General features: G+C 72.2%; 52 protein-coding genes (2 of these 52 only partly in view). 29 read left to right on the top strand and 23 right to left on the bottom strand.

Annotated elements, in window-relative coordinates:
• The 4 genes from QSK21_RS26845 to QSK21_RS26830 form a co-directional block, all read left to right on the top strand.
• On the top strand, positions 1 to 1,859 hold the 3' portion of the coding sequence (locus QSK21_RS26845) for a SpoIIE family protein phosphatase (protein WP_285699919.1). It extends 184 nt beyond the left edge of the window; the window shows 1,859 of its 2,043 coding nt (coding positions 185-2,043); the start codon falls outside the window, past its left edge; it ends in the stop codon at positions 1,857 to 1,859.
• Between the two features lie 95 nt (positions 1,860 to 1,954).
• A complete protein-coding gene (locus QSK21_RS26840; RefSeq protein WP_285699918.1) occupies positions 1,955 to 2,812 on the top strand; it encodes a CmcJ/NvfI family oxidoreductase in 858 nt (285 codons plus the stop codon).
• Positions 2,809 to 3,636 (top strand): LLM class F420-dependent oxidoreductase, encoded by an 828-nt coding sequence (locus QSK21_RS26835; protein WP_285699916.1) that lies wholly within the window; start codon positions 2,809 to 2,811, stop codon positions 3,634 to 3,636. The genes QSK21_RS26840 and QSK21_RS26835 overlap by 4 nt, the downstream gene beginning before the upstream one ends.
• On the top strand, positions 3,633 to 3,824 hold the full coding sequence (locus QSK21_RS26830) for a hypothetical protein (protein WP_285699914.1): 192 nt from the start codon (positions 3,633 to 3,635) through the stop codon (positions 3,822 to 3,824). Before QSK21_RS26835 ends, QSK21_RS26830 begins: the two co-directional genes overlap by 4 nt.
• 23 nt (positions 3,825 to 3,847) lie before the next feature.
• On the opposite strand, the gene QSK21_RS26825 is transcribed toward QSK21_RS26830, so the two are convergent.
• The 3 genes from QSK21_RS26825 to QSK21_RS26815 form a co-directional block, all read right to left on the bottom strand.
• Positions 3,848 to 4,627: an ABC transporter permease gene (locus QSK21_RS26825; protein WP_285699913.1), complete on the bottom strand. Its 780-nt coding sequence runs from the start codon at positions 4,625 to 4,627 to the stop codon at positions 3,848 to 3,850.
• Positions 4,624 to 5,616 carry an ABC transporter ATP-binding protein gene (locus QSK21_RS26820; protein ID WP_285699912.1) on the bottom strand — a complete coding sequence of 331 codons (993 nt, stop codon included), beginning with the start codon at positions 5,614 to 5,616 and terminating at the stop codon, positions 4,624 to 4,626. Before QSK21_RS26820 ends, QSK21_RS26825 begins: the two co-directional genes overlap by 4 nt.
• 95 nt (positions 5,617 to 5,711) lie before the next feature.
• On the bottom strand, positions 5,712 to 6,329 hold the full coding sequence (locus QSK21_RS26815; protein WP_285699910.1) for a LysE family translocator: 618 nt from the start codon (positions 6,327 to 6,329) through the stop codon (positions 5,712 to 5,714).
• Positions 6,330 to 6,477: 148 nt separating this feature from the next.
• Here QSK21_RS26815 and QSK21_RS26810 point away from each other — a divergent pair, with 148 nt between their 5' ends.
• The gene (locus QSK21_RS26810) at positions 6,478 to 7,953 is read left to right on the top strand and encodes an aldehyde dehydrogenase family protein (protein ID WP_285699909.1); all 1,476 of its coding nucleotides are present in this window, start codon (positions 6,478 to 6,480) and stop codon (positions 7,951 to 7,953) included.
• A 30-nt stretch (positions 7,954 to 7,983) separates the two neighbouring features.
• On the opposite strand, the gene QSK21_RS26805 is transcribed toward QSK21_RS26810, so the two are convergent.
• The 6 genes from QSK21_RS26805 to QSK21_RS26780 form a co-directional block, all read right to left on the bottom strand.
• Positions 7,984 to 8,793, bottom strand: a complete 810-nt coding sequence (locus tag QSK21_RS26805) for an IclR family transcriptional regulator (protein ID WP_285699908.1) — start codon at positions 8,791 to 8,793, stop codon at positions 7,984 to 7,986.
• Positions 8,790 to 9,569 carry an alpha/beta fold hydrolase gene (locus QSK21_RS26800; protein ID WP_285699907.1) on the bottom strand — a complete coding sequence of 260 codons (780 nt, stop codon included), beginning with the start codon at positions 9,567 to 9,569 and terminating at the stop codon, positions 8,790 to 8,792. The genes QSK21_RS26805 and QSK21_RS26800 overlap by 4 nt, the downstream gene beginning before the upstream one ends.
• Positions 9,566 to 10,423, bottom strand: coding sequence for an alpha/beta fold hydrolase (locus QSK21_RS26795; RefSeq protein ID WP_285699906.1), 858 nt, complete (start codon positions 10,421 to 10,423; stop codon positions 9,566 to 9,568). Before QSK21_RS26795 ends, QSK21_RS26800 begins: the two co-directional genes overlap by 4 nt.
• A 16-nt stretch (positions 10,424 to 10,439) precedes the next feature.
• Complete coding sequence (locus tag QSK21_RS26790; RefSeq protein WP_285699904.1) at positions 10,440 to 11,381, bottom strand: DODA-type extradiol aromatic ring-opening family dioxygenase; 942 nt, start codon at positions 11,379 to 11,381, stop codon at positions 10,440 to 10,442.
• The gene (locus QSK21_RS26785; protein WP_285699902.1) at positions 11,378 to 12,733 is read right to left on the bottom strand and encodes a M20 family metallopeptidase; all 1,356 of its coding nucleotides are present in this window, start codon (positions 12,731 to 12,733) and stop codon (positions 11,378 to 11,380) included. Before QSK21_RS26785 ends, QSK21_RS26790 begins: the two co-directional genes overlap by 4 nt.
• Positions 12,734 to 12,871: 138 nt before the next feature.
• On the bottom strand, positions 12,872 to 14,089 hold the full coding sequence (locus QSK21_RS26780) for an aromatic ring-hydroxylating oxygenase subunit alpha (protein ID WP_285699901.1): 1,218 nt from the start codon (positions 14,087 to 14,089) through the stop codon (positions 12,872 to 12,874).
• Between the two features lie 145 nt (positions 14,090 to 14,234).
• Here QSK21_RS26780 and QSK21_RS26775 point away from each other — a divergent pair, with 145 nt between their 5' ends.
• From QSK21_RS26775 to QSK21_RS26755, 5 genes are all read left to right on the top strand, one after another.
• Positions 14,235 to 15,005, top strand: coding sequence for an SDR family NAD(P)-dependent oxidoreductase (locus QSK21_RS26775; protein ID WP_285699899.1), 771 nt, complete (start codon positions 14,235 to 14,237; stop codon positions 15,003 to 15,005).
• A gap of 171 nt (positions 15,006 to 15,176) precedes the next feature.
• On the top strand, positions 15,177 to 16,166 hold the full coding sequence (locus QSK21_RS26770; protein WP_285699897.1) for an ABC transporter substrate-binding protein: 990 nt from the start codon (positions 15,177 to 15,179) through the stop codon (positions 16,164 to 16,166).
• Complete coding sequence (locus QSK21_RS26765) at positions 16,163 to 17,074, top strand: ABC transporter ATP-binding protein (protein ID WP_285699896.1); 912 nt, start codon at positions 16,163 to 16,165, stop codon at positions 17,072 to 17,074. Before QSK21_RS26770 ends, QSK21_RS26765 begins: the two co-directional genes overlap by 4 nt.
• The gene (locus QSK21_RS26760; RefSeq protein WP_285699895.1) at positions 17,071 to 17,895 is read left to right on the top strand and encodes an ABC transporter permease; all 825 of its coding nucleotides are present in this window, start codon (positions 17,071 to 17,073) and stop codon (positions 17,893 to 17,895) included. Before QSK21_RS26765 ends, QSK21_RS26760 begins: the two co-directional genes overlap by 4 nt.
• The gene (locus tag QSK21_RS26755; protein WP_285699894.1) at positions 17,892 to 18,872 is read left to right on the top strand and encodes a quinone oxidoreductase family protein; all 981 of its coding nucleotides are present in this window, start codon (positions 17,892 to 17,894) and stop codon (positions 18,870 to 18,872) included. Before QSK21_RS26760 ends, QSK21_RS26755 begins: the two co-directional genes overlap by 4 nt.
• Here the strand turns inward: QSK21_RS26755 and QSK21_RS26750 are convergent.
• The 3 genes from QSK21_RS26750 to QSK21_RS26740 are packed head-to-tail and all read right to left on the bottom strand — an operon-like array spanning position 18,842 to position 20,519.
• The gene (locus QSK21_RS26750) at positions 18,842 to 19,264 is read right to left on the bottom strand and encodes a hotdog family protein (RefSeq protein WP_285699892.1); all 423 of its coding nucleotides are present in this window, start codon (positions 19,262 to 19,264) and stop codon (positions 18,842 to 18,844) included. The two genes, QSK21_RS26755 and QSK21_RS26750, sit on opposite strands and share 31 nt — an antisense overlap.
• Positions 19,261 to 19,743 (bottom strand): FAS1-like dehydratase domain-containing protein, encoded by a 483-nt coding sequence (locus tag QSK21_RS26745; protein ID WP_285699890.1) that lies wholly within the window; start codon positions 19,741 to 19,743, stop codon positions 19,261 to 19,263. Before QSK21_RS26745 ends, QSK21_RS26750 begins: the two co-directional genes overlap by 4 nt.
• Positions 19,740 to 20,519 (bottom strand): class II aldolase/adducin family protein, encoded by a 780-nt coding sequence (locus QSK21_RS26740; RefSeq protein WP_285699889.1) that lies wholly within the window; start codon positions 20,517 to 20,519, stop codon positions 19,740 to 19,742. Before QSK21_RS26740 ends, QSK21_RS26745 begins: the two co-directional genes overlap by 4 nt.
• 132 nt (positions 20,520 to 20,651) lie before the next feature.
• Here QSK21_RS26740 and QSK21_RS26735 point away from each other — a divergent pair, with 132 nt between their 5' ends.
• The 6 genes from QSK21_RS26735 (at position 20,652) to QSK21_RS26710 (ending at position 27,149) form a co-directional block, all read left to right on the top strand.
• The gene (locus QSK21_RS26735) at positions 20,652 to 21,506 is read left to right on the top strand and encodes an alpha/beta fold hydrolase (RefSeq protein WP_285699888.1); all 855 of its coding nucleotides are present in this window, start codon (positions 20,652 to 20,654) and stop codon (positions 21,504 to 21,506) included.
• A gap of 1 nt (position 21,507) precedes the next feature.
• On the top strand, positions 21,508 to 23,793 hold the full coding sequence (locus QSK21_RS26730; RefSeq protein ID WP_285699886.1) for a CaiB/BaiF CoA-transferase family protein: 2,286 nt from the start codon (positions 21,508 to 21,510) through the stop codon (positions 23,791 to 23,793).
• A gap of 54 nt (positions 23,794 to 23,847) precedes the next feature.
• Positions 23,848 to 24,453, top strand: coding sequence for a hypothetical protein (locus QSK21_RS26725; protein WP_352231324.1), 606 nt, complete (start codon positions 23,848 to 23,850; stop codon positions 24,451 to 24,453).
• A gap of 64 nt (positions 24,454 to 24,517) precedes the next feature.
• Positions 24,518 to 25,369 (top strand): DUF4097 family beta strand repeat-containing protein, encoded by an 852-nt coding sequence (locus tag QSK21_RS26720; protein WP_285699885.1) that lies wholly within the window; start codon positions 24,518 to 24,520, stop codon positions 25,367 to 25,369.
• A gap of 26 nt (positions 25,370 to 25,395) precedes the next feature.
• Positions 25,396 to 26,361, top strand: a complete 966-nt coding sequence (locus tag QSK21_RS26715; RefSeq protein WP_285699884.1) for an ATP-binding cassette domain-containing protein — start codon at positions 25,396 to 25,398, stop codon at positions 26,359 to 26,361.
• Positions 26,358 to 27,149 (top strand): ABC transporter permease, encoded by a 792-nt coding sequence (locus QSK21_RS26710; RefSeq protein ID WP_285699883.1) that lies wholly within the window; start codon positions 26,358 to 26,360, stop codon positions 27,147 to 27,149. Before QSK21_RS26715 ends, QSK21_RS26710 begins: the two co-directional genes overlap by 4 nt.
• Positions 27,150 to 27,182: 33 nt before the next feature.
• Here QSK21_RS26710 and QSK21_RS26705 read toward each other — a convergent pair whose 3' ends face one another.
• From QSK21_RS26705 to QSK21_RS26695, 3 genes are all read right to left on the bottom strand, one after another.
• Positions 27,183 to 29,204: a DNA/RNA non-specific endonuclease gene (locus QSK21_RS26705; RefSeq protein WP_285699882.1), complete on the bottom strand. Its 2,022-nt coding sequence runs from the start codon at positions 29,202 to 29,204 to the stop codon at positions 27,183 to 27,185.
• A 158-nt stretch (positions 29,205 to 29,362) separates the two neighbouring features.
• A complete protein-coding gene (locus QSK21_RS26700; RefSeq protein WP_285699881.1) occupies positions 29,363 to 29,977 on the bottom strand; it encodes a histidine phosphatase family protein in 615 nt (204 codons plus the stop codon).
• Between the two features lie 6 nt (positions 29,978 to 29,983).
• Positions 29,984 to 31,459 carry an FGGY-family carbohydrate kinase gene (locus tag QSK21_RS26695; RefSeq protein WP_285699880.1) on the bottom strand — a complete coding sequence of 492 codons (1,476 nt, stop codon included), beginning with the start codon at positions 31,457 to 31,459 and terminating at the stop codon, positions 29,984 to 29,986.
• A 243-nt stretch (positions 31,460 to 31,702) separates the two neighbouring features.
• Here QSK21_RS26695 and QSK21_RS26690 point away from each other — a divergent pair, with 243 nt between their 5' ends.
• The 8 genes from QSK21_RS26690 to QSK21_RS26655 all read left to right on the top strand — a co-directional run bounded on the left by QSK21_RS26690 (position 31,703) and on the right by QSK21_RS26655 (position 44,991).
• Positions 31,703 to 32,491 carry a DeoR/GlpR family DNA-binding transcription regulator gene (locus tag QSK21_RS26690; protein ID WP_285699879.1) on the top strand — a complete coding sequence of 263 codons (789 nt, stop codon included), beginning with the start codon at positions 31,703 to 31,705 and terminating at the stop codon, positions 32,489 to 32,491.
• A 55-nt stretch (positions 32,492 to 32,546) separates the two neighbouring features.
• Entirely contained in the window at positions 32,547 to 33,548 is a 1,002-nt protein-coding gene (locus QSK21_RS26685) for a 2-hydroxyacid dehydrogenase (protein WP_285699877.1), read from the top strand.
• A 29-nt stretch (positions 33,549 to 33,577) separates the two neighbouring features.
• Positions 33,578 to 34,993, top strand: a complete 1,416-nt coding sequence (locus QSK21_RS26680) for an FGGY-family carbohydrate kinase (protein WP_285699875.1) — start codon at positions 33,578 to 33,580, stop codon at positions 34,991 to 34,993.
• A gap of 226 nt (positions 34,994 to 35,219) precedes the next feature.
• Positions 35,220 to 37,943, top strand: coding sequence for an alpha-L-rhamnosidase (locus tag QSK21_RS26675; RefSeq protein WP_285699873.1), 2,724 nt, complete (start codon positions 35,220 to 35,222; stop codon positions 37,941 to 37,943).
• Positions 37,944 to 38,035: 92 nt separating this feature from the next.
• Positions 38,036 to 39,316, top strand: coding sequence for an extracellular solute-binding protein (locus QSK21_RS26670; RefSeq protein ID WP_285699871.1), 1,281 nt, complete (start codon positions 38,036 to 38,038; stop codon positions 39,314 to 39,316).
• 2 nt (positions 39,317 to 39,318) lie between these two features.
• Positions 39,319 to 40,269 (top strand): carbohydrate ABC transporter permease, encoded by a 951-nt coding sequence (locus tag QSK21_RS26665; RefSeq protein WP_285699869.1) that lies wholly within the window; start codon positions 39,319 to 39,321, stop codon positions 40,267 to 40,269.
• A 223-nt stretch (positions 40,270 to 40,492) separates the two neighbouring features.
• Positions 40,493 to 41,320 (top strand): carbohydrate ABC transporter permease, encoded by an 828-nt coding sequence (locus QSK21_RS26660; RefSeq protein ID WP_285699868.1) that lies wholly within the window; start codon positions 40,493 to 40,495, stop codon positions 41,318 to 41,320.
• Positions 41,317 to 44,991: a glycosyl hydrolase gene (locus QSK21_RS26655; RefSeq protein WP_285699867.1), complete on the top strand. Its 3,675-nt coding sequence runs from the start codon at positions 41,317 to 41,319 to the stop codon at positions 44,989 to 44,991. The genes QSK21_RS26660 and QSK21_RS26655 overlap by 4 nt, the downstream gene beginning before the upstream one ends.
• Here QSK21_RS26655 and QSK21_RS26650 read toward each other — a convergent pair whose 3' ends face one another.
• The 5 genes from QSK21_RS26650 to QSK21_RS26630 all read right to left on the bottom strand — a co-directional run bounded on the left by QSK21_RS26650 (position 44,992) and on the right by QSK21_RS26630 (position 50,625).
• Positions 44,992 to 45,834, bottom strand: a complete 843-nt coding sequence (locus QSK21_RS26650) for a sulfotransferase family protein (RefSeq protein ID WP_285699866.1) — start codon at positions 45,832 to 45,834, stop codon at positions 44,992 to 44,994.
• A gap of 107 nt (positions 45,835 to 45,941) precedes the next feature.
• Entirely contained in the window at positions 45,942 to 46,841 is a 900-nt protein-coding gene (locus QSK21_RS26645; protein ID WP_285699865.1) for a polysaccharide pyruvyl transferase family protein, read from the bottom strand.
• A gap of 34 nt (positions 46,842 to 46,875) precedes the next feature.
• Entirely contained in the window at positions 46,876 to 47,703 is an 828-nt protein-coding gene (locus QSK21_RS26640) for an SDR family NAD(P)-dependent oxidoreductase (protein WP_285699864.1), read from the bottom strand.
• A gap of 7 nt (positions 47,704 to 47,710) precedes the next feature.
• Positions 47,711 to 49,378 carry a sigma-54-dependent Fis family transcriptional regulator gene (locus QSK21_RS26635; protein ID WP_285699863.1) on the bottom strand — a complete coding sequence of 556 codons (1,668 nt, stop codon included), beginning with the start codon at positions 49,376 to 49,378 and terminating at the stop codon, positions 47,711 to 47,713.
• A 455-nt stretch (positions 49,379 to 49,833) separates the two neighbouring features.
• Positions 49,834 to 50,625, bottom strand: a complete 792-nt coding sequence (locus tag QSK21_RS26630) for an ATP-binding protein (protein ID WP_285699862.1) — start codon at positions 50,623 to 50,625, stop codon at positions 49,834 to 49,836.
• A gap of 119 nt (positions 50,626 to 50,744) precedes the next feature.
• On the opposite strand from QSK21_RS26630, the gene QSK21_RS26625 reads away from it, so the two are divergent.
• From QSK21_RS26625 to QSK21_RS26610, 4 genes are all read left to right on the top strand, one after another.
• Positions 50,745 to 51,557 carry a helix-turn-helix domain-containing protein gene (locus QSK21_RS26625; protein WP_285699861.1) on the top strand — a complete coding sequence of 271 codons (813 nt, stop codon included), beginning with the start codon at positions 50,745 to 50,747 and terminating at the stop codon, positions 51,555 to 51,557.
• Positions 51,557 to 51,736, top strand: a complete 180-nt coding sequence (locus QSK21_RS26620; RefSeq protein WP_285699859.1) for a DUF397 domain-containing protein — start codon at positions 51,557 to 51,559, stop codon at positions 51,734 to 51,736. Before QSK21_RS26625 ends, QSK21_RS26620 begins: the two co-directional genes overlap by 1 nt.
• Positions 51,737 to 51,948: 212 nt before the next feature.
• Positions 51,949 to 52,134 carry a DUF397 domain-containing protein gene (locus QSK21_RS26615; RefSeq protein ID WP_285699858.1) on the top strand — a complete coding sequence of 62 codons (186 nt, stop codon included), beginning with the start codon at positions 51,949 to 51,951 and terminating at the stop codon, positions 52,132 to 52,134.
• Between the two features lie 108 nt (positions 52,135 to 52,242).
• Positions 52,243 to 52,374 (top strand): DUF397 domain-containing protein, encoded by a 132-nt coding sequence (locus QSK21_RS26610; RefSeq protein WP_352231323.1) that lies wholly within the window; start codon positions 52,243 to 52,245, stop codon positions 52,372 to 52,374.
• On the opposite strand, the gene QSK21_RS26605 is transcribed toward QSK21_RS26610, so the two are convergent.
• From QSK21_RS26605 to QSK21_RS26595, 3 genes are read right to left on the bottom strand one after another with little or no spacing between them, the layout of a single operon-like run.
• A complete protein-coding gene (locus QSK21_RS26605; protein WP_285699814.1) occupies positions 52,318 to 52,695 on the bottom strand; it encodes an SDR family NAD(P)-dependent oxidoreductase in 378 nt (125 codons plus the stop codon). The two genes, QSK21_RS26610 and QSK21_RS26605, sit on opposite strands and share 57 nt — an antisense overlap.
• Positions 52,692 to 54,431, bottom strand: a complete 1,740-nt coding sequence (locus QSK21_RS26600; RefSeq protein ID WP_285699812.1) for a CocE/NonD family hydrolase — start codon at positions 54,429 to 54,431, stop codon at positions 52,692 to 52,694. Before QSK21_RS26600 ends, QSK21_RS26605 begins: the two co-directional genes overlap by 4 nt.
• Positions 54,432 to 54,449: 18 nt before the next feature.
• Positions 54,450 to 55,520: an LLM class flavin-dependent oxidoreductase gene (locus QSK21_RS26595; protein WP_285699811.1), complete on the bottom strand. Its 1,071-nt coding sequence runs from the start codon at positions 55,518 to 55,520 to the stop codon at positions 54,450 to 54,452.
• A 183-nt stretch (positions 55,521 to 55,703) separates the two neighbouring features.
• Between QSK21_RS26595 and QSK21_RS26590 the strand changes: the two genes are divergently transcribed.
• Positions 55,704 to 56,157 carry the 5' portion of a protein kinase domain-containing protein gene (locus QSK21_RS26590; RefSeq protein WP_285699809.1) on the top strand. The gene runs 1,562 nt beyond the window's last position, so 454 of the gene's 2,016 nt are visible here — the first part of the coding sequence; its start codon is at positions 55,704 to 55,706; the stop codon falls past the right edge of the window.

Below are 56,157 nucleotides of genomic sequence, written 5' to 3'. Positions count from 1 at the left end.
GGCGGATCTGGGACTGGAGCGGGGGCGCCGGCGACGAGGAGTACCGGACCGGCCTCTTCGAGCTCCGCCGCCGGGACGGCGGGCGGATGCTGGCGCGCGTCGAGATCTCCCGGCTCGCCACCGTGGACGGGACGGCGTCCTGGATCGTGGCCACGACCCCCGCGGAGGCGGGCGTCACCTCCATGTCGGTGCTGAAGCCCCTGTTGTCCCTCGCCCCCCTCATCGTGGCGGTCTGGGACCGCGACCTGCGCTGCGTCTGGAGGAACGAGGGCGCGCGGCGCTTCCGGGACATCATCCCCGGCTTCGCGCTCGGCCACAGGCTGAGCGAGGGCGAGCCGGGCCCCGACACGCCGACCATCGCGCATCTGGCCGAGCAGGTGCTCGAACGCGGAACCCCTGTGATCGACTGCGAATCGTTCTGGCCCGGCCGCCCCGGGGACGGCGGGGACGGGGGACGCTCCCTGTCGGTCTCCCTGTTCCGCGTCGAAGGCGTGGACAGGCGCCCCCTGGGCGTGTGCCTGCTGGCCGTCGACATCACGCACAGCAAGGCGCGCCACCGCCTGGCGCTGCTCCGCGAGGCCAGCGTCAAGGTCGGGACGAGGCTCGACGTCCGGCAGACCGCACAGGAGCTGGCGGACCTGGCGGTGCCGGCCCTGGCGGACTACATCACGGTCGACCTCGCCGAGTCGATCCTGCCGGAGGTCGAACCCCTGGACCGGCTGCCGTACTCGGACGTGCGGGTCCCCACGTTCTACCGGGCGGGCATGGCCTCCATCCACGAAGGGATCCCCGAGGCCCTCTGGAAGCGCGGGGAACCCGTCTACGTCCCGTCGTCGTCGCCCTTCACCGCCGTCCTGCACTCGGGCCGCCCGCACTTCGAGCCCGAGCTGGACACCTCGCCCGGCACCTGGCTGGACAGGGACCCGGACCGCGCCAGGATCATCCGCGAGACCGGCATGCACTCGCTGATCGTCCTCCCGCTGAAGGCCCGCGGCGAGGTCCTGGGCGTGACCGTGCTGGTCCGCACCGAGACCCAGACGCCGTTCAACAGGGACGACCTCCTGCTCGCGGAGGAGCTCGCCGCGAGCGCCGCGCTGAGCCTGGACAACGCGCGCCGCTACACCCGCGAGCACAACGCGGCCCTCCTGCTGCAACGCCATCTCCTGCCGAGCCACGTCTCCGGGGGCGACGCCCTGGAGGTCTCCTCGCTGTACCGGCCGTCCGGTTCGCAGCAAACCGCCTCGGGCGACTGGTTCGACGTCATCGCCCTGTCCCGCTCCAGAGTCGCGCTGGTCGTCGGCGAGGTCACCGGGCAGGGCCTCACCGCCGCCGCGAGCATGGGACGCCTGCGCACCGCCGTCCGCACCCTCGCCGACCTGGATCTGCCGCCGCACGAGCTGCTGACCCGCCTGGACGACGTGTACGCCCGCGAGGCGAAGGAGAACGGTGCCGCCGGCTCACCTGAGGACATCATGGAGGGCACCGTCCTGTACGCGATCTACGACCCGTCCATGCGGCGCTGCACCATGGCCTCGGCGGGGCATCCCCCGCCCGCGATCGTCGACCCGTCCGGCCGGGTCGTCTTTCCGGAACTCCCCGCCGGACCTCCCATCGGGATGGGGCTGGGCTCGCACGAGTCCATCCACCGCGACGTCGGCGGCGGAACGTTGCTGGCCCTCTACACCGACGGCCTGATCAGGGGCCGCGACTCCGATCCCGGCACCGGCATGGAACGCCTGGGCGCGGCCTTGGCGCGGGCGTCGGGGCCCTTGGACAGTCTGTGCCACACCCTGATCGACACGATGGTGAGCGACGGCACCACGGACGACGTGACGGTCCTCCTTGTCCGTACCCTCTGAGGCGCGGGCGGTCACGACCCGCGGCCGCCGCCTCCGCGCTCTCGTAGGGTGCTTCCAGTGGAGATTCCACGGGTCCCGACACAGGAGACGCACCGATGGCAGCGGTCACCGACACGACCAGTGTCCAGGCGGTCGAGGGCGAACTGAGCTATCTCGCGCCCGAGTCCACGATCCTCCGCCGTTTCACGGCCCCGGGTATCAGCGTCAACACCGGCAGCTACCGTTCCTATCCGATGCCGATCCACGACGGCCGTCCCGTCGCCGAGCGGTTCACCCTGGACGGCAACGGGTTCGCGCTCATCGACCATCCCACGGCGGTCACCGACTTCACCGACCCGGAGGAGGTCGACCGGGTCTACGTGCCCGAGGTCGTCGAGTTCCTCCTGTCCCGCCTCGGGGCCGACCGGGTGGCGACGATGCGCTGGATGCTGCGCCGCTCCGCCGACCCCGCGCGGCACGCCGCGCAGCCACAGGCGGGCAGCGTCCACAACGACTACTCGCCGACCGGCGCCCGCAAGGCGGCCGAAGCCGCCTACCGGTCCCGGTTCCCCGACGGGCCCGGCTTCCACCGCTTCCTGATCACCAGCCTGTGGCGGGTGTTCAGCCCGCCGCCGCAGGACTGGCCGCTGGCGATCTGCGACTACACCAGCGTGGGACAGGACGAGGGCCTGGACAACCGGATGTACCTGGTCGACGAGATCCCCGACGACCTGTACGTGGACATGCCGGAGGACGCGCCGGGGGCCAGCGGCTCGGAGTTCCTGCACAACCCGCACCACCGATGGTGGTACTTCCCGGACATGACGCGGGACGAGATCCTCCTGCTGAAGCTCTATGACAGCGACCAGTCGGTGGCGTGGCGCGTACCGCACAGCGCCTTCCACGACAGGACGGTCAAGGCCACCGAACCGCGGCACAGCATCGAGTTCCGCACCATCGCGTACTTCGAATGACCGCCGCCGGAGGCCGGCTGCGTGAACGGGGGTTTCCCTTGGAGATCAGTGTCGTCGTGGCCTCGCGGCCCAACGTCCCGCCGGACGAGGAGCTGCGCACCGCCGCCGTCGCCGACCGGCTCGGCTACCGCGAGCTGTGGGTCGGTGAGGGGTTCGTCTGGGACGGGTTCGCGCTGGCCACCGCCGCCGGGCTGGCCACGGAGCGGATCCCGGTGACGGTCGGCCCGATCCCGGTCTCGGTCCGCGACCCGGCGACGATCGCGCGGGCGGCGGCGTCCACGGCGGCCCTCATCCGGCGCCCGGTGGGCGTCGCGCTGGGGACGTCGAGCGTCCGGGTCGTCGAGCGCATGCACGGGCGGTCGCGCCGCCACGCGGTGTCCACGATGGCCGAGACCGCGCGGGCGCTGCGTTCCCTGTTCAGCGGGTCCGAGCCCGGCCTCACGGGCGAGCTGGTGGCCGCGCACGGGTACCGGCTGCCGCTGGAGCCGCCCGGCGGGCCGATCACGGTGGCGGCCTTCGGCGAGCGCGCCGTCGCGGTCGCCGCCGAGCATTCCGACCGCATGGTGCTGGATCTGGTCACGCCCCAGGCGGCCGGCGAGTACCGGGCGAGGCTGGACGCGGCGGCGCGGAAGGCGGGACGGCCGCGGCCCCGGCTGGCCGCCTGGCTCCCCGCCGCGGTCGACCCGGACGCCGGTGCGCTGGACCAGGTGGCCCACGGCCTGGCGGGCTACCTGACCGTCGCCGGGTACGGGGAGATGCTGGCCGCCGCCGGGCTCGACGAGGCCGTGCGGCTGGCCCAGGGCGGCGCGGACCGCGCGAGGTGATCGCCGCGCTGAAGGCGGCGGCCACCGGCCGCATCGGGCTGGTCGGCGCGGCCGGCACGGTGGGCGACCGGCTGGCCGCCTACGCCGATGCCGGGCTGGACGAGGCCGTGCTCGTCCCGGCCACCGGCGGCGATCCCGGTGGGGAGCGCACGCTGACGGCCGTGGCGCGGACGGCGGGGCTCGCCTGACAGTGCTCAGGTGATGTCGACGCTCAGGTGATGTCGCGGCGGACGGTCGTGACCATCGCGATCGCCGCGAACGCCAGGCCGTAGGCGAGGAGCAGCAGCGCACCGCCCCAGGCGGGCAGGGTGTCGAGCGTGCCGGAGCCGCCGAACGCGGACGAGGTGAGCGTGACCGCGCGCACCGCCCCGGCCGGCAGCCACTGCCCGACCTCCGGCAGCGCGACGGTGAGGATGCCCTCCACGAGCTGCACCCAGCCGACCGCCACGATGATCGCCGCGATCTGGTTGCGGATGAGCGCGCCCAGCCCCAGTCCCACCAGCGAGTACAGCGCCATGGCCAGCACCGCGCCGCCCAGGATCAGCGGGACGTCGTGTTCCAGCGGGTTGGTGGGGCCGCCCCTGATCGCCAGCGCGATGACGGCCACCACGGCGGTGACCAGCACCGTCGCCAGCCCGAAGGCCGCGCCGAACAGGAAGTAGGAGATCAGCTTGGCCACCAGCAGCCGGCCGCGCCTGGGGGTGAGCAGGAACGTCCCGGTGATGGTCTGGTGGCGGTACTCCCCGGTGATCCCCATGATGCCGAGGATCATCATGAACAGGACGCCCGCGCTGGAGCTGGCGTAGAGGGCGCGCACGGTGTCGGGATCGGTGACGGGACCGATGCCCTGCTCCCCGTTCACCTCCATCCCGGCGAACGCGATGTACACGGCCACGCTCATCAGGCTGAAGCCCAGGCTGAGCGCCAGCATGCCCAGCCACATCCGGGTCGAGCGGATCTTCAGCAGCTCGGCGCCGATCAACCTGATCATGTCCGGTCCTCCTGTCCGGGGACGGCGGCGGCCTCCTCGGGCCGGTCGGCCTCGTCGGGCCGCGGCGTCCCGTCCGGCACGCCGGGGGCGCCCGGGGCGTCGGCGTGCGCGCTCAGCTCCGCCATGGTCAGCTCAAGGAAGATCTTCTCCAGTCCCGACCGCTCCTGGACGAGCTCGGTCAGCACGGCCTCCACGTGCAGGGCGGCCTTGCCGACCTCCTCGGGTTCGAGCCCGGTCACCCACAGCCGGTCGTCCTCGCGCCTGACCCGGCCTCCGGCGTTCTCCAGCGCGGCGGCCAGCTCCGCGACCTGCCGGGTGCGGACCCGCAGCTCGGCGCCGGTGCCGATCAGCTCGGCCAGCGGCGCGTCCCGCACCAGCCGGCCGTGGGCGACGATCACGACATGGTCGGCGGTCTGCTCGACCTCGGGCAGCACGTGGCTGGAGACCAGGATGGTGCAGCCGGCCTCGGCGAGATGGCGGAGCAGCGAGCGCAGCCAGTGCACGCCCGCAGGGTCGAGGCCGTTGGCGGGCTCGTCCAGGATGAGCACCTTCGGCTCGCCGAGGACGGCGTTGGCCAGGGACAGCCGCTGCCGCATGCCGAGCGAGTACCCGGCCACCCTGCGGTCGGCGTCGCCGGTCAGCCCGGTCAGCTCCAGCACCTCCGGCACCCGGGACTCGGGGATCCCGGAGGCCGCGCACGAGATGCGCAGATGGTCGCGGGCGCTGCGGCCGGGATGGAACCCGGTCGCCTCCAGCGCGGCGCCGACCTCGGCGGCTGGACGTTCCAGCATGGCGTAGGGGCGGCCGTTGATCAGCGCGCGTCCGGCGGTCGGCTTCACCAGGCCGAGCAGCATGCGCAGCGTCGTCGTCTTCCCCGCGCCGTTGGGGCCGAGGAAGCCCGTGACCATTCCGGGACGGGCCGTGAAGCTCAGCCCGTCCACGGCGCGGACCGGGCCGAAGTGCTTGGCGAGGCCCTCGATTGAGATCATGCGGCCATCATTCCAGCCCCGATGACCCGAATGACCGGAATAACCGCCGCCCGGGACGCACCCGTACCGGACCGACCTGGGCCGGATCGGCCGGATCAGTGCGTGTCGGCCGCCACGCGCACGCCGAATCCGATCAGCGCCACGCCGGTCGCCCGTCCCAGAGCGCGGCGGACCCCGGGCCGCTCGAACAGCGACCGTGCCCTGGCCAGCACGCCGGCATACCCGGCCAGCCAGGCCACCGACAGCGCCGCGTGCAGCAGGACCAGCAGCGCCATGCCCAGCGCGACCGGCAGGCCGTCGGGAACCAGGGCCGGCAGCAGGCCGACGTAGAACACCGCGATCTTGGGGTTGAGCGCGTTGGTGACCAGCCCCGTCCAGTAGGCGCCGCCGGCGCCGCCCGCCCGGGACTCCTCAGTCGGTACGGAACCGCGGCGGTTGTCCCACAGTGCCCGCACGCCCAGGAAGACCAGGTAGCCCGCTCCCAGGAGCTTGACGACGAGGTACGCCTCCGCCGAGGCCGCCAGGACGGCGGCGAGCCCGGCGATGGCGCACAGCCCCCACATCAGCAGGCCGGACACGATGCCCGCCGTCGCCCACAGCGCGTCGGACCTCCCCCGGGCGATCGCGCGCTGCGTCACGACCGCCATGTCGGGCCCCGGGAGAACGGTCAGCACGGCGAGCACCCCGGCAGCGGCCACCATCTGCGTCCACATGGGGCGATTCTGCACGGAAAGGGATACACGGCGAAGACCTAGATCGTTCCGGTGAGCAGGACGCCCCGCTTAATCGCGGCGGACCGGGCTGGAAGAGTTCCCACCGTGAACGTGAGACCGCTCCTCGACACACCGCCGGCGGTGCCGGGTGCCTGAGTCCTGGGACGCGGCCGGGGAGGACCGGCGGGCATACCGCCCGGACGGACCGTACCGGCTGTTCGTCGCGGGCGAGTGGGTGAACGCACGCGCGGCGTTCGAGGCCGTGGACCCGACCGTGGGAACGGCCTGGGCCGAGCTTCCCGAGGCGGGGCCGGAACAGGTCGAGGACGCGGTGGCGGCGGCGCGCAAGGCGTTCACCGGCTGGCGCCGGTCGAGCCTGGCGACGCGCCAGGAGGCGCTGTGGCGGATGGCCGACCGGATCGAGGCCGACCCGGACCGGTGGGCGGTGCTGCTGGCGACCGAGGGGGGCCGGCCGGTCCGGGAGTCCTACTTCTCCGACGTCCCGGCCTGCGTCGCGGCGCTGCGCCTGTTCTCGGGGCTGGCCAGGGGCGTCAAGGGCGAGCAGGTGCCGGTCGAGGACCCGCACGGCATGGCGTACACGGTGCGGTCGCCGCTCGGCGTGCTCACCGTCCGGGTGCCGTGGAACGCGCCACTGGTGGCGCTCGCCGAGCAGATCGCGCCCGCGCTCGCCGCGGGGAACACGATGGTGGTGCATCCCGCGGGACGGGCGTCGGCGACCGTGCTGGAGTTCGCCCGCGCCGTCGAGGACCTGCTGCCGTCCGGCGTCCTGAACGTGGTGACGGGCGTGGACGAGCGCGTCGGGGCGTCCCTGGACGCGCACCCCGGCACACTGCGGATCGGGCGTCCCCGCACGTCGCGGGCCGGCCGGACCGGCGGCGCGATGGTGGTGTTCGAGGACGCCGACCTGGACGCGGCCGTCATCGACGCGCTGACGGGGATGTGCACGGCGGGCGGCGAGGCGGGCGGGACGCCGTCCCGGATGATCGTGCACGAGTCGGTGCGCGAGGAGTTCGCCGGGCGGCTGGCGGCGACGGCCGGGGCCGTCGTGCTGGGCGACCCCCTTGAGCTGTCCACCGAGATGGGACCGATGATCTCGGCGGAACGCCGGGAGGAGGTGCGCGGCGCCATCCGGCGGGCGCTGGACGCGGGGGCCCGGCTGGTGGCGGGCGGTGAGCCCTCCGGGCTGCCGCCCGCCCTGGCCGGAGGGTTCTTCCACGCGCCGACCCTGCTGGCCCGCCCGGACGGCGGCGAGGTCGCCGGGCCGCCGCCGCCCGGCCCCGTCGCCGTGATCGAGTCCTTCGAGGACGAGTGGGCGGCCGTGGAGCGGGTCAACGCGGCGGCCTCCGGGCGCGCCGCCGGAGTGTGGACGGCCGACCTCGCCCGGGGGCACCGCATCGCGCGCGAGCTGGACGCCGGGATCGTCTGGATCAACCGGTGGTTCGACCGTCCGGCCGGGTTCCCGTCCGACACCGCCGCGGGACCCACCCCTGGGCACGAGTTCGGCGAGCGGATGCTGGCCCGCTACAGCACCGCCAAGATCATCAGTGTGGATCTCGGCTCGCGCCGCCCTCCGCTGTGGGGCGGCGGCGCCGTCACGGAGTAGCCCGCGGACCCGGCACCCCGTCCGCGCCCCTCACAGGACCTGGCGGAGCGAGCGGGTGATGCCCATGCCCGCCGTGCGGAGCGCGCCCGACAGCTTGGCCGGGTCCATCCGGTATGTCGGCCCGGTGATCGACAGCGCGCCGACCAGGGTCGATCCGCGGCCGAACACCGGAACGGCCGTGCTCATGTACCCGAGCCTGGTCTCCTCCGCCTCGATCGCCATCCGCTCCACGCGCACGCGGTCGAGCTGGGCGCGCAGCCGGGCGGGCGAGGTGATGGTGTGCCGGGTGAGGGGCTTCAGGCCGTTGCGCACGACATCGGCGAACAGGGAGGCGGGCCCGAAGGCCAGGATCACCTTGCCGGTGGCGGTGCAGTACAGCGGAAGCCGCCCCGCCACGCGGGACTGCTCGCTCAGCCCACGATGCGCCAGGATCTTCTCCAGGTACAGGACCTCCAGGCCGTCATGGATGGCGAAGTGGATGGTCTCCTGCGTGGCCAGCAGCAGGTCCTCCATGTACGGCTGGGCGACCTCGCGCAGGATCCGCTGCCGGTGCACCCGCTGCCCGATCTCGAACAGCCGCAGGCCGAGCCGGTAGTCGCAGCCGTCCCGTTCGAGCAGTCCCCACTCCACCAGCTCCTGCGCGAGCCGGTGCACGGTCGCCTTGGCGACGCCGGTGCGCCGGACCAGATCGGCCAGCGACAGGCTGGCGTCCTCGGCGGTGAACGCCTCGATGATCAACTGGGCCTTGCCCAGGACGGAGTTCATCGGGTCGGGACCCAGGCCCCGCCGCGGCGCCGAGGCCCGGGTCGTACGGGCGTGGTCGATCGATACGACGGTCAAGACAGGAACCTCACGATCAGATCGCAGACCTCAGGGGAACGCTGTTCCATCAAAGGAACCATGCCGCCCTCGATCACCGCTACGGTCGCCCTGTTAAGTTGTGATGACAATATCCGCAGGTCAGAGAACACGAAAGGGTCCGCGGAGGCGCCCAGGCACAGCGTCCGGCAGCGGACGAGGCCGATCCTGTCCTCCATCCGGTACCGCGCGACGGCCTCGTGCCCCTTCTCCACGTCGTCGCCGAGGACCAGCGCGTCACGAACGAATCGGGTGAGCAGATCGGGCCGTCCGGGCGGGTAGTACGGCTGTCTCCGGCCCCACAGCTCGGTCAGGTGCCTCCCGTCGGGGTCGGGCTCGACCGCGTCGATGGCCGGCCGGTTCTCGCGGGCCTTGCGCGCGTCGGCGTCCACGTACGGGGTGGACGAGAGCACCAGGGCGGAGATCCGCTCCGGGGCGCGGGCCGCCACCTCGACGGCCACCACACCGCCGGTGTGGTGGCCGACCAGGGCGGTCGCCGCCAGGCCCAGCGCGTCGAGGAACTCCACGACGGTGGCCGCGTAGGTCTCGATCGAGTGGTCGGCCAGCGGCGCGGAGGCGCCGAAGCCGATGGTGTCCATCGCGATCGCCCGATGGGTACGGCCCAGCAGCGGCAGCACCTCGCGGTACTCGTCCCAGGAGCGGGGCGTCTGGTGGAGCAGCACCACCGGCGGGCCGTCGCCGCACTCGGCGTAGTGGACCTGGCCCCGCGAGGTGTCGGCGTACCCGAAGCGGATCATGAGGCTTCGGCCAGGAAGGCGAGGCTCAAAGGGTTGTACAGCTCGGGCCTCTCGTGCTGGGGCCAGTGGCCGCAGTCGTTGAACACCTCCAGCCTCGCCCCCGGGATCGCCGCCGCGATCGCCTCCGCCTCGGGGACGCCGCCCAGCGGGTTCTTGTTGCCCCAGACCACCAGCGTCGGCGCCTTGATCGTCGCCATCCGCTCCGGGCGGAGCAGGTTGCGCTCGCGCGCCTCCACCTCCTGAAGGGCCAGCAGGTTGTGCAGGTTCGCCTTGAAGTCGGGACGGTGGTAGATGTCGAACCGGACGTCGGCTATCTCGTCCCCGAGTTGCTCGTCCCAGTTCGCCCACAGCAGCCGCAGCCGCTCCTTGGTGAAGGACGGGTCCTCCTGCTCGACCGCGGCCCGGGTGGTGGTCTTCAGCCGCTCCATCACCTGCGGGTTGATCTTCGTGCCGCCCATGCAGAGCAGTTGCAGCGAGATGACGCGGTCGGGCTGCTCACTGGCCGCCCACGACGCCACCCAGCCGCCCAGCGACTCGCCCACCAGATGCGCCCGCTCCGCGCCGACGGCGTCCATGTAGGCCCACAGGTGCTCGACATAGGCGGGGATCTCGCCGGGACGGTCGGGCTTGCCGGTGTAGCCGTGGCCCAGCATGTCGATGGCGTGACACCGGTAGCGCTCGGCATGCGAGGGGATGTTACGGACGAACGCCTCCAAGTGCCCGGTCGTGCCGTGCAGGAAGATCACATGCTCGCCGTCCTCCGGCCCGGCCTGGAGAGCGCGGGTGCGCACTCCGCCCGCGTCCACGTAGGCGTGGCGGTAGTCGACGTCGACCAGTTCGGTCCAGATGCTCATGCGTCGCCTTTCGGGTTCAACTGGTGGCGGGGTCGAGGACGGCCACGGCCATACCGGTCAGCCACTCGGGGATGACCTCGTACGACAGCCGCCGTCCGGGTACGTGGTCGAGCAGGGCCGCCATGAGCAGCCAGGTGCGCAGCTCCTGGGCGCCGTTGCCGGCGATCTCCTCCAGGCTCTGCGTGGTGTGCGCGGTGAGCCCGGCGGCCTCGCCGCGCTCCAGCAGGCCGAGGAACTCCTCGTCGAACTCGGGGTTGATCGCGGCCTCGGCGGCACGGATGATCTGCCGCCGCCTGGCGTCGTAGTCCTGCCAGTTGTCGCGGCCGTTCAGCCAGGCGCCGACCATGAACTCCTCGTCGTCGCCGTGCGGGTCGCGCCAGTCCGGCCAGGGCAGGCGGTGCGAGAGCCCCCCGGACCCGATCACCGCGACCCTGCGCCCGCCGGGGAACGCCAGCACCGCCTCGCGGATGGCGCGGCCGAGGCGCTCGCAGCGTTCGAGGGTCGGCAGCGGGTGCGCGAACACGTTCACCACCAGCGGGACGATCTCCACGTCCAGCCCGTCCAGCAGGTACTGGATCGCGTGCGACTGGCCGTGGTCGATCTGGAGCCGGGCGGAGAAGGCCACGTCGAACCGGCCGCCCTCCACCAGCGCGTCCGCGATGTGCTGCGCCAGCGGCACGTCCACCGGTTGCGGCCCCTTGGGCGTCCCGGACTCCCCGCTGGCCAGGCACTCCCCGACCCCGATGGTGAAGCTCGGGATCAGGTCCAGCCAGAACCCCCGGAAGTGGTTGGAGCCCACCACGATCACCGTGTCGGGGCGGGCCTTGGCGATCTCGTCGCGCGCCGCGTACAGCGCGTCCCTGAACCGCTCCGCCCGGTCCTTGTGGACGGTCTCCTCCCAGTGGGTGTTCATCAGCGTGGAGTGGGAGGCCCCCACGCCCAGCACGATCTCGGTCATACGCGGGCTCCTTCGGCCGATGCGGCATGGGCGGCCACCTCGTCACGGGTGCGGGTGACGGTGTCGATGGCCGTGCGGACCAGGAGGCGGGTGAGCCGCTCCATCTCGCGGACGTCCACGGCGTTCATGCCGAACGGGAAGTCGATCTCGCGCGGCGCCTCGGTGATCTTCGGCATGCCGATCCGCACCGTGGGCACGCCCCGGTTCCGCAGGATGTTGGCGTCGGTGGCGCCGCTGTTGCCGCGGATCACCTCGTGCGGGCGTCCCTCGAACGCCTCCCAGGCGGCGACGGCACTGCGGCACACCCAGCCGTCCGGATCCGACGCGGTGCCGGGGATGGCCAGGATCATCTCGGCGTCCACGTCCAGGCCGGGGGTGCCGGCGCGGATCGCGTCGAGCGCGGCCATGAACTCCCGCTTGGCCGCCATCGGCGACGTCCCCGGGCCGATCCGCAGGTCCACCCGCAGCACGCAGGCGGCGGGGGTCACCGCCGCCATCCGCGGCCAGCCGCCGCGGATCGACGCCACGATGCCCTGCGGCGCCACCGTCCCCTCGGTGTGCCGCTCGGCGTACTCGGCGAACCACTCCTCCAGGCGCTGCGCGACCAGCCCGGCCCGCGCGATGGCGTTGCCGTACGGCAGCCGGTGCCGCGACCCCACGTAGGTGTGGGTGCCGCGCACCGTGACCTCGAACCAGACGAGCCCGACCTCGTCCCAGGAGACCGTCCAGCCCGGCTTGGCGATCACGGCGTAGTCGGCCCACACCCCCTGCTCCAGCAGGAACGAGCAGCCCGCGCCCTGCCCGGTGTTGCGCCGCGCCCCGGACGGGCGGGCGTTGGTGGGCATGCCGCCGGCGCCGAACGCGGCGATCAGGTCGCCGGTCAGCGGGATCCCGGCCCGCGCGATCGCCTCGGCCGCCATCATCACGCACGCGGCGTGCCCCTTGGGGTTGGACGCGCCCAGGCCCACCACCAGGTCGCCGTCCACCACCGCGCGGGGACGCATGTCGGGACGCAGCTCGGACCCGATCCAGGGGACGTCCTCGCCCTCCTCCCCCACGGTCAGGGTGTCGATCGGCGCGTACAGCATCAGGTCGGGGCCGGTGCCGTCGCCGTCCAGCCGCGCCCAGGCGTTGGCCTGCCGGTCGTCCAGCGGCTGCACCCGGGCCGGGCAGCCCGCCGCGTCCAGGGTGGCGGCGATATGCGCGGCCAGCGGACCCTCGTCGCCCGTCGGGCTCGGCACGTCCACCAGGCCGCCGACCAGCTCGCGCAGCCGGCCGGGGGTGACGTGCCGCCACGCCGACTCGACCCAGCCGCGCCTGCGGTCGTCCAGCCCCGCCAGCCCGTCGGTCATTGACCGATCCTGTGGACCTGCGTGTCACTGGTCCGGGCGATCCAGCGCCACACCGCCGGGATCGCCACGGCCAGCACGGCACCGGCGATCATCGCGGGCAGGATGCGCTTCACGATCTGCACCTCTTTCTACCTCTTCCTAGCTCTTCTTCGGCTTGGGAGCGGGGGCGACGCCGCAGTCGGCGAGCTTCTTGGCGTACTCCTCCTGGCTCAGCGCGCGCCAGGCGGTCAGCGAGACGTCGGGGCGGTAGAGCTTCTCGGGCGGGGCGTCGGTGACATCGACCATCCAGGCGTCCTGGGCGGAGAACTGGCCGTGGAACAGCCAGCGGATGGCCCCCAGGTACTTGGCGTAGAAGCGGAGGGTGTGCCAGCCCTCGGTGAAGTTGACCATCACCCCGACATAGCGGTGGTTGTCCGAGTCCACCGGGACGTAGAACTCGTAGTGGATGAAGTTGGGGTAGGCGATGCGGAGCACGCCCGGCATCGACAGGGACGCGAAGCCGGGGAACTTCTGCGCCTCGATCGTGGGGTCCACGCGCTTCGGCTTGCCGGTGTTGCCGATGTTGAAGGTCTCCTTGGGCGGCGACATCTTCCACCAGCGCTTGTTGGTCCAGCGCCCCACGCCCGGGAAGTCGGCCTCCCAGTGCACCTCCTCCTGCACCCGGTAGATCCAGCGGCCCTGGGGGACGATCCGTGTCACGTTCCAGGTGGGCATCGGCTTGAACAGCCGCCACAGCGAGGTTCTGTGCAGGTACTTGGCGTGACCCTCGTCGAAGCCGTTCTCGCAGGCGAACCGCCAGTTGCCGCGCCGGGGGTCGATCCGCCCGCCCATCACGAACGGGTTCTCGACCAGCTCCTCGGGAAGCTGCTCGTCGATCGGGTGCGGCTTCTCGTCGGCGACCGGGATGTACACCCACACCATGCCGAGGCGCTCCTCGACGGAATAGGTCCGCACGCCGACCTTCCCGCAGATCCGCGAGTCGGGGCCATCGGTGATCACCGCGGCGAGCCGCCCGCTGGCCAGGTCGAACGTCCAGCCGTGGTAGGGGCAGCTGATCGTGCCGGGGAACTGCTGGTCGCCCTCCGACAGCGGCACCCCCCGGTGCGGGCAGCGGTCGTGCAGCGCGTACGCCTTCCCCGCGTCCCGGACGAGCACGATCTTGTCGCCGCAGATCGTGTACGAACGGGGTTTCCCGGTGATATGGCTCGACCAGGTCACCGGATACCAGTAGCCGCGGAAGCCCTCGGCCGCCGCCTCGTAGTGGGGCCACGACGACCAGTCCTGGCGCCCCGGTGCCCCGACCGGGCGTCGCGCCCGGGGCGCGGCCTTGGGATCGAGGGATTCCCCACCCGTCATCTGAAAGTCCTCCTGCTCACCGAACCCTGTTTCGAGCCGTGCGCCCCGAGCATCCGTCCCGACCGGCCCGTTCGCCTATGGACTCGTCTCACTCAGCAGACCGCGACCGGCCCGCGGACCGGTGGAGGCGTGTCAGGGTCCGTGAATGGACGAGACCATCGACGCGTTCTCCCTGACCGGCCGGACCGCCCTGGTCACCGGCGGCACGTCCGGCATCGGCGCCGAGGCGGCCCGCACGCTGCTGGCCGCGGGCGCGAAGGTCGCGGTCCTGTCGCGCGACGCCGCGCGGGCCCGCGAGGCCGCCGCGAAACTGGCGGAACGCGGTGGCACCGCGCTCGGCCTGGGCTGCGACGTCACCGAGGAGTCCCAGGTGGACGCGGCCGTCGCCGAGGTCGTGCGGCGGTGGGGCCGCCTGGACGTCCTGGTGACCAGCGCCGGCAGGCTGGCCCGCGGCACGGTGGCCGAGCTGCCGACCGGGGACCTGCACGCCTGCTTCGCTACGAACGTGTACGGCACCTGGTACGCCTGCCGCGCCGCCGCCCGCGTCATGACGGAGGCCGGATCCGGACGGATCGTCACGCTGGGCTCGGTCCTCGGGGCGGTCGGGGCCCCGGCGCGCGCCGCCTACGCCGCGTCCAAGGGCGCGGTCGTCCAGCTCACCAAGGCGCTGGCGCTGGAACTGGCGGGCACCGGCGTGACCGCCAACTGCCTGATGCCGGGCCCGATCCTGACCGAGATGAACGCCGGCTCCCGTGACGACCCCGTGGCCAGGGCGTTCGTGGAACGCGAGGTGCCGCTGGCCCGCTGGGGCGAGCCGCGCGAGCTGGCCGGGGCGCTGCTGCTGCTCGCCTCACCGGCGTCCGGCTTCATCACCGGGACCGTCCTCGCGGTCGACGGCGGCTACCTGGCCCACTGACCATGCCCACTGATCAAGCCCACTGGCCATGCCCACTGACCGGGTCCAGTGATCACCGCCACTGATCAGGGGCCGTACGTCCCGCTCAGCGGACCCCCGGCCATGCGCCTGTGCCGAACGCGGGCCTACTCTCCCCCAATCCGGCAGCTCATCACCAACTTATGAGGTCTCATGGACGCACGGGCCACGAGATGGCGCCTCGCGGGCGCGCTCTCGCTCATAGTCGCGCTGTTCACGCTCTCGGCGTGTGGCGGCGCCACCACCGACTCCGGCGGCCCCGCAGCCACCGGTCCCAAGATCCGTATCGCCGTCGGGATCGACGCGGCGTACGCGCCGTTCTTCGTCGCCGACTCCAAGGGGCTGTGGCGTAAGCACGGCCTGAACGTCGAGGTGGTCCAGTTCGGCCGGGGCGGCGAGGCCGTGGACGCGATCGCCGGCGGCCAGGTCCAGATGGCCGGCAGCTCCGACACCACCACCATCGCCCAGCTCCAGCAGAACCCGTCGCTGCGGGCGCTGCTGGTCTACCAGGAGTCCGGGCAGTACCTGAAGGTGGTCGCCGGCCCGAAGACGGGCTCGCCGTCCGAGATCAAGAAGGTCGCGATCGTGCCCGGCCTGTCCGAGCTGGCCATGACCAAGTACCTGGAGTCCAAGAAGATCGACGTGAAGTCGGTCAAGTTCGTCACCGCCGACCCGCCGGAGATCCCCGCCCTGCTGCAGAAGGGCGAGGTGGACGCCTACACGCTGTGGGAGCCGTGGCCCGCCAACGGCGTCAAGCTGGGCGGCAAGGTCCTGGAGTCCACCGGCGCCTACGGGCTGAAGTACCAGCACTGGCTCATCACCGGCCAGAAGTGGCTGAGCGCCAACGAGGGCACGGCCGCCAAGGTCGCCCAGGTCCTGCAGGAGGCGACCGCGCTGGTGGAGTCCGACCCGAACGCGGCGGCCGAGGCGACGCAGAAGGCCGCCAAGGTGCCGCCCGAGCAGACCATGACGGCGGTCCGTGAGATCGACTTCAAGGTGCGCGACATCACGCCCGCCGATATGAAGGGCTACGAGAGCACCGCCGCCTGGTACGTCAGCACCGGCAAGGTCAAGGCCACGCCCAACCTGAACGCGGCCGTGCTCCAGGGATGGGTGACCGCGAAAGCGAAAGGAACGGGATGACCAAGGCCATCGACACCGGTCGCCGCCCTCCGCCGGATGAGGCCCCCGCGAGCGGGGCCGCCCCGGCGGGGGGCGGGGGCGGGGCCGCGCACGGGGCGGCGGTGTCCGTCTCCGGCGTGGCCATCGGCTTCGGGTCCTTCCTCGCCGTCCAGGACATCTCGCTGGACATCGAGGCCGGGGAGTTCCTGTGCCTGCTCGGCCCGAGCGGCTGCGGCAAGTCCACGCTGCTGTCGGCGCTGGCCGGATTCGTCCCGGTGCGGCGGGGCCGTCTCACCGTGGACGGCGAGGCCGTCACCGGCCCCGACCCCGGCCGCGGCATGGTGTTCCAGAGCAGCGAGGCGCTGTTCGACTGGATGACCGTGCGCCAGAACGTGGCGTTCGGCCCGCGCATGCGGGGCCGGTCGCGGGCCGAGCAGAACGCGATCGCCGAGGAGTACCTGGGCCTGGTCGGGCTGCGGCACTGCGCCGACCGGTTCCCCGGCCAGCTCTCGGGCGGCATGCGGCAGCGCGTGCAGATCGCGCGGGTGCTGGCCAACGAGCCGAGCGTCGTCCTGATGGACGAGCCGTTCGGCGCGCTGGACGCCCAGACCCGGCAGGTCATGCAGGAGGAGATGGCGCGCATCTGGCGGGCGTCCGGCTGCACGGTCGTGTTCGTCACCCACGACATCGACGAGGCGATCGTGCTGGGCGACCGGGTCGCGGTGATGACCGCGGGCCCCGGCGCCACGATCAAGAGCGTGTACCCGGTGGACCTGCCCCGTCCCCGCGACGACACGGCGCCCGAGGCGATCGAGCTGCGCGCGGCGCTGCGCCGCGACATCGGCGAAGAGGTGCGCAAGGCCCTGCGCGAGCAGGGCGTGGACGATCCGCGGGAGGCTCCGGCGGACGAGCCAGGGGAGGAACGATGACCGTCGTCTCGGCGGACGCCGCCGCCACCCCGTCCGTCGAGGAACCGCGGCGGCCGGGCGCGGTGGCGGGACGGCTGCGCTCGCTCGGCATGTTCGTGGTGTCGATCGCCGCGGGCATCGCGGTGTGGCAGTTACTGGCCATGCGGTACGGCTCGGCGCTGGTGGCCTCGCCCGGCCAGACCCTGTCGGCGGCGCGCGAGCTGGCGGCCGACGGCACGCTGGGCAACTCGGTGATCGCCTCCAGCCGCCGGATCCTGATCGGCTGGGGCCTGGGCCTGGTGGTCGGGGTGCCGGTGGGCCTGTTGATGGGGCAGGTCCCCATCATCCGGCGGCTGCTGGACCCCTACATCGAGTTCTTCCGCTTCATCCCCCCGGTCGCGTTCGTCACGCTGGCCGTGGTGTGGCTGGGGATCGGCGAGTCGTCCAAGGTGGTGCTGATCTTCTACACCGCCGTCTTCATCGTCACGCTCAACACCATCGCGGGCGTGCTGTCGGTGAACGAGTCCAAGCTGCGCGCGGCGGCCAGCCTCGGCGCGAACCGCTGGCAGATCATGCGGAACGTGGTGCTGCCCTCGACGGTGCCGCACATCGTCACCGGCGCCCGACTGGCGATGGGCAACAGCTTCCTGACCATCGTGTCGGCGGAGATCGTCGCCGCGCAGGTGGGGCTGGGCGCGCTGATCTGGACCTCCCGGAACTACGGCCGCATCGACTGGGTGTTCGTCGGCATCATCGTGCTGGGAATCCTGGGGTTCGTCTTCGACCGGGTGCTGCGGATCGTGGCGGCCCGCGTCCTGAAGCGTTACGAGGTGAAGGTGTGAGCGAACCCGCCGGTGGACGGATGAGCAGGGCGCTGGTCCTGAAGAGGTTCGGTGAGCTGCCGCGCCTGGTGGAGCGGCCCGTGCCGGACCGGCCGCCGGGTCACACCCTGATCCGGGTGCGGGCGGCGCAGGTCGGGCATCTCGACCTCAACGTGGTGGAGGGCCGGTTCGGCATCCTGCCGGACCTGCCCTCGGTGCCCGGCACGGAGGCGGCCGGTGTCGTCGTGGAGTCCGACGTCCATCCCGAGGGACTGCCGGTGCGGTTCCGCGGCGGCGGCGCCGGGCTGAAGCGGGACGGCGGCTGGGCCGAGCACACCGTGGTGCGCGATTCGGCGGTCGTGCCCGTCCCCGAGGGGATCGACCCGGCCCTGGCGTGCTGCTTCTTCTCCCCCGCCGGAACGGCGCAGCTCGCGGTCCACTCGGTCGCCGCGGTGCGGCCCGGGGAGCGGGTCGCGGTGACGGGCGCGGCGGGCGCGGTCGGAACTCTGGCCGTGCAGCTCGCGGCGCGCGCCGGGGCGGAGGTCGTCGGCGTCGTCGGCCGGGAGTCCAAGCTGCCGCACGTCCCGGCCTCGGCCAAGGCGATCCTGGCCTCCGAGCTGGCGGAGTCGTCCGTGGACCCCTTCGACGCCGTGATCGACACGGTGGGCGGGCCGGTGCTGACCGCCATGCTCGGGCAGGTGCGGGGCGGCGGCCGGGTCGCGCTGGTCGGCTACACGGCCGGCCGCGACTTCCGCGCCGACCTCGCGGACTTCCTGCTGGCCGACGTGTCGCTCCTGCCGGTCAACCTGATCAGGCGCGGCGAGGAGGTCGCGGAGGACGCCGCCCGGCTGCTGACGGAGCTGTCGGCCGGCGAGCTGACCCTGCCGATCGAGCGGTACCCGGCCGAACGGCTCGCGGAGGCCGCCGAGCGGCTCCGCACCGGAGAGGCGATCGGCAAGGTGGCGCTCTACTTCGACGACCGAGCGTCCGAGGACTGAACGGCGACCACGGCGTGGCCCCGGCAGCAGAGCGTGCCGGGGCCTTCGCCGTCCGGGAAGCGGTGTTCCTCCAGGGCCAGGGTGATGTGGCCGGTCTCCTCGTCGACGGATTCGACCACGCCGGAGACGACGAGGCGGTCACCGGCATAGGCGGGCGCCCGGTTCTGCCAGCCGACCGAGAGCACCTCTCCGGTCTCGCCCGCGTAGGCCGCGGCGGCCCGATGGAACAGGCAGCCGTGCAACTGCGCCATGACGACCGGGCCGTCCAGCCCCTCCGAGCGGGCGAACGCGGTGTCGTAGTGGATGCGATGGGCGTTGCGGGTCACCGACCCGAACCGGAGCAAGGTGATCTCGTCCGGGACGTACTCCACCGGCGGGACCTCTGTTCTCATCGGACGATGAACCTCTCCGTGACCTCGATCAGCGGGCCGCGCTCCGAGGCGTAGGTCTTGACGACCGTGAGCAGCAGGAAGCCCGCGCCCTTCCCCTTGCGTTCGACGGATTCCAGGACGCGGCGCACCTCGATACGTTCACCGGGACGCGCCTTACCGAGGAAGCGCACGTCCTGCCCGCCCGCCATCAGCCGCACGTCCAGTCCATCGGTGCCGGGGACCTCGTCCCGGTACATGCCGTCCGGGCGGTACTCCTCCGGGTCGGCGCCCGGCGCCCCGCGCAGCAGGCTGACCAGGTACATCGGGTGGACGGTGAACGCGGGATGGGCCGGGTCGACCAGCCGCGGGGAGGTCTCGCCCGCCGCCCGCGCGAACTCGGCCGCGGCGTCGGCGCTCACCGTGCCGAGCGACCGGCGCTCCACGCGGCCGAGCTCGGCCCGGGCCCGCTTCTCCGCCAGTTCCAGAGGGCCGCCGGTCACTCTGCGAGAAGGTCCGGCTGCTCGGAGACGATCCGCTCCCAGATGGGCTGGAAGGCGAACCAGCCGACGTCCTCCCCGCCCACCTGCTCGGCGGTCAGCCGCGCGGTCTCCTCGTCCAGCGGCACCGGGTCGCCGGCGGCGCGGGCCATCAGCTCGGACTGGAAGGACCGCTCCATCGTGACGAACCACCAGATCGCCGAGTCCACCGTCCGCCCCACCGTGAGGTGGCCGTGGTTGGCGAGGATGACCGCCTTGCCGTCGCCGAGCGAGGCCGCGATGCGCCGCCCCTCCTCGGGGTCGAACACCACGCCGGAGTAGTCCTCGTGGAAGGAGTGCGACCCGTAGAAGGCGCAGGCGTCCTGGGTGAGCGGCGCCAGCGTCGTGTGCAGGGACGAGAACGTCTTGCCGTGCAGGCCGTGCGCGTGCACGGCCCCGACGACGTCGGGCCGGGCCTTGTGCACCTCGGAGTGGATGGCGAACGCGGCCCGGTTGAGCCGTCCCTCACCCTCCACGACCTTGCCCTCGTCGTTCACCAGGATCAGATCCCGCGGCAGGACGCGGCCGAAGTAGCGGCCGAACGGCGCCGTCCAGAAATGGTCGGTGAGCTCGGGGTCACGGCAGGTGATGTGCCCGGCGATCCCCTCGTCCAGGCCGAAGCGGGCCAGCACCCGGTACCCCGCGGCGACCCGCCGCTTGCGGTGCTCGCGTTCCTCCGCCGTCGTCGCGAAGACGGGGGGTGCCGGAATGTTCGCCAGATCCTCGTCTACGACCGTCATGAGCTTCCTCCCTCTCTCACCCGGCAGCGTAGGACCGCGTGTTCGAGCAGGCCACGGCGGCGGCCCGCTCAGCGGACCGGCGCGCTCGACCGCCGTCCGGTCCCGCGACCACGATTCGGGATCATGGACCTCATGCGGATTCGGCCGGCGCCGGAGGGCGCCTACGCGAAGGCGGACGGTGTCACCTACCACTACATCGAGCTGGGGCAGGGCAGCCCCACGATCTTCCTGCACGGGGGCGGGCCCGGCTGCACGGGCTGGTCCGACTTCGGGCAGGTGGCCCCGCTGTTCGCCGCCGACCGCCGCGTCTTCCTGGTGGACATCCTGCAGTACGGCAAGTCCGAGAAGTGCGTGATCAAGGGCCCGATGTGGGACTTCCACGCCGCCAAGACGGTCGCGCTGATGGACACGCTGGGCCTGGACCGGGCCGACTTCGTGTGCAACTCCTGGGGCGGGACGATCGCGCTCAACCTGGCCGCCCTCTACCCCGATCGGGTGCGCTCACTGGTCGTCACGGGCAGCCAGCCGGTGTGGCACGGCCCGCTGGCGCCGCTGCCCGAACGCGGCCACCGCGGGCGCAAGGCCCGGGACGTGTACTTCGGCGGCACGGGGCCGTCCTGGGAGAAGATGCGCGATCTGATGGCCCGGCTGGAGTGGTACGACGAGAGCGCCATCCCCGACGAGACCGTGACGATGCGCTACGAGCAGAGCATCGATCCCGGCGAGATGGCCCTGGCCGCGGCGTCCGACGACCCGCGCGGCGAATGGCAGGAGCTGGGCGACCGGCTCGGGACGATCCAGGCGCCGACCCTGTTCATGTGGGGCATGTACGACGCGTTCCTCACCCCCGACTACCCGCTGATGCTGGCCCGCATGATGCCGAAGGGCAACCTGCACGTCATGGACCGGGCCTCACACCATCTCCAGGAGGAACGCCCCTATGACTACTACAGCGTCGTGACCGGCTTCCTGAACCAGGAGCACTGAGATGGCGGAGCCGGTGGTACGGGTCGTCGAGCTGCCCAGCCCGTTCACGCGTTTCGCGGGCAGACTGCTGGTGGGGCTCGGGCACGAGGTGGTGCTGGTCGAGCCGCCGGGCGGCGACCCCACGCGGGAGGAGCTGGACGGCTGGTCGTTCGCGCACTGGCACGGGGGCAAGCGGTCGGTCGTCCTGGAGGAGGGCGACGAGGCCGGGCTGCGGCGGCTGCTGGAGACCGCCGACGTGCTGCTCGACGGCACCCCGGACGGCGCCCCGGCGCCCGATCACCTGGTCCACGTCCGGGTGACGCCGTTCGGGTGCGACGGCCCGCGCGGCTCCTGGCAGGGCACCGACCTGGTGGTGGCGGCGCTCGGCGGCATGCTGGCGCAGGTCGGCGATCCCGACGGGCCGCCGCTCTCGCTCCCGGAGAACCAGGCCGAGCAGCTCGCGGGCGTGAACGCCGCGATCGCCGTCCTGCTGGGCCTGCGGGCGCGGCGGAGCGGCGGCGGCCAGCTCATCGACGTCTCCGCGCAGGAGTGCGTGGCCGCGAGCCTGGAGGCGGGCACGCTGGCGTACCTGCACGAGGACCGCGTGCCGCCGCGGCCGGGACGGGAGCACCCGCTGGTGCCGCACGCCCTGTTCCGCGCCGCGGACGGCTACCTGGGCGGCGGGCTCGGCGGCAGCCCCCGCATGTGGGACGCGCTGCTGGCCTGGATGCGCGAGGAGAACGCGCAGGCCGACCTGGACGAGCCGCGCTGGCAGGACCCCGTGGAACGCAAGCGGCACCAGCGGCACGTGTTCGAGGTCGTCCAGGACTTCGTCGGCAAGTGGCCCAAGGCCGCCTTCGCCGAGGCGGCGCAGGCCAGGAAGCTGCCGTGGGCGGCGGTCGAGCGCCCCGCCGAGCTGACCGCCAACCCCCAGCTCAGCGCCCGTGGCTTCTTCCTGCGCGCACGGACACCGCACGGGGAACGCACCGATCTGGGCTTCCCGTTCGCCTTCCCGGAGGGGCGGCGCGTCGCGTCCCTCACCGTGGCCGAGCGGGGCGCCGATCAGGCGCTGCTGGACGAGCCCCGCGAACCCGTCCGCCCCGCCACGGACGGCGCGGGTTCGGACGCGCCCGTTCTGACCGGGGTCCGGGTGCTCGACCTGACCTGGGTGCTGGCCGGGCCGTACTGCACCAAGATCCTGGCCGACCACGGCGCCGAAGTGATCAAGGTGGAGTCGGAGACGCGTCCCGACCCCACGCGGTTCGCGCCGTTCATGCACCTGTCCCGGGGGCCACACGTAGACCGGAACGGAAATACAGACCGGAACGGAAACGGCTACTTCAACGACGTCAACCGGAACAAGCGCAGTGTCGCGCTCGCGTTGCGCTCGGAGGAGGGCCTGGCGGTGCTGCGCGAGCTCATCGCCGCCAGCGACGTCGTCGTGGAGAACTACAGCGCCACGGTGATGAGGAAGATGGGGCTCGGGTACGAGGCGCTCCGCGAGCTCAAACAGGACATCGTCTACGTGAGCATGTCGGGCATGGGTCACACCGGGCCGCGCAGCGGGTGGGTCTCCTACGCCGACACCGTCTCGGCGAGTTCCGGGCTGACCGGGCTGACCGGGTGGTCGGCCGACGACGTGGTCGGCGTGATCTACGGGCACGGCGACATCGTGGCCGGGTTGCAGGCCGCCCTCGCCACCGTCGCCGCGCTGGAGCACCGGGACCGGACGGGACGCGGCCAGCACATCGACCTGTCCCAGCTTGAGGCCATGACCGCGCACATGGGCACCAGCGTGATCGCGCCCGTCCCGCCCGAGCCGCGCGGCAACTCCCACCCGTCCTGGAGCCCGCACGGCGTGTACCGGTGCCTGGGGCCGGACCGGTGGCTGGCCGTGAGCGTCCGGTCGGAGGAGGAGCGCCGGGCGCTGTGCTCGGTGATCGGCCATCCCGCCGGGACGGACGGGATCGAGGAGGCGCTGACTACCTGGGCACGTACGATGCCCGCCGATGCCGCCGCCGAACTGCTGCAGGAGCACGGAATCCCCGCGGGCGCGGTGCAGAACGGCCAGGACCTGGTCGAGCAGGACCCGCAGCTTCGCGCCCGCGGCTTCTACGTGCGCGCGGAGCATCCGGTGGCGGGCGCGTTCCTGCACGAGGGCACGCCGATCCGGCTGAGCCGTAACGCGGGCGGGATCCGCGCCACCGCGCCGCTGCTGGGAGCCGACACCGACGCGGTGTTGCGCGAGGTCGCGGGGCTGTCCCCGGACCGGATCCGGAGGCTCCGCGACGCCGGGGTCCTGCGTTGACCGACGGCCCGACGACCATCCCGGGCCTTCTCGCCATGGCGGCCGAGCGCTTCGGTGAGCGTCCCTTCCTGCGCGCCGGGAACGTACGGCGCACCTAACCGTGGGACGGCCGAGGCCGCCGGCCGGCATGGCGTCACCGCCGCCATCGCCGCCGAGGCGGGCGGGGACGAGGCCCGCGCGCTCGCCGAACGGCTCGCCTCGCCGCTCGAATCGGCCGTCCGGCTCATGCTGCTCGAAACCCTGTCGGCCGCCGCGGACGAGATCACCCGCGATCTCGCGCCCGGCTCGGTCGAGGTGCGACTGCGCGGGCGGGACGTCGACTTCGTCGTGACGCCGCCGCCCGCGGAGCCGTCCACCGGGCAGCCGCCCCGGCCCACCCTGAGGGAGGCGCTGGCCAGCGCCGTGGAGGTCACGATGGGCGTCCGGCCGCCCGCGACCTCCGACACCGACGACGCCGGCGGCGGCGGCACCTCGCGGATCACGCTGCGCCTGCCCGAGCACCTGCGGCCCCGCATCGACGAGGCGGCGAGCCGGATGGGCCTGTCGGTCAACGCCTGGCTCGTCCGGGCCGTGGCCGCCGCGCTCGGGAGTGAGGACGACCGGCCCGCCACCGGTGAGGGCCCGCCGTCCGGGCGCCGCTTCACCGGCTGGGTGCGCTGACCGCACCCGCCCACCCCCTCACCACACGACTCCGACCTCACCGGCGCCACCAGGAGATTCCGCCATGCCCACCTTCGAGACACCCGAGCCGATCGACGCGCACATCGAGGTCGGGTCCGGCCGGTTCGTGATCAACGCCGCCGACCGCACCGACACCACCGTCGACGTCATCCCCCAGGACCCCGGGCGGGACGCCGACGTCCAGGCCGCCGAGCAGATCCGGGTCGAGTACGCGGCCGGCCGGCTGTCGGTGCGGGCGCCCCGGAACACGCTGCGCTCGCTGATCGGCCGACCCGGGATGGCCGACGTGACGATCGCGCTGCCCGCCGGCTCGCGCGTCGACGTCAACGCGGCCTCGGGCGACATCCGCTGCGAGGGCGCCCTCGGCCGGTCCACGTTCAGGACCGCCGCCGGGTCGGTCCGGCTCGACCGGGCCGCCGGAACGAGGGTGCGCACCTCCACGGGCAACGTCGCGGTCGGGCGCTCGTCCGAGCACACCGACGTGGCCACCTCGACCGGCAAGATCTGGATCGGCGCGGCCGAGGGCAGCGTCGTGGCCAAGACCTCCAACGGCGACATCACCGTCGGCGAGGCGGGCGGCGACCTGCGGCTGACCACGGCGAACGGCGACATCACCATCGACCGCGCCCTCGCCACCGTGGCGGCCAAGACCGCCTACGGCAGCATCCGCGTCGGCGAGGTCGCGCGCGGCACGGTCCATCTCGAGACCAACTTCGGCGAGCTGGAGCTCGGCATCGCCGAGGGCACCGCCGCCTGGCTGGACGCCGACTCCAAGCACGGCGCCGTACGAAGCGAGCTGCAAGCCGTCGACAACCCTCATCCCGGGGACCAGCGCGTCGAGGTGCGGGCCCGCACCGGCTTCGGCGACATCGTCGTCCACCGCCGCCCTTCATGACCCGTGACCCGCTCAAGGAGACAGCAGTGACCACCTCCTCCCCCCGCCCGCCCGCCATTTCGATCAGCGGGCTGCGCAAGTCCTACGGCGACACCCTCGTCCTCGACGGCGTCGATCTGGAGGTCGCCGAGGGCACGATCTTCTCCCTGCTCGGCCCCAACGGCGCGGGCAAGACCACCATGGTCCAGATCATGTCCACGCTGATCGGCGCCGACGGCGGCGAGGTGCGGATCGCGGGGCACGACGTGGCCGCCGAGCCCGACGCGGTCCGCGCCGCGATCGGCGTGACCGGCCAGTACTCGGCGGTGGACCGGTTCCTCACCGGCGAGGAGAACCTCATCCTGATGGCGGACCTGCACCACCTGGGCCGCCGCGAGGGCCGGCGGCGCGCCGCCGAGCTGCTCGAACGGTTCGACCTCGTCGACGCCGCCAAGAAAACGACCCAGACCTACTCCGGCGGCATGCGGCGGCGGCTCGACCTCGCGATGACCCTGGTGGGCGACCCGCGGATCATCTTCCTCGACGAGCCGACCACCGGGCTCGACCCGCGCAGCAGGCGCGGCATGTGGCAGATCATCCGGGAGCTGGCCGCGGGCGGCGTCACGATCTTCCTCACCACCCAGTACCTGGAGGAGGCGGACGAGCTCGCCGACCGGATCGCGCTGCTCGACCGCGGGACGCTGATCGCCGAGGGCACCCCCACCGAGCTCAAGCGCCTGATCCCCGGCGGCCACGTGCGGCTGCGGTTCGCCGAGCCCGACGGGCTCCGCGCGGCGCTGCACGCCCTCGGCGAAGGGTCCCTCGACGAGGACGACGGGCTGACCCTGCGCGTCCCCAGCGACGCCGACGTCACGTCACTGCGCGGGCTGCTCGCCCGGCTGGACGACGCGTCGATCGAGGTCGACGAGCTCTCCCTGCACACCCCCGACCTCGACGACGTCTTCCTCACCCTCACCGGCCGTACCGACCACGAGAAGGCGACACCGCGATGAGCACGCTCTCCTACGCCCTGACCGACTCGGCGACGATGTTGCGCCGCAACCTGCGGCACATGATGCGCTACCCGTCCATGACCCTGATGCTCGCCGGGCTCCCGGTGGTCTTCCTGCTGCTGTTCGTCTACGTCTTCGGCGACACCCTCGGCGCGGGGCTCGGCGGGGCCGCCGGCGGCCGGGACGACTACGTCGACTACGTCACCCCCGGCATCCTCCTGATGACCATCGCCGGCGCCGCCACCGGCACGGCGGTCTCGGTGTCCATGGACATGACCGAGGGGATCGTCGCGCGGTTCCGCACCATGGCGATCTCCCGGGCCTCCGTGCTCACCGGGCATGTCGTGGGCAGCGTGATCCAGACGCTGGTGAGCATGGCGATCGTCGTCGGCGTCGCCCTGCTCATCGGCTTCCGTCCCAACGCCAACCCGGCGGAGTGGCTCGCGGTCGCCGGCGTGCTCACGATGGTCGTCTTCGCCGTCACCTGGCTGTCGGTCGCGCTCGGGCTGTTCAGCAAGACCGTCGAGTCCGCCAGCAACGCGCCGATGCCGCTGATGCTGCTCCCCTTCCTGGGCAGCGGGTTCGTCCCCACCGAGTCGATGCCCGCCGGCCTGCGCTGGTTCGCCGACCACCAGCCCTTCACGCCCGTGATCGAGACGCTGCGCGGGCTCTGGCTGGGCGGTCCGGTCCGTGACGACGCGATCGTCGCCACCGCCTGGTGCGCCGGGATCGCCCTGGCCGGCTATCTCTGGTCGAGGAGGCTGTACAACCGCGACCCGTCGCACTAGCGCGTCCCGTCCCGTCCGCCCCCGGTGGCCTCGTCAGAGCACGAGGTCGTCGGGGCGGACGACTTCGCGCGGCAAGGGCGTGGTCTCCAGCCGTTCCAGCGGATCGGCCTGGATGTGCGTGTCCAGGCCCAGGCCCGTCAGCTCGGCGATGCGCCGCACCGGCACCTGATACGTCCGGTAGGCCCCGTAGGAGAAGGACTCCTCGGTCGGCAGGTCGGCGATCAGGGACGACTGGCTGAGCAGGTAGCCGGTGACCGACAGCCCGTCCCCCTTGGCCATGGCCACGACCTTCCAGAACTGGCGGGGCAGCCGTACGCCCCTGTAGGCGTCGTCGTCGGGGGCCAGGACGGGACCGGTCAGCACGCTGACCGCGAGGTCGTGGTTGTCGGCGTTGTTGAGGACGTAGTCCTCCAGCCCCGCCCACAGCGTGCTTCCCGCGTTGAACTCGTGGTGCTGCGGCGTGCAGTTGGTGAAGTGGAAGGTGTCGTCGTTGGCCGCCTTCACCTGGGCGTCGCTGTCGCCCCACGCGGGATCCAGGCGGCGCACCAGGTGCCCGCGGTCCAGGTCGTTGTCGCGGTAGACGTCCTCGCCGGTCTGCTCGGCCGAGGGCAGCCGGAGATCGAGGATCCACCGGTCGCTCTCCCGCCGCGGCCGCCGCGCCCGCTTGCCGTCGATGGTGCACGCGGTGAACAGCGCCAGCCGGCGCTCGCGGTGCATGATCACGCTGAAGTGGTGGTAGCGCAGCTCGACGGAGGCGACCCCGGCCAGCTCGGGCGGCAGAACGGGCAGCGGCAGCGGGCGGGCCAGGAACGTGGGGTCGTAGCCGCCGCGCGTGGTGTAGTCGGGGTCGATCGCGACCGCCTCGCCCGCCCCCGCGGTCGTCGTGGTGGCCGCGGTCGCCGTGGTCGCCGAGGATGTCCGGCCGTCCGCGAACCGGACGGTGATCTCCAGCGGCACCGAGATGGTGAACGTCCCGCCCGTCGGCGCGGGCGCAGCCGGCGTGGACAGGAGCGTGGAACCCTGTGGGCTCGCCGGTGCCAGGACCGTCCCCGCGGAGGGCGACGGGACGCCGGGCACGGGACCGGCCGGGAGGGACGCGGCCTGCCCCTCGGCGCGTCCGGGCGCGAAGAGCTGCTCGACGAGCGCGCGCTGCGTGTCCCCCAGATCGGCCTCGCGCACCTTACGGCAGATCCGGCTGATGCGGATCCCCTCGTTGAGGACGCCGCCGAACTCGTCCCTGCCCGGCGCCGGGACGCTCGCGTGGTGCAGCGCCACGATCTCCCACTGGTCGTTGAACACCGGCGAGCCCGACGAGCCGGGCTCGGTGTCGGCCGAATAGTGCAGGTAGAGCTCGGGGATGTCGACGATCCGGTTCTCGCGCAGCGCCACCTGCTTCTTGTCGCCACGCGGATGCTGGACGATCGTGACGAACTCGCCGATGATCGCCTTCCCCTCGTCCTCGATCATCCGGTTGAACCCGAACGGCGCCAGCTCGGCGGCGGACGCGCCCACCGCGACCAGGGCGAAGTCCAGTGCCTCGTCGGCCAGGAAGAACCGGTCCGGGTCCAGCGGATGGACGACCGGGGCCAGCGGCCGCCCGTCGACGCCGTCCTGGTAGTCGAACTCGATGACGCTGGTGGCGGCGGTGGCGGCGTCCGGCAGCACATGGTGGTTGGTCAGCAGCAGCGCGGGGGACACCATCGAGCCGGTGCCGAACCCCAGCGTCCGTCCCCGGTCGTCGCGGATGTTCACCCGGCCGACGGCGCGGGCGGCGGCCACCCCGGCGTCCAGGTAGCGCACGCCCACGTAGTCCACCGTGTTGATGATCCTTTCGAGCCGGGCGGCGGGCCCGGCCGCCTCCGGCTCCAGCAGGCCGCCGTCCCCGTAGAAGCGGTTCAGCCGGTGGATCCGCTTGGCGATCCGCTCGGAGCTGTCGGCGGCGGCGACGCCCTCGGAGCGAAGCACGGTCTCATTTGCACGCCGTACCGGTTCCCGTTCGGCCACCCGCCGTGCCGCCTCGTGCCGGCGTGCGCGCTCGCGCTCGTGGAAGTCCATCCGTACGCCCCCGTCCGGAGATGGGCCGGGCCCGAAGCCGCGATCCCCTCATACCGGATTTTCCTCGCATGCCGGAAATTTCTCCAGCGCGCTCGTGGCGAGTACCGGCCAAGGACCCCCTCCAAGGACTCCCTCCGAGAACTCCCTCCGAGGAGTCCCTAAGGGATGGGGACGTTGTAGCTCAGCAGCGCGGTGTCGGTGCCGGTGATCCGCACCTCGGTGACGGCGCAGTTGTGGATCCGGGGGAAGACCGTCCGGTAGCGGGACGGGTCGATGCCCAGCAGCCCGCACAGGGTCAGCCGCAGGAGCGTGTTGTGGGCGACGACCAGCACCCGTTCACCGTGATGCCGGAACGCGATGCGCCGCAGGGCGGCCGTTCCGCGCTCGACGGCCTTGCGGGGATCTTCGGCGCCGGGGAAGGCGTTCGCGACGGGGTCGGCCAGGAACGCGTCCACCTCGGCCCGTGGCAGCTCGGCAAGCGTGCGGCCCTCGGCCGCGCCGAAGTCCACCTCCGTCAGGTCGCCGTCGATCGCGATCGGCAGGCCGAGGACGGACGCCGCCGGGGCGGCCGTGGCCCTCGACCGGCTCAGCGGCGAGGCCCACACCGCGTCCACGTCCGCGCCCCGCGCCCATCGGCCGAGCCGTTCGGCCTGGTCACGTCCGGTTCTGGTGAGCGCGACATCGCTGACGCCCGCGTACCGGTTCTCCGCGTGCCATTCGGTCTCGCCGTGCCGTACCAGGAAGAGCGTGCTGCTCTGGGGGGCGCTGCCCATGCTCGGTCACCCGCGCTTTCGTGCGTGGACGGCCGCTTCGGCGGGCAGCCATCCGCGCTGTTCCAGTTCGTCCACGAGCCGGTGGAACGAGGCCGTGAACCGCTCGGTCATGCCGGGACGCGGCTCCACCACGGTCCGGACGCGCACCATCGACTCGGCCACCTCGGCCGTCGAGCGGCCGTGCGTGGTGCCGTACGCGGCGAGGACGGCCATGCCCAGCGCCGCGTCGGCGTGCTCGGGGATCCGCGCGGGACGGCCGAGGACGTCCGCGCGGAGCTGGTTCCAGTAGGCGCTGCGGGTCGCACCCCCGGTGAAGGTCACCGGCCCCTCGACGGCGGCGCCGAGCTGCTGGACGTAGGCCAGCGCCAGCCGTTCGACGAACGCGACGCCCTGGAGCAGCGCGGCGTGCCGGTCGCCCTCGTCCCGGGGCGTGCCGAGCACGAAGCCCTCGGCCTGGGGCGCGAGGAACGGGAAGCGCTCGCCGGTCGACACCAGCGGGTAGGCGACCACGCTGGACGGCTCGTGCGCGGCGGCCAGCGCGTCCAGGCGTTCCAGGTCGGCGACGCCCGCGAGGACGCCCGCGCCCACGCTGGACGCGCCGCCGGGCAGCCAGGCGTCGTCCGGCGCGCGGTGGCTGTACATCACCCCGGCGGGGTCGCGGACGGGATGGTCGGTCACGCCCTTGAGGACGAGCGTGGTGCCGAGCACCGAGTTCCACCGGCCGAGCCGCAGCGCGCCCGAGCCGAGCTGCGCGGCGCAGCCGTCGGTCATGCCCGCGACCACCGGGGTGCCCGCCGGCAGCCCGGTCTCCTCGGCGGCCTCCTCCTCGACCTCGCCCAGGACCGTTCCAGAACGCACCACCTCGGGGAACAGCGTGGCCGGAAGGCCGAGCCTTTCGTGCAGGTCGCGCGGCCACCGTTCGGCCAGGACGTCATAGCCGGTCTTCAGCGCGTGGCTGGAGTCGGTGGCGGCCGGGCGTCCCACCAGCCGCCCGACGATGAAGTCGGACTGGTGCGCGAGGCGGGCGCGGGCCAGGTCGCCGGGACGGGTGCGGGCCAGCCACAGCACCTTGGCCAGCGCCCACGACGGCTGGATCCGGTGCCCGAGCCGTTCCCACAGCTCGGCCCCGGCCTCCTGCGCTTCGCGCGCCTCGCCCGGCGCGCGCATGTCGTCGTACATGATGCCGTCGGTGAGCGGGCGCCCGTCCTTGTCGGTCAGCAGGACGGTGCCCGAAGTGCTGCACACGGCGAGGCCGCGCACCGCGCCGCGGGAGAGGCCGCGCAGCGCCTCGCGGGTGGCCGCCGTGACGGCCGCCCACCAGTCGGAGGGCCGCTGCTCGTGCCGCACGCCGTCACGCCGTCCGGTCAGCGGCGCCGACCCGCGGCCGGACACCCGTCCGCCGGCGGTGACGGCGAGGGCCCGCACCCCCTGGGTCCCGACGTCCACGCCGACCCACACGGGTTCGGACGAGCCCTCGCGCACGATATGGCCCCCTTGTTTTATCGCTTGAGAATGTGAACTTACAGTATTGAAGCACCATAGCAACCCGTCCGCCGCCCTCTCCCGGGCTCCCCCACGAGGTCGCAGGGGCTTGACGTGGGAGGTTCGGATGTTACAAGCTCGGTCACGCCGGTACGAGGATTGTTAACATCACGCTCCCCCGTACCGACATGTCGTGCGGCCGAACGCCCGCCCTCCGGTGCCCGGCCACGAGAGGATCCCAGCATGACCAAGGACAACAACGGCCGGCGCGGACCCGACGCGCGGCGCCGCGCCATCGCCGACCACGTGCTGTCGGTCGGCTCGGTCACCGCCGGGGACCTGGCCGAACGGTTCGGCGTCAGCCTCATGACGATCCACCGCGACCTGGACGAGCTCGAACGGCAGGGCATCGTCCGCAAGTACCGGGGCGGGGTCACCGCGCAGCCGTCAGGGGTGTTCGAGAGCAACGTCGCCTACCGGATGAAGTCCATGCAGGCGGCCAAGGACGCGATCGCGGCCAAGGCCGCCGCGCTGGTCGAGCCCGGCATGGCGGTGATGCTCGACGACTCCACGACGACGCTGGCGCTGGCCCGCAGGCTGAGCGACGTGACGCCGCTGACCGTGGTCACCAACTTCCTGGAGACCACCAACCTGCTGGCGCGCGAGCGCGGCATCCGGCTGATGGCGCTGGGCGGGGAGTACGACCCGCTGCACGACTCCTTCCTCGGGGTCTCGTGCGTGGACGCCGTGACCGCGCTGAACGTCGACCTGTGCTTCGTGTCGACCTCGGCCGTGTCCGGCGGGTACGCCTACCACCAGGAGCAGCACATCGTGTCGGTCAAGCGGGCGATGCTGGAGGCCGCGGCGCGCAACGTGCTGCTCGTCGACCACTCCAAGCTCGGCCGCGTCGCGCTGCACCGGGTGGCGCCGCTGTCGGTGTTCGAGCGCGTCATCGTCGACGACGGCGCGAAGCCCGAGGCCCTGCGCGAGCTGGACGAGCACAAGGTCACCTACGAAGTGGCCGTCACCTGAGGAACGGAAGCGCGGGGAACCGAGCTCCCACCCACGATCCTATGAGAGAGACCCGATGAGAGTGCTGGCCGCGGGAGACCGCTTCGTCCTCCCGGAGCTGCTGGCCGACGCCCTGGCCGCCGAGCTGGGCGAGGCCGCCGATGTCCGCCGTCTCGAACTGCCCTGGCCGGTCGTCCCGTTCGGCCCGGTGGGCGAGGTGGACGAGGCGTCCGGCGACGAGGACACCATGATCGAGGCGCTGGCCGGCGCCGAGGCGTGCGTGACCCAGATGGCCCCCGTCACCGCGAAGGTCCTGGACAACGCGCCCGGCCTGCGCCTGGTGGCCGTCGCCCGCGGCGGACCCGTCAACGTCGACGTGGAGGCGGCCACCGAACGCGGCGTCCGGGTCTGCTACGCGCCGGGACGCAACGCGACCGCGACCGCCGAGTACACCGTGGGCCTGCTGCTGGCCGTCCTGCGCCGCATCCCCGAGACCCACGCCGCGCTGGCGGGACGGGGCGAGTGGGGCGGCCGGTACTACACCTACGAGGCCACCGGGCTGGAGCTGGAGGGCACGCCGGTCGGGCTGGTCGGCGGCGGCGCGGTCGGCGGCCGGGTCGCCCGGATCCTGGAGGGCTTCGGCGCCGACGTCCAGATCTACGACCCGTACCTGCCGGGAGGCGCCTCCAGCCTGGACGAGCTGCTGCGCCGATCCCGTGTGCTGTCCCTGCACGCCCGGCTCACGCCGGAGAATCGCGGCATGATCGGGGCGCGCGAGCTGGCCCTGATGCCGCCCGGCTCGGTCGTGATCAACTGTGCCCGGGGCCCGCTGCTGGACGAGGACGCGCTGTGCGACGCGCTGGAGTCCGGCCACCTGCTCGGCGCGGGCCTGGACACCTTCGCCGTGGAGCCGCCGCCCCCCGGCTCGCGCCTGTTCGGCCTGCCCGGCGTCGTGCTGACCCCGCATCTGGGCGGCGCGAGCCGCGCCGTCGCCGAGAAGGCCGCCCGCATCGTCGCCGCCGAGGTCGGACGGCTGCACCGGGGCGAGCCCCTGGCGCACTGCCTCAATCCGATCTGACGCAACCCGATCTGACCGGAGGCTCGCTGATGTACGTCGGGATCGACGTGGGCACGTCGGTGGTGAAGGCCGCGGCGTTCGACGAGGACGGCCGTGCCCTCGCGGTCGAGTCGCGTCCCGCGCGCACGCTGCGCAGCGGCTCCCGGGTCGAGCAGGACACCGAGGAGGTCGTGGCCGCCGCCGGGGACGTGCTCGGCGCGCTGCGCCCGCGCCTGGGCGGGCGTCCCGCCGCCGTCGGGCTGACCGGCCAGGGCGACGGCGTGTGGCTGGTGGACGGGCGGGCGAGGCCGGTCCGTCCCGCGATCTCCTGGATGGACGGCCGGTCCGCCGCGATCGTCAACGAGTGGACGGCGGGCGGCGTGGCGGCGGAGGTCTTCGCGCGCACCGGCAACGCCCTGTTCCCCGGCTGCCCGGCGCCGATCCTGGCCTGGCTCGACCGGCACGAGCCCCGCGCGCTCGACACCGCCGCCACGGCCGCCTATTGCAAGGACGTGGTGTTCCAGCGGTTCACCGGGGTGCGCGCGACCGATGCCAGCGACGCGTCCGTGCCGTTCCTGGATCCCCGCGCGCGTGCGTACGACGCCGCGTCCCTGGACGCCTGCGGCCTGTCGCACAGGGCGGGCCTGCTCGCGCCGATCGCCGAGCCGCTGCCTCGCGGCGAGCCGCTCGGCGACGGGCCGCTGCCGCCCGGTACGCCGATCACCGCGGGGCCGTTCGACGTGCCCGCCTGCGCGCTGGGCGCGGGAGTGACCGAGCCGGGCGACGGACTGCTGATCATCGGCACGACGCTGGCGTGCCTGGCCGTGGTGGACGAGCCGGCGCTGGACGGCGAGCCGACCGGGTTCCACTTCGCCACCACGCGTCCCGACCGGTGGCTGCGCGGCATGCCCGCGATGGTGGGGACGGCGGCGCTGGAATGGGTGCTGGCCAGGGTCGGCGCGTCCCATCGCGATCTGGACGCCCTGCTGGCGGAGTCGCCGCCGGGGGCGCGCGGCGTGCGGGTGCTGCCCTTCTTCTCGCCCTCGGGTGAACGCGCGCCGTTCGTCGAACCGGCGGCGCGCGCCGAGATCACCGGTGTGAGCCTGGAGACCACCACCGCCGATCTGGTGCGCGCCACCTGCGAGGGCATCGCGTACGCGGCACGGCACTGCCTGGACGCGGCCGGGCTGAGCGGAGCGCTGTCGGTGGCGGGCGGAGGCACGCGCAGCGACGGCTGGCTGGAGCTGTTCGCCGGCGTCCTGGGACGGCCCTTGCGCGTGGCCGCGGGCGAGGCCGGGGCGCGCGGTGCGGTGCTCGCCGGCAGTCCCGAGCTGGACGCCGCGGCCTGGACCCGTCCCGCCTCCGTCCGGGACCCGGACGGCACGGCGGCGTTCTACGCGGAGGAGTACGAGGTGTACAAGGCGCGGGTGGAGGCCGCCCGAGAACGCTGGCGAAGCGGTTCGTAACAAGTTGGCGTGTTGTAATCGCACATCATCTAACGCACTGCTCTCCGACCTGCCCGCAGGCCGGTCCGCCGTGCTTCATACCTGCTTGCGCTCCTGTTCGGCGCCGCAGGCCCACCCAAGTTAACGTGATGTACCCGGCATCTTGACACTCCAACACCACCCTCTCTACGCTCAATCTCACACTTGTGAGTGTTAATTCACAGAAAATTCGTTCAGGAGGCGATCCATGACCGGCGAGGCCATCGCGGCGCTGGCGCCCCTCGGCCTTCGCTGCGAGCAGCGGACCGAGCCGCTCGGCATCGACGAGCGGGCCCCGCTGCTGTCGTGGCGGCTCGCCTCCTCACGCCGCGGCGACGCCCCCGCCCGCCACCGGGTGCGGGTCTGGGACGAGGCCGGCGCCCTGTCCTGGGACACGGGATGGGTGAGCGACCCGGAGGCGGTGTCGGTCCGCTACGCGGGCGCCCCGCTCAGCGCCCGCACGCGCTACCGCTGGGAGGTCGCCGTCACCGGCCGGGACGGCGCCACCGCCGAGGCGGGCTCCTGGTTCGAGACCGGGCAGCTGTCCCCCGCGGCCTGGCAGGCGTCCTGGATCACCCACGACACCTCCGACCTCGACGTGGTGGACGCGCCGGAGGAGGGCGAGGTGGCCCTCGCCGACCACGGCCTGTCCCCGGCCGTCCGGCTGCGCCGCCCCTTCCGGGTCCCGGCCGGGCCGCCCGTCCGCGCCCGCCTCTACGTCACCGCCCGCGGGCTGTACGAGCTGCGGCTGAACGGTCACCGCGTCGGCGACGACGAGCTGGCCCCCGGCTGGACCGACTACCGCGACCGCATCGACTACCGGACCCACGACGTGACCGGCCTCGTCGCCGCGGGCGAGAACGTCCTGGCCGCGACCCTCGCCGACGGCTGGTGGAGCGGCTTCGTCGGCTTCGACCCGCGCCGCTCCGGCGCCCACTACGGAACGTTCCCGCAGCTCCTCGCCGAGCTGCACCTCTACCACGCGGACGGCCACCGCGAGGTGATCGTCACCGATGGGACGTGGCGCACCCGCCGCTCCCCCATCCGGTACGCCGACCTGCTCAAGGGCGAGTGCCACGACCTGCGCCGCGACACCCCGGGCTGGGACCGTCCCGGGTTCGGCGACGCGGAGGGCTGGCTGCCCGCGCAGGTCACCGGTGACGACCACGACCTGCTCACCGCCGCCGTGGCGCCGCCGGTGCGCGCCGTCGAGGAACTCGCCGCCCGTACCGTCACGCGCGTCGGCGACGACCGTCACCTGGTCGACTTCGGCCAGAACTTCGCGGGCCGGGTGCGCCTCACCGCCCGCGGTCTCACCCCGGGCGCCCGCGTGGTGATCCGGCACGGCGAGGCCCTGGACGCGGACGGCGCCCTCTACACCGACAACCTGCGCACCGCCGACGCCACGGACGTCCTCATCGGGGGCGATGACGCCGTGGTCGTGTTCGAGCCGCGCTTCACCTACCACGGCTTCCGCTACGCCGAGGTCAGCGGCCTGCGCGAGCTGGACCCGTCCGACATCACGGGGGTCGTCCTGCACAGCGACACCCCGTGGGTGGGCGAGTTCGCCTGCTCCGACCCCGACATCGAGCGGCTGCACCGGGCGATCGTGTGGGGTCAGCGGTCCAACTTCGTCAGCGTCCCGACCGACTGCCCGCAGCGCGACGAGCGGCTCGGCTGGCTCGCCGACGCCCAGGTGTTCCTTCCGACCGCCTGCCTGAACGCGGACGTGGCCGCCTTCTTCGAAGGCTGGCTGCGGGAGGTGCGCGGCGCCCAGTCGCCGGACGGCTGCTTCCCCAACGTGGCGCCGAGGCTGGCCGGGGTCGCCGACGAGGGCGCCCCCGGCTGGGGCGACGCCGGCGTCCTGGTGCCCTGGCACCTGTACCGGGTGTACGGGGACGAGCGGTTCCTGGAGCGCAATCTCGACGCGATGTGCGCCTGGGTCGACTTCGTCCACCGGCACAACCCCGACCTGGTGTGGCGCCACAGGGTAGGCCCGCACTTCGCCGACTGGCTCGCGCCCACGCCCACGCCGCGCGAGGTCGTCGCCACCGCGTACTTCGCACGCAGCACGGAACTCACCGCCCGCGCGGCCGGGGTCCTGGGCAGGGACGACCTCGCGGACCGGTACGGGACGCTCGCCGGGCACATCCGCAAGACCTTCGCCGAGCGCTTCGTCACGCCCGGCGGCCGGATCGCCGGCGACACCCAGACCGCGTACCTGCTGGCGCTGGCGTTCGAGCTGCTGCCGGGCGGCAACGGCGGCGAGGCGGCGTCGCGTGCCGCCGAGCGCCTGGCCGAACTGGTCGAGGCCGCGGGCCCCGGCGTCACCACGGGGTTCCTCGGCGTGGGCCTGATCGCCCCCGTCCTGGACGCCTGCGGACGACCCGACCTGGCGCACGCGCTGCTGCGCAGGACCGACCCGCCGTCGTGGCTGTTCCCGCTGCGGCACGGCGCGACCACGATCTGGGAGCGCTGGGACGGCTACACCGACGAGCGCGGGTTCCAGGCGGCGGCGATGAACTCCTTCAACCACTACGCGCTGGGCTCGATCGGCGAATGGCTCTACCAGGGCGTCGCCGGGCTGGCCCTGGCCCCGGGCTCCACCGGCTACCGCGAGCTGCTGATCCGCCCCCGCCCCGGCGATCTCGCGTGGGCGCGCGCCACCTACACCTCCGTGCGCGGCACCGTCGCGACCGCGTGGGCGCGCGAGGACGGCGTCCTGCGGCTGGAGGTGAGCGTCCCGCCCGGGGCGACCGCCGTCGTCCACGTGCCCACCGGCGATCCCGGCGGGGTGCGGGAAGGCGGGGTGCCGGTGGACGGCGCCGAAGGCGTCGAGGTCCTCGGTACCGGGCCTGGAACGCTCCTGTGCCGGGTGACCTCGGGCGACTACCGCTTCACGGCGGACGATCCCATGCTCGCCGTCCCCTAGGGACGGCACCGGCGGCCTCGGCCGCTCGATCGGCGGCCCTCGGGGCCGCGCAAGACCATCGCGGCGCACGGCCGCGGTTTCGAGGAGGACTCATGACATCGTCGTTGCGAACGGCAGCCCTCAGCCGCCGCGGCTTTCTCGGCCTGACCGGCGGCGTGGCCGCCATGGGCGCGCTGGCGGCGTGCGGCGGCACGTCCGGTTCCGGCGGCGGCTCGGGGACGCTGCGCCTGGTCGGCGTCGCCGACCAGCAGAAGGCCGTCGAGGCGGTGCTCAAGGGCTACACCAGAGCCAAGTTCAGCACGTCCTTCGCCCCCACCGACCAGGTGCAGACCTCGGTGCGCACCCAGCTCGGCGCCGGCAACGCCCCCGACGTCCACGTCGTGTACCCGGGCAACGGCTCGGCGATGAGCATGGTGCAGATCTCGCAGGCGGGCCTGCTGGCCGACCTGAGCGACCAGGCGTGGACCAAGCGGATCCCCGCGGGCCTCAAGCCGGCGTTCCAGAACAACGGCAAGACCTTCATCTACTCGGCCGGGTCGAGCGTCATCGGCGCGATCTACAACAAGAAGGTGTTCCAGGAGGCCGAGGTCGAGCCGCCGAAGACCTGGAGCGAGTTCCTTGAGGTCTGCGACAAGATCAAGAAGAAGGGCAAGACGCCGATCGCGCTGGGCGCGCAGACGCCGTGGATCACCCAGCTGATCACCTACGCGCTGGTACCGTCCACCGTGTACGCCAAGAACCCGCAGTTCGACCAGCAGATGAAGGCGGGCTCGGCGAGCTTCGCCAACTCGGGCTGGGTCCAGGCGCTGGAGATGTACCTGGACCTGCAGAAGCGCGGGTTCTTCAACGACAACCCCAACGGCACCACCTTCGAGCAGCAGACGGCGATGGTGGCCACCGGCAAGGCCGCGATGGCGATCCAGGTGTCGGCGGTGCTGCCCGACTTCCGCAAGGCCGCCCCGTCCCCCGACGACCTGAGCATGTTCCCGGTGCCCGGCGCCGACGACGCCGCGCAGGTCTGGATCCCGGCGGGCGTGGTCGTCGGCCTGGGCGCCAGTGCCCGCAGCAAGAACCTGGAGGAGGCCAAGGCGTTCCTGGAGTACCTGGGTGAGCAGAAGACCATGAACACCTGGGCCGAGGCGGTCGCCTGCGTGCCGCTCTCCCGCGACGCCGGCTCGAAGATCGACCCCGTGCTGGAGCCGTTCCTGCCGTTCATCGACGGCAACAAGGCCGTGCCGTTCATGGACCAGGCGTGGCCGAACGCCGAGGTCCAGCCCGCGCACTTCGCCGCGGTGCAGGAGCTGCTCGGCGGCCGGACCACGATCCCCAAGGCGCTCGCCAAGATGGACGAGATCTATCGGAAGACCCAGTGACCGTGACCTCGACCCTCCATCCCGCCCCGGCGGCGAAGCGGGAGGCCCCTCCGGCGGCCGCCCGGCGCCGCCGGAGGCGGGGCTCCCGTTTCCTGTCCCCGCCGTGGTGGTTCGCCGCGCCCGCCCTGGCCGTGTACGCCCTGGTGGTGCTGTATCCGAGCCTCAGCGGCGTCGTGTACGCCTTCACCGACTGGAACGGCCTGGGCGACCGCGGCTTCGTCGGGCTGGACAACTTCGTCCGGCTGTTCCGCGACGACGCGGCGCGCGGTTCCCTGGTCAACACGCTGCTGCTGACCGTGGCGATCGTGGTCGTCCAGAACGCCATCGGGCTGCTGCTGGCGCTCGGGGTGCACGCCAGGATCAAGTCGCGGACCGTGCTGCGCGTGGTGTTCTTCGCCCCGGCGGTGGTCAGCCCGGTCATGGTCGCGTTCCTGTGGAAGTACATTTACAACCCCGCGCCCGACGCCGGGCTCAACGGCATCCTCGGCGCGGTGGGCCTGGGCGGGCTGCGGCAGGACTGGCTGGGGAACCCGGACCTGGCCATCTGGTCGATCGCGGGCATGGTGATCTGGCAGTTCGCCGGCTACTCCATGGTGATCTTCCTGGCCGGTCTGGAGGGGGTCCCCGAGGAGCTGCACGAGGCCGCGATGATCGACGGCGCCGGACGTTTCCAGCGCTTCCGGCATGTGACCTGGCCGCTGCTGGCGCCCGCCGTCACCATCAACCTGATGCTGTCCACCATCGGCGGGCTCAAGCTGTTCGACCAGGTCTACGCCGCGACCCAGGGCGGACCCGGACACGCCAGCGAGACGCTGTCGACGGTGCTCTACAAGCAGGCGTTCGTGTTCGGCAACTACGGCTACAGCATCTCGATCGCCCTCGTCCTGGCCCTCTTCGTGGCCGCCGTGTCGATGGTGCAGATTCACTATTTGCGGGGACGGGAGACAGCATGACCGAGCGCAGCGAGGGAGTGCTGTCTCCCGTACATCTGCGGGGGGCCTGGGGGGTCGCCCCCCCAGAAAAAACAAGAGACAGCATGACCCAGCGCAGCAAGGGACTGCCGTCTCCCGTACACGTGCGGGGGGCCTGGGGGGTCGCCCCCCCAGAAAAAACAAGAGACAGCATGACCCAGCGCAGCAAGGGACTGCCGTCTCCCGTGCGCAGCGAGGGGGCGGTATGAGCTTCCGGTACGGGCTTCGGACGTTCGGGCTGGAGCTGGTGATGATCGCGGTGGCCGTCGCCTTTCTGTTCCCGGTGTACGCGCTGGTCACGCTGTCGTTCAAGAACCCTCGGCAGGTGGCCGAGTCGCCGCTGGCGCCGCCGACCAGCCCCGTGCTGGAGAACTACTCGCGGGCCTGGACGCGCGCCGAGCTGGGCCCGGCGCTCTTCAACAGCACCGTGGTGACCGTGGCGAGCCTGATCGCGCTGATCGCCATCGGGTCGTTCGCCGCCTACTTCCTGGCCCGCCGCGCGACCCGGCTGGGGTACGGGCTGTACGTGCTGTTCCTGCTGGGCATCGTGCTGCCGTTCCAGCTCGGGATGATCCCGCTGTTCAAGATGGTGGACGCGGCGGGGTTGCTGGGCACCTTCCAGGGGATGATCATCTTTTATACCGGGATCCAGCTACCCTTCACGATCTTCCTGTACACGGGGTTCATCCGGGCGCTGCCCTCCGACTACGCCAACGCCGCGCTGATCGACGGCGCCGGGCACTTCCAGGCGTTCACCCGGGTGGTGTTCCCGCTGCTGCGGCCCATCACCGGCACCGTGCTGATCCTCAACGCGGTGTTCGTCTGGAACGACTTCTTCACGCCGCTGCTGTACCTGGGCGGCTCGACGCGGGAGACGGTGCCGGTGCGGGTGTACGCCTTCGTCGGCCAGTACGTGTCCGACAACGGGCTGGTCTTCGCCGGCCTGGTCCTGGCCGCCCTGCCGATCCTGGTGGTGTTCCTGCTGCTCCAGCGGTACGTCATCAAGGGCTTCGCCAGCGGGCTGAAGGGATGATCCCGCCGCGGTTGCGGGAGGTGCTGGAGACGCCGCCCCGCGCGTACTCACCCGCGCCGATCTGGTGGTGGAGCGGCGAGCGGCTGGACCGCCGCCGCCTGCGGGACCAGCTCGAACGGTTCACCGACGGCGGCGTCCACAACCTGGTGATCATGAACCTGGCCCCGTCCGGCCCCATGTTCGGGTCGGACGCCGACGAGCCCGCCTTCTTCTCCGACGCCTGGTGGGAGCTGCTGGACGGGGTGTGCGAGGACGCCGCCGGGCTCGGCGTGTCCCTGTGGTTCTACGACCAGCTCGGCTTCTCCGGCGCCGATCTCCAGGCCAGGCTCGTCCGGGACGTCCCGGAGTTCGCCGGGCGCTGGCTGGAGCGGGACGGCTCGACCGTCACGCGCGGCTTCGACTACCTGTCGGCGGAGGCGTGCGCGGCCCTGCTCGACCGCGTCCACGGCGAGTTCGAGCGGCGGCTGGGGCACCGGCTCGGCAACGTGATCGTCGGTTCCTTCCAGGACGAGCTGCCCGCGCTGCCGACCTGGACCGAGGGGTTCGCCGAGGAGTTCGCGCGCCGCCGCGGCTACGACCTGACCCCGCACCTGCCGTCGTTGTGGAAGGACGACGAGGCGTGGACGGTCCGCCGCGACTACCACCTGACCCGGGCCGAGCTGGCCGAGGAGGCGTTCTTCCGCCCGCTGGCCGGCTGGCACGCGCGGCACGGGCTGCTGCACGGCTGCGACCAGCAGGATCCGGCGCGCGCCGGGCATCCGGTGGACGGGGTGAGGCTGTACGCCGACTACGCGCGGACGCACCGCTGGTTCGGCGCGCCCGGCTCGGACCACCATGGCGACGCGAAGATCCACTCGTCCCTGGCCCACCTCTACGGCAGGGACCGCGTCTGGATCGAGGCGTTCCACTCCAGCGGGTGGGGAGGGACGCTGGAGGAGACCTTCGACTGGCTGCTGCCGTGGCTGCGCGCGGGGGCCACCCTCTACAACCCGCACGCGGTCTACTACTCGACCAAGGCGGGCTGGTGGGAGTGGGCACCGCCGTCAACGGACTGGCGGCAGCCTTACTGGGCGCACCACCGCGTCTTCGCCGAAGCGGTCACCCGGCTGTGCGCGGCCCTGTCCTTGGGCCGCCATGTGTGCGACGTGGCCGTGCTGTTCCCGACCGCGACCGCGCAGGCCGGTACCCGGCTCGACGGCGTGGACGAGTCCGCCGCCCTGGCTCAGGAGACCTACCGGGCGCTGGTGGGCGACATGGCCTGGTTCGCCATGGTGCCCGGCGTCCTCGACCGGCTCGGGGTGGACGCCGACGTCCTCGATGACGACTCCGTTCGGCGGGCCGTGGTGGCGGAGGGACGGCTGACCGTCGCGGACGAGTCGTACGGCACCGTCCTGCTGCCCGCCTGCACCGTCCTCGAAGGGGAGACGGCCCGGCGGCTGGTCTCCCTGGCCGAGCGGGGCGGCCGGGTCATCGCGGTCGGCCCGGTCCCGCTCCACGGCGTCGGCGACCCGGAGGCGGGCGAGGCCGTGGCGAGGCTCGCGGAACTGGTGGAATCCGTCCCGGACGTGGAATCCCTCGGCCCTCTCCTGCACGCCGCGCGCCGGGTGGAGGCGCCCGTGCCCGCGCTGGTCCGCGAGGTGGACGGCGCGACGGTGGTGTTCCTGAGCGCGGCCGAGTCCATGGCCAGCCGCGTGTCGGTCGGCCGCCCGGACGAGCGCGGCGCCGACCTGGGCTGGCTGGATGTGACCTACGACTTCGACCCGGACCGTTACCACCGCGACCTGCGGGTCCGCGTCCACGGCGTCACGGGCCCGGCCTTGCTGGTGAGCCCCTTCGGCGGGCCGCCGCGCCCACTGCCGACGACCCCTGGACCGTCCTCGGCCGAGGTGGTCGTCCCGTTCGACGACGGTCCCGCCGCACTCCTGGTCTTCCCGGGCGAAGGGTACGCGGAGCCGGAAGCGCTCCCGTCCCCGCCCCGGATGGCCGAACTCGACCTGGGCTCCACGTGGGACATGGAGCTGGTTCCGACCCTCGACAACACCTGGGGCGACTTCGCCCGTCCGCCTGGCCCCATGCCGGTTCTGGAGCGCCGGCAGTTCGAGCACAAGGTGGGGGACGGCCCCTGGCGACCCGCCCTCGCGACCTTCGGGCCGCATGGCGTCTGGCGCCGGGACGACGATCCGCAGTGGCGGCCCGTGGTGTACTCCGACAGCCGGGGCATCCACAAGGACCCGGTTCACCGCGCCGCGCTCGGTCCCAAGGGCCACGTGCCCGAGGAGTTCCTGGATTTCGGCGAGGTCGGGGCCGGGCGGCGGGTCGTCCTCCGCACGAGGACGACCGTGCCCGCGCAGGGCGGCTTCCTGGTCGTCGGTGCCGCCGCCGCCAAGGAGATCCTCGTCGACGGAGATCCCGTGCCCTTCGATGACCACGGCTACCTGGCCGTGACCAGGGCGGTCCTCCCCGCGGGTGAGCATCTCCTGGAGGTGCGGCTCGTGCCGGACGCCGACGTGCGGCTGCGCGGCCATCTGTCGGTCGTGACCGACCCCGCCCGGTGCCTCCGGCCCGAATGGATCACCGTGGGGGGCGGCCCCCGCCCCGGCGCGCGGGTGGCCTTCACCACCGAGCTGCGCGGCTCCGGTCCGCTCCAGGTGACCTCGGCGGCGCCGTGCCGGATCCTGGTGGACGGGGTGGAGATCGGCCGCCAGGGCGGTTTCGACCCCTACGCCGAGAAGGAGGCTCCCCGCGTCGGCCGCTACGAGGTGTCCGGGAGCCGGCTCACCGTCGTCCTCACCGAGAACGCGACCCCGCCCGCGGTTCTGGTGGACGGCGCGGCGGTCTCCGACATCACCTGGCAGGCGGCCCGCGACGACGTCCCGGTGCCGGTCGTTCCGCGACGTGCGCAGCACGGCGACCCGGCGGCCCTGCACCTGCGCCGGCGCCCGCACCCCTTGTCCGGCGCGCGCTGGCTGGAGGGCGACGATGGCGAAGGCGTCGCCGACGAAGTCGTCCTCCCGGTGCCGTTCGCCGTTCCCGACGCCCGGTCCCGCACGGAATCGTTCCGCTTCCCCGTGCCGCCCGGCGCGACGCGAATGCGCCTCACCGCACGCGGCGAGATCACCGGCGTCTTCCTGGACGGCGTTCCCCTCGGCACCACCGGCCCCGACATCGACTTCCCCGGCGACCACCGGCCGGCGCAACGGACCGCGGAGCTGCGCGTCAGGACCCGTCCCGGGCACCAGGAGGGCGCGGCGCTGGCGGGTCCGGTCGAGTTCACCGTCGGCCCGGGGACGATCGGGCTCGGCGACTGGGAGGAGCAGGGCCTTGCCGGTTACAGCGGCGGTGTCCGCTACAAGCGCGTGCTGGACCTGCCGGAGACCCCGGCGAGGGCCGAGCTCGACCTGGGCCGGGTCCGCGGCACCGCCGAGGTGACGGTGAACGGGAACCCGGTGGGCGTGCGGATCTGCTCGCCCTATGTCGTCGACCTCGGCACGTCGCTCCGCGCGGGCCGCAACGCGATCGAGATCGTCGTCTACGGCACCCTCGCGCCCTACCTGGACGAGACCAGCCCGACCCATTTCGTCTTCGCGGGCCAGCGGACCACCGGGCTGCTCGGCCCGGTGACCCTCAGGATCTCCGAGGAGGCCGCCCCGCCGTCCCGTCCAAGCCTCTGATCAGCTGATATAGCCCCAGATCTTGCAGATGTCGCGCAGGGGCTCGGGAACGTCCTCGTCCTTGGGAAGGGGACGGGCCTTCTGGACCCGGCCGGACTTGATGTTGGTGCTCCAGTCGCCGAACACCGGCTTGAGCGGGCCGTGGTCCTGGTCGCCGTAATCGAGCATCTCCGGCTCCCAGGGGACGCCGAGGAACTCGCACAGCCGGCGGGTCTCCTTCTCCGGCTCGGCGGTCAGGTCCTCGTACCGGATCGTGAGCCCGTCCAGGTGGCGGCGCGCCTCCTCCACGCCCGAGGTGTGGTCGAGGACCTCCTGGACCACCTCGTCGTACTCGGCGCCGTCCCGCCTGGCCATGACCGACTCCACGACGGCGGCGGGGTGGCGCAACAGGAACACGAACCGCGCCTGCGGCCAAGCCGACGCGATCCGGTGCCAGATCAGCGCGTTGGCCGGGGTCTTGTCCACGATGATCTGCTTGCCGCTCCGCATCAGCTCGTGGTGCAGAACGCGGTCCCACAGCAGGTGCTCGATCTCGTTGATCTCCAGGCCGAGCGCCTCCATGACCGCGTCGGTGTAGTCCTTGCTGGGCCTGACCTTCAGCGTGCGGAGGTGCAGCTCGTGCGGCGCCCGGATCTGGGAGTGGCTGTTGAGCAGGACCCGCAGCAGGGTCGATCCGGACCGCTGGGACGACAGCACGAACACCGGCGACTCCACCAGGCGCGCGGCCGACAGGTCCGGCAGCGGGGCCCTGACCGGGGGCTTCACCCCCGGTGGCCGGAACGCCTCAACCAAATGCGCGCCCCTGCGCCGGAGCGCCCTCCTCACCTCTGTGCCGCGCTGCATTTTCCCGCATCCTTAGAACGCCTCGTGGTGGTCACGAGACCCTACGCAAGAACCAAGATCGGGACCGCCTTGTTGAGGCGATTATCAGTGAAGTTTCAGTCAGGACGTCAGCGGCGGCGGTCGAGCGCCCTGGCGAGCTCTTCGAGCAACGACGGCTCCCGGGGTGCCCTCCCGGACGGAGCGTTCCTGCCCTCCGAGGATAGGCACCAGTCCCACCAGCGGTTCAGCGCGGCCCGGTCGAGGTACGGCGGCGCGTCGTCCCGTCCCGTGGTGACGATCGCGGGCCAGTCCCACGCCCGCGCCTGCGCGGTGACCTTCGCCCCGCCGCCGATCGGGTCGACCGCCAGTGCCGGAAGGCCGTTCTTCAGGGCCAGGACCAGACCGTGCAGGCGGGTCGTGACCACCAGGTCGAGCCGGCGGAGGACGGCCTCCAGCTCCATGGGCCCGGTGGCGTGCCGCCAGTCCCGCGCATCGAGCCGGGTGTCCAGCGGCACCCGCGCGCATTCACGGGTTTTCAGCCAGCCGGCCAGCTCTTGTTCGATCCGGTCGTGCCGTCCACGGGAGCCGTACTCCCCCTGCCCCGGGCTCAGCACGACGCCCACGACCGGCGGGAGGCTCGCGGACGGGACGTACGCGGCCAGGTCCCGGCGCGGCGGCCGTCCCGGGGCGTCGCGCGGCAGGATCACGTCGAAGCCCCGGGCGGCGGGCTCGTCGCGGTCGACGACCGAGACGCCCACGGCGATGCGGCGGCACCGCGCGTACCGCTCGTGCAGGTACCGCACCTGCTCACCGTGCACGGGACCGCAGGCGAACACCAGATGTGTGTAGCCGGCGGGTTCGGCCTGCTCCAGCGTGAGGCCATCGGGACGCAGCACCGGGCTCCACGCCACGTCGCATTCCGCGCCGGACGCCCGCAACGTCCGGTACACCGCCTCCATGGCCAGGACGTCCCCCGCCGTCGCCTCTCCGTGGACGAAGCTCGGCCACCCTGTCAGCAGAACCCGCATCCCGACGCGGTACCCCGCGCCGGAGGGCTCGAACTCAGGAGGTGGCGGAACCCGCGGCGTCCTCGAAGGCGGCGGCGATCCGCTCGTGGCGTTTCCGGACCATGGGGAACCAGTCGGGGTGCGTCAGTGCGTACAGGTCCCCGCGCTTGATGGCCCGGACCACCACCGCGCCCGCCTCCCTCGGCCCGATCCAGCGGTAGCGCGGGTTCTCGTCCTCCGAGAGATCGACGTCGGTGAGCCCGGCGGCGGGCAGATGCCCGGGACGGTTGCGCGAACTCGCGTGGATGTTGGTGCGGACCGTCCCCGGGCACAGGACGGTCACGCCGACCTTGGACCCCTCCTGGGCCAGTTCGGCGGCCAGTGTCTCGGTGAGCGCCACCACGCCGAACTTGGTGACGGAGTAGGCGCCGAGCCTAGGCGGCGCGACCAGACCGGACATCGACGCGGTGTTGACGATGTGGCCCCCGTCGGGGTTGCCGCGCAGGATGGGCAGGAACGTCTGGACACCGTGGACGACCCCGTACAGGTTCACGCCGATCATCCAGTGCCAGTCGTCCATCGTCAGGTCGGCGATCCGCGCCATCGGTCCGATGCCCGCGTTGTTGCAGACAACGTGCACGGTGCCGAAGCGGCCGGTGACCGAGCGGGCCAGCGCGCGGACGCTGTCCAGATCGCTCACATCGCAGGGGACTGCGGTGGCCCCGATGGCGCCGGCGGTCTCGCTCAGGGCGTCCCGTTCGATGTCGGCGATGACGACGCGCATGCCCTCGGCGATAAGGTTCTCGGCGATGCCCCTGCCGATTCCGGAGGCGCCGCCCGTCACGACGGCCACCTTCCCGCTCAGGTCGGTCAGTGCGCTCACGGTGTCCTCACCCCTGCGGTGGCCTGATGCCGAAGCGTTTGAGCTTGCGGTAGATGGTCGCCCGTGAGATGCCGAGGTCGCGGGCGGCGGCCTCGCGGTCCCAGGACGCGTCACGGAGCGCGGTCAGCAGGGCGTGCCGTTCCGCCCTCTCCAGCTTGGTCAGCCGCCGGGGACGCCCATGGTCGCCGGGAAGGTCGTCCACGGTGATGTCGCAGGACAGCGAGCGGGTCAGGGCCGTGGCCACCACCTGCCGGAGCTGGCGGAGGTTCCCCGGCCACCGGCTCTCGGCCAGGGCCGCGAGCGCGTCCGGCGTGCAGCGCGGACGCGGCGTCCCGGGACGCAGCTCGGCGATGATCTCGTTGACCAGCGCGGGCAGGTCGCTCATCCGCTCGCGCAGCGGCGGCACGTCCAGGACGACGGGGAACCGTTCAAGGAGGGCGCGCAGGCCGTCGCCGGGCTCCCGTTCCGAGGCCGTGGCGACCAGGCGGGCCCGCGCGGACTCCAGCCGTGCCGCCACGGGCGCCGCGCGTTCCGGTGGCAGCGCGTCGAGGTGCCGCAGGACGACCGTGCCCTCGTCCAGCGCCGGGGGGAGCGGGTCCACGGCGGCATCGACGACCGTGAGCGGCCCGGTTTCGTGCAGGCGGCGGGACAGGACGGTCTTCCCCGTGCCGCGTTCGCCCCTGAGCAGCACGGGCAGCCGTGTGGCGCGTGCCCGCTCCACCTGGTCGAGCAGGCGCTGCCACGGCGACGGCGGGTGGGTCGCGGTCATGGGGGTCAGGCTCACCACGGCCGCGGAGCCGGACAGCGGGCGGCAGCGCGCGGACACCACCAGGCCGGAGCCGAGCCGCAGCCTGGAGGTGCGTTCCCGTCCCGAGGCGGAGACCTCGCGGGCCCATCGCCGCAGCGGCTCGTAGTCCGCGCCGTCCAGCAGGGTGAGGGTGGCCGGGTTGGCGATGAACAGCTCCTCGCCGAGCCCGGCGACCGGCTGCGGCGACCGTTTCGAGGCCCGCACGACCTCCTCCAGCAACGCGCGCTCGTCGGCCGAGGCACCGGCCCGCAGCCGCGCCTCGATCTCCCGGGCCAGCTCCGTGACGAGCGGCAGGAGCAGCCCGTTCGTGGACTCGTACCGGCAGTTGATGTTGAGCAGGCCGACCAGCCGTCCCGTCGCCGGGTCGCGCACCGGCGCGCCCGCGGTGGTCGCCTCGCTCTCGTACGCGCGGAAGTGCTCGCTGCCCGCGACGATGAACGGCCGCCGCTGCTCGACCGCGGTGCCCAGGCCGTTCGTGCCGACCACGTCCTCGGCGAACCAGGCCCCGGGGAACACCCCGCGCGCCTCCAACTGCGGCACCAGCGACGGATCCCCCACCACATGCCGGACCAGCCGGCATTCACCGTCGGCCAGGAACGCCCACACCCGCGACCCGGCGATCTCCGCTTCGAGGCGGTCCATCACGGGACGCGCCGCCCGCACCAGCCGTTCCGGCGGGACGGCGGCCTCGTCCCTGGGCAGGTCCGTGGCCGCCGCGTCCACCCCGCTGAGCAGCGACCGCCGCCACGACAGCACGATCTCCCGCCGCACCCCACAGTCCTCCGGCGGCAGCAGATCCGGATCCCCACCCTCCAGAAACCGCTCCTTCACCGCCAACGTCCGCCGCCACGCCTCGTGGCCGCGCATGGGAACCATGGTTTCCGGAGGCACCGGCCCACCTCCCGAGCGGAGATCTCCCTTCCTCCTCAGCATCCTCAACCGAGCCCCCACCGTCAGCGCCCCTTCCGCCAGGCGGTCACCGATCCCCGCCGAAGGGCCGACGCCGCGCCGAAAAACCGCATCACGGTCCACAATGACTGTTCCCCTGCCACCACGGTGCTTTGTAACGCGCGCGGATCCAGGCAGAGCACGCGAGGCTCATGGCCGAGATCGACGGCTGATCTACTGTGGGAGTGCAGGACTCCAGCGGTCAGATGCCGAGTCCGCGGCCGATGTGCGCGATGGTCGCCTTGCACTGCTCGGGGAAGTAGACCGGCCGGGAGTTGGAGCAAACCGGCCGTGCAGATCGAAGACGCGTACGATGCCGTCAAAGTCGGCGAATTCGCGCGCCTCGCGGCGCGATCCAACCCTATCCAGGGTCCTCACGGTCGGCGGCCATCCACGGGTGCGTTACCCTCGCTGCGGCGGACGAGGTCTTCGGTCAGATCGTGCAGGTCGACAATGGGACGACGGACGCGGGCGCCGCTGGAGCAGGCGAAGGAGAGGTGCGCCGGTTCGACCCAGATGGTCAGATCTTGGCCTCGCTTGAGCGGAACGCTCACCAGCGAGACGCCCTGCCCGTCGCGGTGTGCGGCGTCGATCCCCCGGACGATAAGGGATTCGGCCAGGTGCCGGGCCGCGTGCATGGGCGTCGCGATGACCGAAGTGATGGCCTCGGGATCGTCCAGGCCGAACGAGCACCACACGACCTTGCCCGGGACGCTGTTCGTCCCCAGCCAGGAGCGGGACCGATGTGTGCCCCATGCGTCGGCGAGCGCCGCGACGATGCCGATACCCCGACCGTGCTCGTCGAACGGATTTTGGGGGCCGATGTCCGGACGGGACGAGCGTTCGGTGTCGAAGACCGACACCACCAGCTGAGGCTCGGGTGTGGTCCTGGCCCACACCCACAGCTCCGGCGGGACGCGCGACGCCCACGCCCCGGACCGTCGGCCGTGTTGAAGCGCGTTCGTGGCCAGCTCGCTGGCGGCCAGAAGGGCGTCGTCGACCGTTTCACGGCGCAGGCGGAGCGCCGCGAGCGCGGAGCGGAGCAGTGTACGGGCAGCACCCGCGCAACTCTCGTCGGCGGGAAGCGGCCACACGCACAAGCCGCCCACCGAAAGGTCGGCGGAGGGACCGACGCCCATATGTCCGGGCTGCACCATCTGTGCCATTTTGGAAGTCACCTTTCGGGACAGAACTTCCTTTCTTTGCAACACAGAGTGCGCCTTTCTCCCTACGCTTGTCCGGGTTGTTTGCAACACCCGCAACTGGATGCAACTAGGAGGTCAAGATGTCGCACCGTCCCACCCCCGACCCGAAGTCCTCGATGTGGGGTCTCATTGCCTACTACCTGCGGTTCTGCCGCCTCCAGCGCAAGCTCACGGGCGACCTTCTCGGCGAGATCATGGGATGCTCGAAGTCCACAGTTTCTCGACTGGAGACGGGCGAACTGAATCTGGATGAAGCTCAAGCCGCAGCCCTCGACAACACCTGGGATACGGGAGGACTCTTCGGCTTCCTGGTCTGGTACGCCACCCTGGGCCATGACCCGAACTGGTTTCGGCAGTACGTTGATCTGGAGGTCCGATCCTCGGTCATCAAGACCTGGCAGGTCGACCTCGTGCCCGGCCTCCTCCAGACCCCCGACTACGCCAGGGCGGGACTCATCTCTGGCAACGTGAAGGACCTTGAGGGTGCGCTCGAACGGCGCCTGACTCGACAGGCGATCCTGGACTGGGAAGATCCCCCGATGCTGTGGTTCCTGCTGTCGCAGACCCTGCTGGAGCTACCATTTGGGGGGGTCGACGTCATGAAGGCACAACTCGCGCACATCATCGAACAGTCACACCGTCCCAACGTGGGCGTGCGCGTCGTTCCGAAGTCCGCAGGGGCGCACCCCGGCTTGGACGGAGCCTTCATGCTGCTAACACTCACAAAGCCCCACAGGGAGGTCGCTTATGTCGAGGCCCAGGGAGGTGGCCGACTAGCTGCGACGACCAGCGAAGTAGCGTTCTATGCACTACGTTATGACCAGATCGGGCATCATGCCCTGCCCGAAGGGCAATCGCGGGACTTGATCAAACAAACCATGGAGGCCATGTGATGACCCCTGTATGGCGGAAGAGCAGCAGAAGCACCACCCAGGGAGGCGAATGCGTTGAGGTTGCGGCGCTTTCAGACGCCATCGGCCTCCGAGACAGCAAGAACCCCCTACACGGCCACCTCGCCCTCACACCTGACCAGTTCGCAAAGCTCCTCCGACACATCAAGCAGGACGTGTAGCGGGTAGACCCGGTGGTCTAGTACTCCAGGGCGACGGGCATCTTGTCCTGACCACCCAGCAGTTCTCAGCTCTTGTTGCACGGATCAAGGACGAGTTGTAGGTAGCAAAGCAAACATGCCGCTGGGCTTACGGTCCTGGTGCGGATCGGCGCCGTCGCCCTCCCCGTGGACTCCTCCCGAACCCTTATCAAGGAGATCAGGGAGGACATGGCATGGCTTCCCTGACGTGGCGCAAGAGCAGCCACTCAACGGAGGGAACCACCGCTCAGTGTGTGGAAGTCGCCCATTTGCCCGATGGGATCGGTGTACGAGACAGCACGAACCCTCACCACGGCCACCTCACCGTCACACCCGATGAGCTTGCGAGGCTTATACAACGAATCAAGCAGGACGTGTAGCAAGCGACCGCCAGCGCCCTGGCACCCCCGTTACCGATCGATCCGCCGAGGGGTGGCGAGTGATCACACCAACATGGCGCAAGAGCAGTAGGAGCACCAGCCAGGGCGGTGAGTGGTGTGGAGGTCGCCGCCCTCCCCGATGGGATCGGCGTACGCGACAGCAAGAACCCGTGTGAAGAGCACCTAGCGCTCACCAGGCAGCAGTTTGCCGATCTTGTAGTCTGGATCAGGAGCCGCTAGTTGGCGCTGTCTGCGCTTCTCAACTCGTACTGACCGCCGGGCACCGCTGGGCGAGGTCATCAGCCGTGGATCACGCCCCAGAGGTTGACGCCGAGCGCCCATTCCCAGGTGTCGTTCGGCGCATACGGCCACATCCGTTCGGACGCCGATCGCTTCGGCGCCGGAGCTGTGCAGGTCTTGGACCGCGTGTTCCAGGGCGTCTGTTTCGATGTCGGCCAGGACGCAGCGCATGCCTTCGGCGGCGAAGCGTCCCGCCAGTGCGCGTCCGATGCCGCTGGCCGCGCCCGTGACCACGGCGACGCGGCCGTCCAGGCGTCTCATCTCGGGATCACCGGGAGGGTGATGTGGGACGGCCGGGCGCCGTCGTGGAAGACCGTCTGGTGCTGGACGACGAAGTCCTCCTCGGTGGCGGTCGCGGACGGGGAGCCGTTGCCTGGGTTGCGGTCGAACTGCGGGAAACTCGCGCCGGCGATGTCGACCCGCAGGCGGTGCCCTGCCTTGAAGACCTGGCTGGTGGCGATCAGGTCGATCGTGTACTCGTGGGCCTCTCCGGGCGTGATGGGGCTCGGGCGTCCGGTGCCGTCGCGGTAGCGGGCGCGGACGATGCCGTCCACGACGATCAGGGCGCGCCCGTCCGGCCACACATCGACCAGCTTCGCGGTGAAGTCGGTGTCGGCGGCGGACGTGGCCGCGTACAGGGTCATGGTGACGGGGCCGGTGACCTCCAGGTCCTCGGTCAGTTCGGCGCTGGTGAACGAGAGCACGTCGGGGCGTGCCTCGACCGCGCGCTGGTCGCGGGGTCCGGCCGTCCATTCGACGCCGCCGGGGCCGCCCGCGAGGAACGTGGCGCCGCCGACGGTCGGCGTGGGGTCGGCCGGGTCGTAGGTGAAACGGGACGGCTCCGATTCCGATGGCGCGTCCGGTGAGAGGGTGCCGTCTGCGTGCAGGTACCAGGGCGTCCATTCGGTACGGGCCAGGGGCCATTCGTTCTCGTCGCGCCAGACGTTGTCGCCCATCACGAACAGCCTCACCGGCGGGCCTTGCGGCTCCTGCGGGTCGTCCCGGACGGTGCGGCGCAGGAAGTCGAGCTGCGTCTGCTCCAGCCGGGCGCCCTGGTCCGAGGCGGCCGATCCGAAATGCAGCTCCCCGACGGTCCCACTGCGGTCGGCGTGCGTCCAGGGGCCGATGATGAGCCGCTGCCCGCGCCGGGCCCGTTCGGTCGCCGCGTCCCGGGTCAGCGTCGTGAAGTTGTCGAGCGTCCCGCCCAGGAACAGGTCGAACCAGCCGCCGACGTGCAGGACGGGCGCGGCGATCCGGTCGCGTGTGGTCGTGTAGCTCAGCGCGGACCAGTAGTCGCCGGCCTCCTCGTGCTCCACCCAGTCGCGCCAGCTCGGCAGAACACCGCTGACGGCCGGGGTGTCCCGCAGCGGCAGGTGCCGGTAGCCGGACGCGGGATCGGCCATGAGCCGCATCAGCGCCGCCATGTCACCGGAGACGTCCTGCCCGGAGGCGGCGCGGTAGCCCAGCTCTTGCAGGGTCTTGAGCATGTGCCAGCCGAGAAGCTGGCCGAGCGCGAACGCGCCCTGCCGGTAGGCCAGCCCCCAGTGGTAGTCCGCCGGGGTCACGATCGTCACGAGGCCGCGCAGCGCCTCGGTCACCGCGGGCGTCGCCGAGGCCGCCGCGGCGAGCTGGACCATGCCCAGGTAGGACTGCCCGAACATGCCCACCGCGCCGGTGCACCACGGCTGGCGCACGCACCATTCGATCGTGTCCACCCCGTCCTCGGCCTCGTCCACGAACGGCGAGAACTCGCCGTCGGACGTGCCGGTGCCGCGGCAGTGCTGCGCCACCACGGCGAACCCGGCCTCGACCGCGGGCAGGAAGGGTACGGAGCGCAGCATCGGCTCGCCGTAGGGAGTGCGGATCAGCAGCACCGGGAACGGGCCGCCCTCGGCGGGACGGTAGATGTCGGCGCGCAGCAGCGTCCCGTCCCGCATCTCGATCGGCGCGTTGTGCTCCACCCGCAGCGGGACGGCGGGCACGTTCAGCTTGGCCACCTGTGCCTCCTCCCCGTCTCAGGGACGCAGCTCGCGCGCCGCTGGAAGGACTTCCTGGGCGAACAGTTCCAGGCTCTTCTCCGCCTGGTCGTACGGCATGCCGCCGAAGCTGGGCAGCACGACGAGCTGGAAGTCGCCCAGCGCGTCCCGGATCTCCCGGAGCTGCGCCAGGATCTGGTCGGGCGTCCCGACCAGCGCGCACTCGGCATAGTCGGCGGCGGACTTCTCCAGCCCCGCCTCGCGCATGACCTTCGCCGTCTCGGCGTAACGCTGGTAGCCCTCGATGTCGGCGAAGTGCTCTCCCGCCATCTCGTAGTGCCGGACGTTGGAGAAGAAGAACTTGCCGATGTACTCCTTGGCCCGCTCCTTGGCGACGGCGGCGTCCTCGTGGCAGTACATGTTGACGTTGACCGAGATCGGCGGAGGCTCGGTGCCGTGCGCGGCACGGAACCGCTCGCGGTAGGCGTCGAACACCGGCATCAGATCGGGGATCGGCCGCGTCACGATCGTCATCAGCGCGGCCCCGAGGTCGACGCACGACTTGATCGAATCGGGCGACCCGGCCACGCAGTACACCCGTCCCTTGAACGACTCGCGCGGGCTCGGCCGCAGTTGCGCGCGCGGCTGCGGGTAGTACGGGCCGTCGCCCTCGATGTACCCGGTCTCCAGCGCCTCGACGATCATCGCGGCGGCCTCGTCGAACCGCCCGCGCGCCTCCGACATGGGGATCCGGAACGGGGCGTACTCGGTACGGGACAGCCCGCGTCCCATCCCGAACAGCGCCCGCCCGCCGGACACGATGTCCAGCATGATCATCTTCTCGGCCACGCGCAGCGGGTCGTTCCACGGCAGGATCACCGCGCCCGTCCCCAGCTTCAGCCGTTCCGTCCGCCCCGCCACATGCGCCAGCAGCAGCACGTTGTCCGGGCACATCGCGTAGTCGTCGAAGTGGTGCTCGACGGCCCACAGGCTGTCGTACCCCAGCCGGTCCGCCAGCTCGGCGAGCCCCAGCTCGCCCTGGAACATCTCCTCGTCGGTCAGCTTCTCGTGCAGGTTGCCGAATCCCAGATTGACACCGACGTGCAACACGGGGCCGCTCCCTCACCTCCCGGGCCACGACCCGGGGCGAAATCCGCTTCTCGCCCGGATGCTAGGAGCGCCCTCCCCGTCACGCCGTCTCAATCCTGAGACGGCGGCGAGGCGGTAGGAATACGTTCTGCGGCGGGCGGACGCGCGTTACCGTGCGTTCAAGGCCAGTCGATTCCGGAGCCGATGCCGATGCCCCCCACGCGCTGTCCCCGCTGTTACGGGACGTTCGCCGACGGCTACTGCGTCTCCTGCGGTGCGCCGTCTGGCGGCCGGGACGCTGACGCGGAGATGATCGGGCCGTACCGCCTCGTCGACCTCCTCGGCACCGGACCCGCGGGAAACATGCGCCTGGCCGTGGACCCGATGGGTCGTGAGGTCGTCGTCCACCTGCTGGAGGGGCTGGCCGAGCGCGCCGGACCGCAGTTCGGCCAGGCGATGACGAGGCTGCGCAACCTGCACAGCCCGTTCGTCGCCCAAGTCCTCGACGTGGAGCTGAACGGGCCTCAGCCCTACATCGCCACGCGGTACTCCGGCGTCGGCATCACGCTGCGGGAGCTGCTGGCGCGCAACGGCCCGCTGAAAGGGGAGAGCCTGCTCCGGCTGGCGCGGGAGCTGGCCGATGGGCTGGCGGCGATGC

Source organism: Actinomadura sp. NBRC 104412, assembly GCF_030269515.1.
Classification (GTDB): Bacteria; Actinomycetota; Actinomycetes; order Streptosporangiales; family Streptosporangiaceae; genus Spirillospora.
Note: the sequence above shows the minus strand (reverse complement) of the source record. Positions and strands in the feature narration are given on the sequence as shown.

Excerpts from the sequence above, each read along its gene's own strand:
- QSK21_RS26730 (WP_285699886.1), top strand. The coding sequence starts at position 21,508 with ATGGCGGAGCCGGTGGTACGGGTCGTCGAGCTGCCCAGCCCGTTCACG.
- QSK21_RS26670 (WP_285699871.1), top strand. The coding sequence starts at position 38,036 with ATGACATCGTCGTTGCGAACGGCAGCCCTCAGCCGCCGCGGCTTTCTC.
- QSK21_RS26825 (WP_285699913.1), bottom strand. The coding sequence starts at position 4,627 with ATGATCAGGTTGATCGGCGCCGAGCTGCTGAAGATCCGCTCGACCCGG.
- QSK21_RS26750 (WP_285699892.1), bottom strand. The coding sequence starts at position 19,264 with ATGAGAACAGAGGTCCCGCCGGTGGAGTACGTCCCGGACGAGATCACC.
- QSK21_RS26710 (WP_285699883.1), top strand. The coding sequence starts at position 26,358 with ATGAGCACGCTCTCCTACGCCCTGACCGACTCGGCGACGATGTTGCGC.
- QSK21_RS26720 (WP_285699885.1), top strand. The coding sequence starts at position 24,518 with ATGCCCACCTTCGAGACACCCGAGCCGATCGACGCGCACATCGAGGTC.
- QSK21_RS26675 (WP_285699873.1), top strand. The coding sequence starts at position 35,220 with ATGACCGGCGAGGCCATCGCGGCGCTGGCGCCCCTCGGCCTTCGCTGC.
- QSK21_RS26615 (WP_285699858.1), top strand. The coding sequence starts at position 51,949 with ATGGCTTCCCTGACGTGGCGCAAGAGCAGCCACTCAACGGAGGGAACC.
- QSK21_RS26620 (WP_285699859.1), top strand. The coding sequence starts at position 51,557 with ATGACCCCTGTATGGCGGAAGAGCAGCAGAAGCACCACCCAGGGAGGC.
- QSK21_RS26760 (WP_285699895.1), top strand. The coding sequence starts at position 17,071 with ATGACCGTCGTCTCGGCGGACGCCGCCGCCACCCCGTCCGTCGAGGAA.
- QSK21_RS26630 (WP_285699862.1), bottom strand. The coding sequence starts at position 50,625 with ATGGCACAGATGGTGCAGCCCGGACATATGGGCGTCGGTCCCTCCGCC.
- QSK21_RS26605 (WP_285699814.1), bottom strand. The coding sequence starts at position 52,695 with ATGAGACGCCTGGACGGCCGCGTCGCCGTGGTCACGGGCGCGGCCAGC.
- QSK21_RS26660 (WP_285699868.1), top strand. The coding sequence starts at position 40,493 with ATGAGCTTCCGGTACGGGCTTCGGACGTTCGGGCTGGAGCTGGTGATG.
- QSK21_RS26820 (WP_285699912.1), bottom strand. The coding sequence starts at position 5,616 with ATGATCTCAATCGAGGGCCTCGCCAAGCACTTCGGCCCGGTCCGCGCC.
- QSK21_RS26795 (WP_285699906.1), bottom strand. The coding sequence starts at position 10,423 with ATGAGCATCTGGACCGAACTGGTCGACGTCGACTACCGCCACGCCTAC.
- QSK21_RS26645 (WP_285699865.1), bottom strand. The coding sequence starts at position 46,841 with ATGCGGGTTCTGCTGACAGGGTGGCCGAGCTTCGTCCACGGAGAGGCG.
- QSK21_RS26635 (WP_285699863.1), bottom strand. The coding sequence starts at position 49,378 with ATGCGCGGCCACGAGGCGTGGCGGCGGACGTTGGCGGTGAAGGAGCGG.
- QSK21_RS26835 (WP_285699916.1), top strand. The coding sequence starts at position 2,809 with ATGACCGCCGCCGGAGGCCGGCTGCGTGAACGGGGGTTTCCCTTGGAG.
- QSK21_RS26690 (WP_285699879.1), top strand. The coding sequence starts at position 31,703 with ATGACCAAGGACAACAACGGCCGGCGCGGACCCGACGCGCGGCGCCGC.
- QSK21_RS26705 (WP_285699882.1), bottom strand. The coding sequence starts at position 29,204 with ATGGACTTCCACGAGCGCGAGCGCGCACGCCGGCACGAGGCGGCACGG.
- QSK21_RS26800 (WP_285699907.1), bottom strand. The coding sequence starts at position 9,569 with ATGATCCGCTTCGGGTACGCCGACACCTCGCGGGGCCAGGTCCACTAC.
- QSK21_RS26790 (WP_285699904.1), bottom strand. The coding sequence starts at position 11,381 with ATGACCGAGATCGTGCTGGGCGTGGGGGCCTCCCACTCCACGCTGATG.
- QSK21_RS26840 (WP_285699918.1), top strand. The coding sequence starts at position 1,955 with ATGGCAGCGGTCACCGACACGACCAGTGTCCAGGCGGTCGAGGGCGAA.
- QSK21_RS26650 (WP_285699866.1), bottom strand. The coding sequence starts at position 45,834 with ATGCAGCGCGGCACAGAGGTGAGGAGGGCGCTCCGGCGCAGGGGCGCG.
- QSK21_RS26655 (WP_285699867.1), top strand. The coding sequence starts at position 41,317 with ATGATCCCGCCGCGGTTGCGGGAGGTGCTGGAGACGCCGCCCCGCGCG.
- QSK21_RS26740 (WP_285699889.1), bottom strand. The coding sequence starts at position 20,519 with ATGACGGTCGTAGACGAGGATCTGGCGAACATTCCGGCACCCCCCGTC.
- QSK21_RS26785 (WP_285699902.1), bottom strand. The coding sequence starts at position 12,733 with ATGACCGACGGGCTGGCGGGGCTGGACGACCGCAGGCGCGGCTGGGTC.
- QSK21_RS26780 (WP_285699901.1), bottom strand. The coding sequence starts at position 14,089 with ATGACGGGTGGGGAATCCCTCGATCCCAAGGCCGCGCCCCGGGCGCGA.
- QSK21_RS26700 (WP_285699881.1), bottom strand. The coding sequence starts at position 29,977 with ATGGGCAGCGCCCCCCAGAGCAGCACGCTCTTCCTGGTACGGCACGGC.
- QSK21_RS26770 (WP_285699897.1), top strand. The coding sequence starts at position 15,177 with ATGGACGCACGGGCCACGAGATGGCGCCTCGCGGGCGCGCTCTCGCTC.
- QSK21_RS26815 (WP_285699910.1), bottom strand. The coding sequence starts at position 6,329 with ATGTGGACGCAGATGGTGGCCGCTGCCGGGGTGCTCGCCGTGCTGACC.
- QSK21_RS26765 (WP_285699896.1), top strand. The coding sequence starts at position 16,163 with ATGACCAAGGCCATCGACACCGGTCGCCGCCCTCCGCCGGATGAGGCC.
- QSK21_RS26685 (WP_285699877.1), top strand. The coding sequence starts at position 32,547 with ATGAGAGTGCTGGCCGCGGGAGACCGCTTCGTCCTCCCGGAGCTGCTG.
- QSK21_RS26775 (WP_285699899.1), top strand. The coding sequence starts at position 14,235 with ATGGACGAGACCATCGACGCGTTCTCCCTGACCGGCCGGACCGCCCTG.
- QSK21_RS26735 (WP_285699888.1), top strand. The coding sequence starts at position 20,652 with ATGCGGATTCGGCCGGCGCCGGAGGGCGCCTACGCGAAGGCGGACGGT.
- QSK21_RS26680 (WP_285699875.1), top strand. The coding sequence starts at position 33,578 with ATGTACGTCGGGATCGACGTGGGCACGTCGGTGGTGAAGGCCGCGGCG.
- QSK21_RS26625 (WP_285699861.1), top strand. The coding sequence starts at position 50,745 with ATGTCGCACCGTCCCACCCCCGACCCGAAGTCCTCGATGTGGGGTCTC.